Here is a 56730-nt window from a genome sequence, read left to right as displayed (position 1 = left end):
AGGAAGGTGCCGGCTATTTCCACCAAACCGCGCGCAAAGGGTTCCGCTGTTCTTCGGCTAAGGCATTCCTGACGTCGATCAAAGGAAAGCGTCAAAACCTGGACATCATCACGCATGCGCACACAACCGGGCTTGTGTTCGCCTCCGACGCGCCGAAACAAGTGACTGGTGTCGCCTATGACCGCAAGGGCTCGCCCCAAAAGGCCATGCTGAACCCCGGCGGCGAGGTGATACTGTCTGCCGGTGCAATCGGTTCGCCGCAATTGCTTGAACTTTCGGGCATTGGCAACCCGGACATTCTGCGCGCAGCAGGTGTAGCAGTACGCCACGACTTGCCGGGCGTGGGTGAACACCTTCAGGATCACCTGCAAATCCGCCTTGTGTATGAGGTCAACGTTCCCACACTAAACGACGCGATCAACAACGTCATGCACCGTGCCGGAATCGGCATCGAATACGCCCTGCGCCGCACCGGCCCGATGAGCCTTGGGGCCAGTCAGGTCGCAATCTTCGCCAAATCGATGGAAGGACTGGAAACGCCCGACATCCAGTTCCACTTTCAGCCGCTGTCTGCCGATAAACCGGGGATCGAGATGCATTCGTTCTCGGGCTTTACCTCCTCGGTCTGTCAGCTACGGCCGGAAAGCCGCGGGCACATACATATCTCGTCGCCCAACGCGAAAGCGTACCCAAAGATCGTGCCCAACTATCTGTCGACGACCGGCGACCAGCTTTGCGCCATCCGCGCTGTGAAGTTTGCGCGCGCAATGACAAAGACGAATGCTCTGGCCCCGTTCATCGTACGCGAGCATGTCCCGTCGGGTACGGTTGAGACCGACGAAGATCACCTCGAAGCCGCCCGAAACATGGCGCAGACGATCTATCACCCGACCTCGACCTGCAAAATGGGCGTGGATGATCGAGCCGTCGTCGATCCGCAACTTCGGGTTCACGGCATCCGCGGCCTTCGCGTCGCAGACGCCTCGATCATGCCGGACATCGTCAGCGGTAACACCAACGCACCGGCCATCATGATCGGAGAAAAGTGCAGCGACTTGATCCGCGAAGACCGCCGCAGGTCGGCTTAGGTTCCATATAGGGTTTCGAGCCCTGAACACCGGAGCGGATGTCGTGGCTGAATTTTGCATCACGTTGACCGCGCGGCGATCAATAAGATCGCCGCAGGCAAATCAGTCGGCATCTTCCATTTTTGTCGCATTAAGTTGCGCAAAGAGCTCGGGCCCAACACGATCATACAGATCAAGTTGTGTCTCAAGAAAGTCGATATGCCCTTCTTCGTCCGACATGAGTTTTTCGAACAATCCCATCGAGACATAGTCACCAGCGGCTTTACACACATCCCTTGCCTCTTTGTACAAGGCGCGGGCACTGCGCTCTGCCGCAAGATCGCATTCAAGGGTCTCACGAGGGTTTTCGCCGATCTTCAACGGATCAAGCTTTTGCAGGTTGGGGTGCCCTTCCAAAAAAATGATCCGCTCAATCAGTTTGTCCGCGTGCCCCATCTCTTCGATGGACTCTTCGCGGCTTTTCTTGGCCATGCTCCCAAGACCCCAATCGTCCTGCAGGCGGTAATGCAGCCAGTATTGGCTGACAGCCGTCAATTCATGCCGAAGAGCCTTGTTCAAATATTCAATTACCTTCTTGTCACCCTTCATCTGAAATCTCCCTGGCTTGGTCGCGAATTTGGTTTGAAAAGAGTGCCTTGCGACACAATGGTATCACTTGTTCCGCAAAACCCAAATGGGATCGAAAAATTATTAATAACAATGCGTTGAATGAGTTTCTGACGATTCCCGTTTGATTTGGAAACGTACCGTCGCTGGCTAACGCGGATAACCGGTGGGAAACTGGCGGTCAGGCCCGTTAACGATGACGGACAGGGGGCGCGCAATGCTGTTTCGCTTTTTTCCCAGTCTCCGCCTCACGATCCGGGCCATGTCCGCAAAGGGGCGAAGGCAGACGTCCGATAGGCGAGATGGATGCGCTACGGGCGGTTGCAAACCGAATCTCAGATCCGCGTCCCGCTCGGACAAGTGCAGCGAGCCAAACAGCCAGACCCAAACCGCAAGCGCAACACCGAATTTCTTGTCGTGATGCTCGCGCGATCGAATGGTGCACCTGATGTTGCGCAGGTGAGATAAGGATATGCTCCAACCAGGGCCAATAGCGGATCGAGATGTGAGAATGCCGCAGGTTCGAGCCTGTCACGTGAAAGATGAATGACATGACGTTCACACCCAAAACTGCATAAAGGTCCACCGCGTTGCCAAACAGGAACAGACAGACGGCCATCGTCGTTCCCTGCACGATAGCGCTGCGCAAGCTGAAAAGAATTCCTTCCAACGGATGCGTGCGGTACACCGTGATCGGCGTCATCGTCTCGGCCGAGTGGTGGTTTTTTGGATCGCCCATAACAACGGCCAGTGATGCATCCAGCGGTGCAAAAGGTACTTTGTGAAATCATCGACAATAAAGATGGTGATCGTGAACAGTGCGACAATCACGCCAGTTGGAGCGGCGGAAAACATGCCTTTTTGCAGAAAATCCACGTCGTGCAACGCATAAAACAACATCCGTTGCAATCGCCAGTTGGGACACCAGCAGCGGTGAAACGAACAGCGTGAATACGCGATTTATCACAAAATTCTTGTAATCCGCCTTAGCGGAAGCCGAGAACAAAACCTCGCGGTCAAAAACCTGATGCAGAGCCCGCTTAAGCGAGGGCCTGCGCACCGCCACAAGCCAGACCAGCGCAATCAGGACCGTCAGAAACAAATACCCCAAAAAGACGCGCTTCTTGGGGTTGGAGAAATCTGCAAGGACAGCGTCTCTGTGCTCGAGTATATCCAAGGATTGCCATTCGGCTTGATAACCGGCCGCACTAAATAACGCACCGCCGGAACAGGATCAAAGGACCATTAGTCGTTTTCCGCCGAGGCAATTTCGCCCAGCTTTTCAGCCAGCGCGGCCAGTTCAGCGGTTGCGTCATTGGCGCGCGATTCAATGTCGAACGTGTCGATCAACAGTTTCTGAACCTTCAGCATGTTGACCTGATAGTCGCCCAGCGTCATTTCGCGGCCACGAACAAAGTTGCCGCCGCGTCGATGTCAGACACCATCTTGCCATCGGGCATCGCTGGGCCAAACCCGATCAGCCAATTCAGGTCGATCGCCATTGCGCCCAGGTTGTTCCTGCCGGACGGCAGGGCCATCGAGAAGCCTTTCAACTCACCCCAATGCTTGACGTAGTTGCGCAGCGCTTTGTCGGAGTCCTCACCCGAGCTGATCTTGTCGATGTCTTTGTAGACAGATCCGGCATATTTGAACGTGGCTTCTGCCAGCGTTTTTTCCCAGTTGGCCTCAATGATATCGGCATAGTTCTTCACTTCGGCGCGCTGGTCGTCTGTCAGACCTTCGCCTTTTGCGATGCGATCAGGGCGCGACCATCCCGGAAAGCGTTGAAAATGGTCGCCATGTACTGGGTGTTATTGTTGCCGCCCTTTTCTGCACCGGCGGCATAGTATGCCGGACCAACCCCCCCCTCGGTTTTAAGGTCGATGACACCATCACCGTTGGCGTCCGCAGCGGCCTGGTCCTTTTGTTTGGACACGGCATAGTTCTGCTCGGGCGTCAGGGTCGCGGAATGCGCCGCTGCACCGAAATAGCCAAACACCTCATCCCAGACATGCTCTTTGCCGGTGTAATGCGCGCCTTCTTGATATGGCTTGTCATTAGGTTTGTTATCGGCGTCCAATTTCTCGTCGAGGTAGTTGTCGACCGCCTTGTTGTACGCCATTTCGCCCAGCGTGAATTTCGAGATCAGCTGACCCCGGTCCATACCGTTGACCGGATCGTAACCCTGTTCAGACGCGGCTGCCAGTTTGATCATTTGCAGCGCGACGTCCACACCGGATTGGTTCCCCGGCCATGCCGGCATCGCACCGTTGTCGAACTTGCCCGAGATATTCACGCCTTTGGAAATCTCGTTCACGGTCGATTGCTTGACCGGGAAGCCGTCTTTCGACGCCGGAGCAATGATTGCCAGATCTTCTCCGGTCCCATTGAAGTACGGCAGCATGAGCGCTTCGACTTCGGCCGCGTTGTTCCCGCGGTCGCCTTTGCCCGCCATCTTTTTCAGGCTGTCATGCAGGACGTGCCGCGCAATCTGACCAGAGTAGGAAACAGAGTTGGTCTTGTCGCCCTCATACCCTTTCACGGTGACCGGAAACGGGCCAAATGCCTGATCCGCGAGCGCTGCCCCGCTGAACAATGTTGCAGCGACAAGTGCCGTGGTGAGTTTGAGATTGGGCTTTTGCATGGGATGTCCCTTGCGTTTATTATTAATAATTTTTATCGGACTTAATAATCTGATCTTTTTAGTCGACTAATTAAAGCCGCTGTCAAGCGCAACTCCGGCCAAACACAAAATTTTCCGCCCCGCAGCCGCCGTTTTCCCATTTGAATTTCAATTTGAAACCTCATCGACAGAAGCGCACGCAAATACTCGCCTGCGTAAACCCGCCCTCGCAGCGTATGGGCGCCATCAAAAACACAGATCGCCAAACAGTTACCAACGTGATTTACATTGCATCAGACGTTGTCAGCAGAGAGAGGATTATCGCCATGGGAATTCGGCAGACCGAGGGGCGCAAACGCCTCTACGACAGTGTTCTCGACACCGTGGGTGATACGCCCTGCATTCGCATAAACAGGATCGCCCCGTCGCATGTGAAGGTCTATGTGAAGTTCGAAGCTTTCAATCCTGCGGGCTCGGTCAAGGACCGGTTGGCGCTTAACATTATCGAAGCAGCTGAACGCGACGGGCGGTTGAAACCCGGCCAAACCGTTGTCGAAGCCACGTCCGGCAATACCGGGATCGGCCTTGCGATGGTATGTGCCGCCAAAGGGTATCCGCTTGTGGTTACGATGGCCGATAGTTTCTCGGTCGAGCGGCGTAGGTTGATGCGGTTTCTGGGTGCAAAGGTTGTGCTGACGCCGAGGGCGCAAAAGGGCTTTGGTATGTACACCAAAGCCAAGGAGCTGGCCGAACAGAATGGCTGGTTTTTGGCCAGCCAGTTCGAGACTGCTGCCAACGCGGATATTCATGAGAATACAACCGCGCGCGAAATCCTTGGGGATTTCGAAAATGAGCGGCTGGACTATTGGGTCACCGGTTATGGGACGGGGGGAACCGTCTCAGGCGTGGCACGCGTTCTTCGCAAAGAACGCCCCGACACGACGATCATTCTGACGGAACCTTCCAACGCGGCAATTGTTTCGTCCGGCTACGTAAACACACGCAACGAAAGTCATCAGCCGACCGAAAGCCACCCGAATTTCGAGCCACATCCGATCCAGGGCTGGACACCCGACTTTATTCCGTGGGTTCTGCAAGAAGCGATCGACAATAAATATTATGACGAAATGATCCCTGTCCCGGGAAGCGAAGGAATTGAATGGTCACGACGCCTCGCCTCAGAAGAAGGTATATTTACCGGAATTTCCGGCGGATCGACCTTTGCTGTGGCGATGAAAGTGGCTGAACAGGCACCGCAGGGTGCTGTCTTGCTGGTGATGTTGCCTGATACAGGTGAGCGTTACCTTTCGACACCACTCTTTGATGGAATTGAAGAGGATATGACGGAAGAAGAGCGCGCGATTTCGATGTCTACACCCTCGGCACAAATGGCCGCCGAGTGATCGACGAATAGTGTGGCGCAGTCTGTTTTTGCTGGCACGCCTGACGAAAACACGGGCACTTCTTGATCAAAAGGGGGCGGCGTTTCGCCCCCAATAACCTGATTGAGCGCCGCCTCCATTCAAGTCCATTTGAAGCGCAGAACTCCGGACATTCACAGACCTAAATTCCGCTTCGAACGGTCCGTGGCTCAGATTCCTGACGGTAAATCAATCGCATATGCCAGTAAATTCGGTGCAAATTCGGGTTTGAAGCTTGACTCGATTACCCGCCTTTCGTGCATGATGAGAATGCGCAACGTATTCTAGTTGCTGTCGCGAACTGTCTGATTTCTCAGGAGGCGGACAATGGAAGCACTTGTTAACGGCATTAATTCGATTCTTTGGAACTACGTCCTGATTTACGGATTATTGGGGACGGGAGTGTTTTTCACCATTCGTCTCGGCGCGCTGCAGTTCCTTCACTTTGGTGAAATGATCCGCGTTCTGACGTCGGCCAAATCCACAGACAAACGGGGTATTTCACCTTTTCAGGCGCTGACAGTCAGCCTTGCCTCGCGCGTTGGAACCGGCAACTTGGCGGGCGTTGCGGTGGCTTTGACCCTGGGTGGTCCCGGGGCAATCTTCTGGATGTGGATCGTGGCTTTGGTTGGCATGGCCACCGCTTATTCCGAAAGTACGCTGGCGCAGCTTTATAAGGTGACGTCCTCTAATGGCCGGTTCCGAGGAGGTCCGGCTTTCTACATGGCCAACGCCCTGAATGCGCCCTGGGCCGGTGTGATCTTCTCGATCTGCCTGATCGTCAGTTTCGGCCTGGTATTCGTTGCGGTGCAATCCAATTCGATTGCAGAAGCATTCGAAGGTGCGTTTGGGCTAAACAAGCTGATTGCGGGTCTGGCACTGGCGGCCGCAGCGGCGGTGGTCATCTTTGGCGGCATCCGAACCATTGCCAGATTTGCCGAAATCGTCGTTCCGCTGATGGCCGGGCTGTATTTGCTGCTGGCCTGCGTCGTTGTCGTACTTAACCTGCCTCAGGTGCCAGCCATGTTATGGTCCATCGTCGCCGGAGCGTTTGGCCTTCAAGAAGCCGCCGGGGGCGTTACCGGGGGTATTATGGCGGCAGCGTTGAACGGTATCAAACGCGGGCTGTTTTCCAACGAGGCGGGAATGGGTTCGGCCCCGAACATCGCGGCCGTGGCCACACCCGATCCCCACCACCCGTCGAGCCAGGGTTTCGTTCAGGCCTTTGGCTGCTTCGTCGACACAATTTTGGTCGCCACGGCGACCGCCTTGCTGATCCTTCTTTCCGGCGCAATCGAGTTGGATGGCCCAACTGGAATGCGCCTGACACAGGATGCGGCGGCGGTTCACCTGGGTGAGATTGGCCGCCACTTTATCGCAATCGCAATCGTCTTTTTCGGTTTCACGTCAATTCTCGGCAATTACTCGTACGCGGAAAACGCGATGACGTTTCTGAAGCTGGAAGGCAAAGTGCCCATCTACATTTTGCGCCTCGGGTGCCTTGCCATGGTCGTCTGGGGCGCGATGCAGGCTGTCAGTACGGTGTTCAATTTTGCGGACGCTGCCATGGGAATAATGGCTACAATCAACCTGGTCGCAATACTGCTGTTGTCCGGCACTGTGTACAAATTAACTGCGGATTACTTTTCTCAACGACGGCAAAATCTTGAGCCCCGCTTTATAGCAAGCAAGTTCCCGGAATTCGGTAAAGGTGTGGATCATGACGTCTGGTCGGAGGAAGAATATGCCGAACCCCAGCGTGATTGAAAGCGGAGAGCTTCAGGTAATTCTGGATGACATCGCCGACCGAGTGGCCGGTATGTCCGACCGAGGGAAGGTCGCGCAGTATATTCCGGAACTTGCCACCGTTGATCTGAACCAGTTTGGCATTGCAGTTGCGCCTGTAGACGGCACCCCGGTATCGGCCGGGAACGCAGACACGCTTTTTTCCATTCAGAGCATTTCCAAGGTATTCTCGCTCACCGTCGCCCTCAAACGCGTCGGCGCAACATTGTGGCAAAGAGTAGGCCGTGAACCCTCGGGCGATCCGTTCAATTCGATTGTCCAGCTTGAGCACGAGCGCGGAATCCCCAGAAACCCGTTCATTAATCCCGGGGCAATTGTTGTGGCTGACGTTCTGCTGGAAGGCAAAACGGCCGACGAAGCCGTCGAAGATGTGTTGGCGCTTTGCCGGGATCTCGCAGAAGACAGTTCCATTCAGGTGGACGATGCGGTTGCGGATTCTGAGATGCGGACCGGTTCACGAAACCGGGCACTTGCGCATTTTATGGAGGCCGAAGGAAACCTCAGGGCACCGGTCGAAGAGGTTCTGTCACTGTACTTTCGCCAATGCAGCATCGCCATGTCCTGTCATCAATTGGCCGTAGCCGGCCGTTACCTTGCCGCCGCAGGCCAAAATCCGGCGGATGGTTCTACCGTGCTGTCGGCCCAGCGCGCCCGAAGGGTCACCGCGTTGATGATGATGTGCGGTTCGTACGATGCCTCCGGCGAGTTCGCCTTCCGCGTAGGCCTTCCGGCCAAAAGCGGCGTCGGCGGCGGTATCCTTTGCATTGTGCCCGGCATTGCCGCAGTCACTGCATGGAGCCCCGGGCTGGACCCAAAAGGCAACTCTCATCTGGCAACGATCGCATTTCAGGAATTGGTGCGCGCAACCGGATGGTCGGTTTTCGGACCCAACCGCTAGAGCCTGGAGGTGCCGAAGCAATTCCTCAATCTGTTGAGCCAAACCTGCGCAGCACGTTGCGGGTGATCCGCTCCACTTGTGGATCGGAGCGTGTCAGCCCCATGACCCATTCGCATGTTCCGGCGGTGAACACCTCTCCTTGCCCGCGCTGCCAGTGCACGATTGCGCCATTCCCACGGGTACTTCGATCCAACGTCTCCTCGGTGACTTCTCCGAACAGGCTCTGAGCTTTGAAGGCTGCATCCGCGTCGCCGATATAGGCCGTCTCGCCCCAGACGCCGTGCGTCGGCTCGACATTCGTAGCCAGCCCCAGCGCCAAAATCTGAATCGCCGGGTCGGCTCCGTCCGTGCCGGTTGGAAAAGGCAGGCCATCTTCCATCCGGTAGTCCAGCCCATCGACCTCATACCCGAAAATCCGAGAAGCAGATCCCAACTGATCTCCGTATCCCAATTGTGTGTCTTCCAAAGCCCAATGGCCGGGTCGATAAACAGTAAATCCACCGCTGCCCTGCCCGACGCACCGGCCCAAACCCGCGTACACACCTTTTAGTCCATTAACCCCGAATGTCTCGGTGCCGGGCCATTTGACCGGAACGACCTCCCACGCGGCGGTCACCAGATGCTGTTGATCTGTACCCACAAGGGGATCAGCATCGGCCGCATACTTGTAGCAGACCTGCGTACGACCTTCGTCTTCGATCCGAGTTTGCCACAGAAAATTGCCGCCGAACCGAGCCACCCTTCCGCCGTGGGTGACATAGCGGTCGACGGCATGGCGCATGTTTGCGCTCCAGTATTCATCGTGCCCAACGAATACCGCACACTTGTAGCATGCCAAAAGGTCCAGGTCTGCGTCCAGATCGTGCTGGGTGGCAAAGTCGAGCTCGAACCCCTGTGCCTCAGCCCAGCGCGCAAAATGGCGCTCGTAGCTGGCCCATCCTGCCGACGCGTACTTCTTGGAATAGCCGTAGGCATAGGCCCATTCCATGTACGGGTACCGCACCATGGTTCCTGGCACGTGCGGCACTTCCGGAACTGCGCGCGGTGCGCCTTCGGGCAGTTTGCAGAATCCTCGCGTCCAGGGCCGCTGGGTGGATACGACGGGCGAGAACGCATTTCTGTCCGGGCCCGTGATCCCTTCATAGTGGTTGGACCCACCCCAACAGTTGTAGGCCAGCCAAGTCCCGGTGGCACAGATCAGAATATAGGGCGCAGGCGGTTTGTCCGCTGAACGGCGCAGTAGAAACAGATGATGCTCTTCGACCCGGTCGCCGTCCCGTCCAGCGCTGAGGGTGACCAGATACCCCCCCTCCTGCCAGTCTTTGGGGATGGTAAACGCATAGGTGACATCCCAACCGCATCCGACGACTGAGCAATCTTCGGGTGTCGTTTGGTGCACCCCTTCCAACCCAACTTCGTGCAGAACCGGTTCGTACCGCAAACCGTCCCGGCCAATTTCGAGATCCCAGCTTTCAGCCGTCGTTGAAACCCGTAACTCCACCTGATCGCCCGGCGCATAGGTCATGCGATCAGTGTACCCCCAGATCTCCAACACTCCATCGTCACGGCAAGGTCCGATGTAGTAATTGTCCAGAATGTGCCGCGCTTTCGCTCGGGTTCGGGGCGTGGTGGCGGGGTCTTTGGTTTCAGAACGCGTCATGAGTTTGGCTTCCATTCCGGCGGCTTTTTAGGCCTGCTGCCACGGTCAGAACAAGTCGCGATATTGCTTGTGCCCATCTGTTCTTTCCCCAAAGTTCTGAACCATACTGATGTGTAATTGCTGTCGATGATTGGCTGAAATGACCGCAACATGTCGCAAGTCCTCTGCGGGCACTCACGTATTTCTCACACCAGGCTTTGACTTAACCCGAGCGGCACGGTGTTGGCGCGTAGAAATTTCCAAACAAACATAGTAATGTTTCAATATGATGGGGTTTTGAGACTTCGGTCTCAGAATACTTGGGGAGAAATTGGAATGAAGTTGCCTTTTTTGATGCTTGTGTCGATGAGTTTTACCGCTTTATCGGTACATGCGCAGGAAAACCCGATTCAACACGATGCGGAGTTTTACATCCTGCAAGCACAGCATGGCGAGCAATGGGCGCAGGATGATGCCGCCGTCGATGACGCGCTGGCCGCGTTTCGGGAAAGCAACGGAGGAAATCCCCCGAACATCATCAGTGTCTTGATCGATGATATGGGCTTTGGCGACATGGGAATTCCCGAGCTCAACGCCGTTCGGGGATATGAGACTCCGAACATCAACGATTTCTCAGATCAGGCACTGCGGATGGTGCGGATGTACACCGAGCCTTCGTGCACACCGACCCGCGTTGCGCAGATGACCGGGCGTTTGCCTGTGCGAATGGGCATGGGCGATACGACCGTGGATATCGCGGGCTTTGGTTTGCCCAGCGATGAGGTAACGCTGGCCGAGGTGTTGAAACAGGCGGGCTACACCACCAGTCATGTCGGCAAATGGCACATGGGCGATATCGCAGAAAGCTGGGCGATGAATCAGGGATTTGACTATGCCCAGCACGCCATCCACCAGCAGGGACAGTTGACCATCTTCAACGACGACGCGATCAAAGAGCAGGTCTCGGTCGCGATCCAGGACTATGACGACAAATACACGCTGGACGGTTGGTTCCGACCGGACGCTGCCGCGATGATGACCGTAATCGAAGGTGAAACCGGTGGGCCGATACGCGAAATCCGCATGGAACCGGGCGAGCGCTGGAACGCTGCGAAATACGATGAGATGAACCAGGCGTTTCAGGACAAGACAATGGAAGAACTGGATCGTCTTGCAAGTGGGGAAGACCCGTTTTTCCTGCAATACTGGCCGATGATCCCGCTGGACAACACCCGCGCCGGACGGTCGGGACCAGAGAGCGTGAATGGCGGTCTATATGTGGACAAAATGCAGTTGCTCGATCAGTGGCTGGGCGACTTGTTTGCGCGGCTGGAAGAGCTGGGCCTGACGGAAAACACCGTGGTTGTAGTCATGGGCGACAACGGCCATTTCACCAAATACGCGCCGCAATCCGGATTCACCCCGCTGATCTATGCTGGCGGCAAAGGTGACACGACCGAGGGCGGAATCCGTGTCGATGCCTTCATCCGCTGGCCCGGCATGATCGAGGCAGACGGATTGCTCAACAGCATCATCCATGTCTCCGATCTCTACACGACACTGTCGCGCTTTGCCGGGGCAGATCAGTACATTCCGCGGGATAGGCTGGTGGATGGGGTGGACCAGTCTGCTGCCCTACTGTTTTCCGACGAATCCAAGGCCCGTCGCGATCACGTCATCGTCTATTCGGTGAACAAGCCCGAGGCGGTCGTGAAAGACCAGCTAAAGCTGAAACTGCCGGGACCGGGGGAAAGCGCTATTCTGGCGAAGTTCTTTGATCTCTACCGGGACACGCGCGAAGAATATTCGGTCTCAACAGAGGTTGGTGCCTGGGGCGGGCAGGAATTCGCGCGCATCCTTGGCCGCCACATGGCCCGCAAAGAGAAATTCCCCGACACCGCACCCGCCTATGGCGTGCCCTACGAAGGGATCGAGAATATCCGACCCGAAACCCAACTCGCCGTCGATGCGTTTTTGACAAAACGTGCCTCGCCCCAGCAATAGCCAACTTCGGGCGCGCCGCTCGCGTTCCAACATCAGGTGATCCACATGGCAGGAACCCTAATATTCACACTCGGCTTGATTGTTTCGCTAGGCATCGGCTTCGTCTACTTCCGCGATCTTGGCGACATTTCGCAGATGGTGCTGAAGGTAAAGCGAAAAAATATGGTGCGTTTTATCCGGCACGAATACCGTCTGATCGCTGTCGGACTGGGCGGTTTCGCAGTCGCGACGCTTGCGCATTTCATTCTGGGTGTCGGTCCGTTCTGGCTGTGGCTTGTCGCAGCATTTCTGGTGTTGCTGCTGTATGGGTTTCCGTATGTTTGGGTCCATCTGGGGCTGAGAAATCAACTCAACGATGCCGCGTTCTTTCCCATTTCCGAGGCGCAAAAATACATCGGCCCAACCGCGCCCGTCATTGTGATAGAGAACAACGGCCACGCCCGTGCGCACCCGGATGCCCAGATCATGCGCCCCCATTTGGCTGGCAACGCCGACGGCTTGGGCGGGGAAGACATCGTCATGACCTTTTGTGCGATGGCAAATCTTGGACAGGGCTACGCACCTCGCATCGAAGGTCACCGACTGAATCTGGAGGTGTTGGCGCAACACGGGAACAACCTGATCCTGCGAGACAATGAATCCGGCGAACCGATCCAGCAGATCTATGGGTTTCGCGAGGCGGATCGTGACACGAACGCGGACGGCCCTGCCTGTCCGCTGCGCCCCGAAGCGCGGATGCAGCCATGGCCGACCTACCGGATGACATTCCGCGGATTTCAAAAGGCCTTTCCGGACGGCGAAGTGTATCTGAACAAGCCTTCCACCAACCCTTTCCTGCGCCTGCTGGACATGGTGACAGAGATCACGTTTGGCTGGGGGATCGCACGCCAACATCAGGAAAATGCGCCGGTCATGGACAACATGGACAGGTCGGATGACCGGTTGCCCAACAAGACCTATGTCTGGGGAATCACGATCGGCAACGACGCCACTTGCTGGACCGATGACTTCGTGGTCGAGAACAACTGGATCGTAAACGCCAATGTGGGCGGGCGGGACGTCGTTGTAAGCCTGGACCCGAAATATGAAAGTCTTGGTGTCTGGTACAATGACAGCGGCCAGCCAGTCACCCGATGCGACTTCTGGGGAATGTCGGATCAGGGTAAGCTGCAAAGGGTCGAAACCCTACGCGCTGGTGTGTTCTGGCACGTCTGGTCCGAGTTCTTTCCGGAAACGGATATCAACCGCGTGGGACAGCGCGCAGTTCAGGCTGGTGAAGCCGCAGAATAGCAAAGGTGGTCGGATCGAACCGCCGTTTTGGATTAAAGGGAGATTTACTATGGGATTTACAAGGGCAATAGCATCCGCTGCGCTGATATTGGCGTCATGGGTGCCGATGGCAACAGCGCAGCAATCCGATTGGTCTTACGAAGCGACAATCTATTTGTTTATGCCGGAGACAGAGGTTTCCCAGGAAACGGCGCGTGGAACAGTGGACGGAACACTCACGTTTTCCGACGCGCTCAAAAACCTCGATTTAGCCTTCATGGGTGTATTTGGCGCTTCCAATGGGCGCTGGTCATTTCTGGCTGACTACAACTATGTAGACGTCTCTTTCAGCAACGACACACCCGGACCGGCAAGTTCTGGGTTGGAAACCTCCCTCACAACTCAGTTTTTTAGCGGCTATGTCGGATACAGGGCCTACACAACTGACAAGGGCTTCGTGGACTTGGTTGGTGGCTTCCGTTGGTTCCGCACCCAGACAGACTTCGTCGTTCTGCCGGGGGCGGCACCAGGCCGGTCTATCAATGTTGATGAAAGCTGGACAGACCCGGTCATCGGTTTCAGAGCCCGCGTCGCATTCAATGACAGATGGTCAGGCACAGGATTCTTCGACTATGGCGGGTTCAGCAGTGACAGCGAGACATGGCAGGTGTTGTTGACCGCGGATTACGAAATCAATGAAAGGTGGCTGATCAGAGGCGGCTATCGCTATATCTCATTCGATCATGAGATCAACGGCAATGATTTCAAGTTCTCCCAGTCAGGGCCCATGATAGGCGCGACCTACCGGTTCTAAGAATTCCGCCGCGCCCGGCATGATCTGATCCTGCTAGAACGCAGGGTCGATCATGGTCGCATAGTTATCAGCCAGTATCTTGGCGTCGGCGCGGTTGAACTTGACCGATGACAGCGCCTCCATGTCGATTTGCACTGGACCGTCGAACAGTTTCGCTAGATCGACGGTCAGATGCACCGCAGTGCCATCATTGGCCGAAAGACCCGGCGGTAAAGCAAACGCAACCTCGCGCGCGTTTTCGGAAAAACCCACATGGTAGACCAGCGGCGACACGTTATCGCCGACACGTAACGCGCCCTCGAAAACGACGAACTTGTAACCGACTTCCCAATTCCAAGCCATTTGGCTGTTGGGGTCCAGATCGCCCCGCGCCTCAATCGAGCCATTGGCATCAGGGTCCACGCCGATCAGGAAGCGCACGTGATCAATGGCGCCAAGAGGCACATCATTTAATGTAATCAAATGCGACTTGTCGGGATTGTCGAACCGAAGCAGATGATAACTATCGGGCTGGGCGAACGGCGTTCCTTCTTGCGACAAGGTCAAATTGCTAAGGTAGAACCGAAAATCGCGAACCCTGAATGTGCCGGACCCGCCAGGATTCTCATAGACAAATTCGTCATATACCAGAGGGTTATCGCCCATTTTGGCGTGAAAGCTAAGAGTGATCGAAGTCCTGCCTTCAGGCTTGAGCGCGACATGCAATGCGCCTCCAACGATCAGGATCAGCAGCACCGCAATCCCCCATAAAACCCGAGAACGTCGCATCAGGTGTCTCCTTCGAACGGGTCGGAAAACCGTGGGTTTGTCAGAAAGGCATCATCGGTCAGCGTATGCAGAAAGGCGATGATTGCCTCAATTTCTTCGGGCGTCATGCGCAGGCCGACAGTTTGCTGTCCGGCTTCCGGAGCATTGTCTGCCTCAAGGATCAATGGGCTGAGCGTATCGCTGACGACAATACCGTCATTGTAGTGCACCATGACATCTTCCAACGTCTCAAATCGCCCGTCGTGCATATACGGCGCAGTCACCGCGATGTTGCGTAGTGTTGGGACCTTGAAGAAGCCTTTGTGCGCCGGGTTAGCCGTTACGGCCATCAGGCCATCAGGCAGGTCTTCGTCTGAATCCAGCCCATTGTTTGAAAACCCGTCCAGCGCATCGCGGAACCCGGACGTCAGAAACTGGCTGTGACAGTCGATGCAGTTCCCACCGCGCAAGGAAGTTTTTGTATCCGGATGCGCCATGAACAGTTTGCGCCCGTGTTCTTCCTGCGCAGTCAATCGCGCCTCACCCCGCAGGTACTTGTCATACTTCGAGTCTGACGAGATCAACATGCGCATGAATGTCGACAGCGCGCGTGCGACATTTTCGGCGCTGACCTCGCCATATGCCTGGCGAAACATCTTTCGATACGTGCTTGACGTCTGTAATTCGCCAATCAACGCGTCCAGGTCCTGACCCATCTCATCCGGGTGCTGGATTGGCAATAAAGCCTGTTCCTCCAACGAAGCCGCGCGCCCGTCCCAAAAGAACCTCTCCTGCCCCCAAAGCAGGTTGGCCAGGCTCATCGAACTGAAGTTCAGTTCGCCACCTGACAACGCAGGTGACTTTGCCAGCCCGTCGGTAAATGCCAAAGCCTGCACATGGCACGATGCGCACGCGACCTGATTGTTACCGGACAGAATAGGATCGTAGAACAGGTGCCTGCCCAGGGCAAAGGCTTCCTCGGTCAACGGATTGTCCGGCGGGACGGCAAAGCGCCCAAATACGAAGGGTGCCGAGAAATCCGCGATGGGCGTCGGCACCGGTCCACGCGCGCGGTCCCACATTACCCACGCCGCCGCAATCAATGCGGCAGCGGTAATTGTCAAAAACACTCGAAGCATAGCGCCTCCAGAGCATCAATGGTGGTGCACGAAACCTGATCCGAACAGCCCTTCGACGTTGTCCACGCCTTTGTTGTAGCGTTCTTTGAAATTCACCTCGGCAATGCGCTCACCTGAGGCCAGATCATGAATCGTGATCGTGTGGGCGTTAAGATCGGCGATGAAATCTACATCCGTCGGGTCCTCGTCGGCCGCATTCCCCAGATTCAGCAGGTTGTTCTGAATGGCGATTAGGTCCCTGCCCGAAGCGGACGTGAAAAAGATCATGTGATGCGCGCCCGGGTCGGCAACGATATCCGGCCCGCTTGAAACCAACTCGGGAAGGGCCGCCAATTCATAGCGTTTAACAACGCCCGGCAGGGCGTGCGATATAAACAGTTCATCCTCGGTGCCGTAAAACTCCAACGGAACTGCGGTTTCGTTGGAGACACCGCTGTAGATGACCTCGGCCTCTCCGAAAGTCTTGGAACTGGCGTCATAGGGCACTTTCCAGGTTTCAAACCCGAACATCGTATTGGCCAGAATGGCGGGTTCGATGTCGGCATGCATGCTGGGCCGCGCAAACAGAACCTCGACCGGAGAAGATGGGAAATCCAACGGCTTCTCGTTTTCAACCAGAATATTCTCGATGGGTTCGAGCGTATTGAGGTCGATAATCGTCAATACGTTTCCCACCCCGGTGGCCATGTCCGGATGTATCGTCGAGGTGACCACCATCCGGTCTTCGAACGCGGAAATACCGTGCGGGTACATGATGTAAGGCTCGCCCTCGCCGATCTGGCTTTTGCGGGCTTCAATGATCTTGACGACTTCGTTGGTCTGCGTGTCGAACACACCAACCGAACCGCCATCATCTCCGCCCGTGCCGCCCATGAAGGTCACGAACATGTACTCCTGCCCGTTCGAGGTCGTCCACATGATGTCTTCGCCAACGACCTGTCCCTTGGTGTCCAGGCAGGTGAAACCTTCAATCACCGGCGTCCCGCTGGCGTCACGGGACAGTCCAATCTCTGCCAGGCTGCAGGACGGGTCCAGCCCGGTCGAATACAGGCGCCCATTTGGGCTGTAGTACAGGTGATGCAGCGGGTGTTCCATGTCGGGCTGTTCAACCTCGCTGAGGATCTCTCCGAAACGGTCGGATTCCGGGTCCAGCTCGACAATGGCCACGCTGTGCTTGGTATCCAGCGTCGGCAGCCCGCGTAGCAGCACCATACCCTGACTTTCCTCGCGGTTCTGAGCCTCAGCCGTCGACAGCCCGCAGACCATCAGGGCCGCGCCAATCAATGATATCTGAGTAATTTTGCTGAGTTTCATAGCCTTCCCCCCATGTGATGAAACTTCGGAAAAACTGCGGTTAGAAATGCACCTTACCCAACGTAATATCACATTGCATTCTTTGCACCAAACCGACCCTTGCCCGCCAACGAAAAACGCCGCCTTGTGACAGGCGGCGTTTGTTTGGGGTTTACTCGGCGGAATGCGTTAAGTGCCTTGCACTGCTTTCATAAAGCGATCGCGGATAACAACGGGGTCCATTGTAATCGGCGGCATCTTGGCATTGCCGCTTTCACACTTACTGACGATGATCGTCATTTTCTTGGCATCCAGAGCCTCTTGCAAAACGCGACCGGTGTCTTCGGCGCGACACTCGATTACGCGCTCACACCCTGCCGCCTCCGCCATCTTGGACAAAGAGGTTTTTTGGCCGGCATAAGTCGGCTGATCCCCGGTCGACCCGTAAGAGCCGTTGTCGACAATCAAAAGGATATAGTTGTCGGCCACATTGTTGGCGATGGTCGGCAAGGTGCCCAGATTGGTCAGAACCGACCCGTCGCCGTCGATCACGATCACCGGTTTCGGCTGTGACAAAGCCAACCCCAGGCCGATGGACGAGGCCAGACCCATCGTGCCCAGCATGTAGAAATTGGTGGGCTGGTCGTCGATGGCGTGCAGTTCCTGACTGGGAATGCCGATATTGCAGACGACCAGTTGATCCCGGAGGATCGGCGCGATTTCTTTCAGGATTTCAGAACGGATCATTGGTCGCCATAGCCTCCCCAGAAATTGGCGTCAGTCAGAATGGCGACCGGCTTGTTGCACATGAAGGTGTATTTCAGGATCGCGTCCAATTCCTCGACATCTGACTGGTTATGGAAGTGGTAGGTCGGGATGTTAAGTTGCGCCAACAGCGCCTTGGTATGCACTGCCATTTCTACCTGACAGGCGATGGGTTCACGCAATTCGCCCCTATAAGAAATCAGCATTGGCAAAGGAATCCGGTAATACTGGATCAACGTCGCCAGCGTGTTGATCGTCACACCGATCGCTGTGTTCTGCATGATTATGGCGGGGCGTTTACCCCCCATCCATGCACCGGCACACAGGCCCATTCCTTCATCTTCCTTGTTGGAAGGGATGTGATAGATCCCTTCGCGCGCGTCGATCTCTTCGATCACCCCGGCCAGCTGCTTGCACGGAACGGTGGTGACAAACGAAATATCGTTGGCCACCAGATCGTCGGTGATTTTTTTGTCTATGTTCATATCCGTTTTGTCAGTCCTGTATGGGGCGCGCGTGGCGCGATTTACGGGTTAAAGCCTGCGGTGCACATGCACGGCGCAGGGCGCATGACGGACGACGCGCGACGCAGTCGATCCAAGAAAATAGTCGCTGATGCCGGGTTTGTGCGAACCGATGACAATGCAGTCAAAGTCGTTTTGAGTAGCAAAATCGATTACCGTACGGGCCGTGTGTCCCTTGACGATTTCTGCCTGTACACCTTCGAGCCCTGAAACCTTGTCTCTCAACAGGTTACGCGCCGCGCGGAACCCTTCGGAGACGACATCCTTGTCGAGATAGGCGCTGACGGACCCTTGGGGCATTTCGTAGACATGCAAGGCCACGATTTCGGCACCCTCTGCCGACAACGCCCGGGCAACTTCCAAAGTGTGTTGGGAAATTCCGTGATCCAACGCCATTGGTACGAGAATTTTTTTATACATGAATACCTCCGTTACTGCCGGGCCTAGACCCAGGGAGCGAGGATAATCTTTGGCGCGGCGACCACACCACTCCGCAGGTCACGAAACGCGGCGGCAGCGTCGGGCAACGCCCGCTCCTCCACCCAGTCCAACGCGCCCAGACGACCATCGAAAATCGCCTGCGCGGTCTTTCGAAAATCCTCGGCCGTATACGTATAGGTGCCGATAAATGTGATTTCCTGCAAGGTCATACGGCGTATGTCCAAACCTCCTGTGTCTTCGCCCAGCCCAACATGCACTACCACGCCACCCGGCTGAACAAGCTGCGAAGCGGCAGCACGGGTTGCTGTGAAGCCAACGGCATCGATCACCAAAGGGTAGTTATCAGTCGTGGCTGCGCGGGTTTTGAAAGCATCAAGCTCCTGCAGGTACACGCGCCTCGGCTCGTTTGGTTCGACAAGAGTCACGTCTGTGATACCTGCAGCCTTCAATGCCAACGCGGCAGCCACACCAATTGCGCCGCCTCCGATCACCAGCGCTTGCCGTCCCATTGCAGGGTGCAGCGCCTCAAGGCCCAACCGGACGGCGTGCCAGCTGACAGCAAGTGGTTCGGCCAGCGCCGCCTGCTGAAAAGTCACGTGATCCGGAACCTCTACCAAGTTGGAATCTGGCATAGCGACGTATTGCGCGAATGCCCCTTCGCGCGGAGGCATCGAGATGATCTGGCGGTCAATACACAGGTTTTCGCGCCCGGCCTGGCAAGCCGGGCATTCACCACAATTTACCAACGGATTGATCGTCACTCGCGTACCGTCACGTGGCCCGCCAACAATGATGCCCGCGGCCTCGTGGCCCAGAATAAGAGGCGCTGGACGGCGCGCATCGTGACCCAGATAAGCATGCATGTCCGAGCCACAGATTCCGACAGCCTCAACCCGGATCAGTTGTTCACCGATATCGGGCGAGGCATCGGGAACATCCTCATAGGTCAATTGCTCAACACCTTGGTAAACAAGCGCTTTCATTTCGCTGTGAACCCTCCGTCAACCATCAAAACCTGCCCGGTGACATAATCTGACGCCGGTGAGCACAGGAACAGGATCGGTCCATCGATGTCCGCCATCTGCCCGTTTCGGTGCATGCAGGTCTGTGCAGCGTTACGGGCAGCGCGTTCAGGGTCGTCGAACACGGCCTGTGTCAGCTCGGTCGGGAAAAACCCCGGACCGATGGCATTGGCGGTAATACCGTGAGATGACCACGCTTCGGCCATGGCCCTCGTCAACTGTCCGATACCGGCTTTGCTGGCTCCGTAAGCGACCCCGCCGGGAAAGGCGCGCGTTGTCTGCAGCGAGGCAAAATTTACGATCCGTCCCCACCCTTTGACCTTCATCGCGGGCACCAATGCCTGACTCAGGAAGAACGGCGCGCTCAGGTTCAAGGCGAGGGTCTGGTCCCAGCCGTCAGCAGTCACTTCGTCGGCCGGTTCGCGGGTGTTGACCCCCGCTGCATGCACCACGATATCCGGCGGGCCAAATCTGGCGCCGACCTGATTGGCCAACGACGCAACCCGGGACCGTTCGGCTATGTCTGCGACGACGGTATCTATGTTATCGCCGCTTTCCGCCTGCAAATTGGCTAACGCCTCAGCCCGACGCGCCACGCCGACCACGTGCGCACCAGCGGCGGCCAACACCAGCGCCACCCGCCGGCCAAGGCCGGAGCTGGCCCCGGTCACGCAGGCCACCCGCCCAGTCAGATCAAACAACGCGCGGGGGTCATCCATCGGCGGTTAAGTCGAACTGTTCGTCGGGGAAGTATTTTGCCAAACGAATATCCGCGGCACGAGCATGTCCCTCCATCCCTTCAAGGCGGGATATGCGCGCGGTGGCTTCAGCGATGGATTTCGAACCCTCGCGTGTTGCCCGCTGCCAGGTGACGATCTTCATGTATTTGTGGACACTCAGCCCGCCGGTATAGCTGGCCGCGCCTGACGTTGGCAGCACGTGGTTCGTGCCGGTTGCCTTGTCACCATAGGAAACTGTGGTTTCTTCCCCCAGAAATAGTGAGCCGTAGCAGGTCAACCGACCCAGCCACCAATCCAGATCCTCGGCTTGAACGGTCAGGTGTTCAGGCGCGTATTCATCCGAACATGCCGCCATTTCTTCTCGATCAGAACACACAATAACCTCGGCATAATCGCGCCATGCAGCAGCGGCGTTTTCCCGATTCAACTCGGGCAGATCGTCAATCAGCACTGGCACCAGATCCATTACCTTTTGTGCAAGGTCGCGGTCATCGGTGACCAGCCAAACTGGCGAGTTATAGCCATGTTCCGCCTGACTGACCAAATCGGTCGCAACCACATGCGCATCCGCCGAGCTATCCGCAAGGATCAGGCTGTCGGTCGGCCCCGCAATCATGTCGATGCCAACCTTGCCGTAGAGAATACGTTTGGCTTCGGCCACAAACTGGTTGCCGGGGCCCACAAGGATGTTCGCGCGCGGCAGATCGAACAAGCCGTAAGTCATAGCGGCCACGCCCTGTACGCCACCCATCGCCAGGATGCTGTCGGCCCCGCAGATATGCGCAGCATAGACAATCGCGGGCGCCACGCCTTCATTCGGTCGCGGAGGAGAGCAGGCCGTGATATGGCGACATCCAGCGACCTTGGCCGTGGTTACGGTCATAATCGCGCTGGCGATGTGGCTATAGCGCCCTCCGGGCACGTAGCACCCCGCCGCGTCCACCGGGATGGCCTTTTGGCCGGCGATGAAACCCGGCACGATCTCCATCTGAACATCGGAAACTGTAGCTTTCTGCGTTTCGGCAAAGCGGCGTACGTTGTCATGTGCAAAGCGGATGTCGGCTTTCAGCTTTTCCGGCACCAACGCGATGGCGGCTTCGATCTCCTCTGCGCTCATCAAGACATTGCCTTCGTACTTGTCGAACTTGGCTGCGTATTCCAGCGCTTTGGCATCGCCGCCGACCTCGATGTCGGCAAGGATGGTCTTGACCGTGTCATGCACTTCCGTGGCATGGGATTGCGGTGTCAAAGTTGCCTTTTTCAGGTAGTCACGCGGCATATTCGGTAAGTCCTATTGGTAGATTTCAGGAAGCAGAGTGGTCGAAACCGAGGGCACATACGCAATCAGAAGAACCACGATCAGCATTGTCAAAACAAAAGGCACGGCACGGGCTGCGATCTTGAGGATGGACTCGCCCGTAATGCCTGATACGACGAACAGGTTCAGGCCCAGCGGTGGAGTGATGAACCCAACACCCAGCGCGGTGATCATCATGATGCAGAACTGAATCTCGTTCATGCCGATATTGTCGGCCAGTGGCTTCAGTATCGGGGCGAGGATAACAATGTTTGGCGTCGTTTCCATTACGCAGCCCGCAGCGATCAGGATGCCGATCATCAGCAGGATCAAAAGGTACGGATCGTCTGTCATAGCCGTGACCGAAGCAACAAAGCCCTGCGGCACTCCCATGATCGCCAGTGCCTCAGCCAAAGGGGCCGAAAAGGCGATGATCGGCAGGATAACTCCGTTCACCTTGGCTGAACTGACCAGCATCGACGGGAAATCGGCCAGTGTCAGCGTGCGCAGGATGAAGCCCATGATGATGGTGACGACCACTGCGGTCGCACCGGCCTCGGTCGGTGTCAAGCGGCCCGAGAAAATGCCATAGAAGATGATGCCGGGTACGATGAAAGCGTACCAGCCGGATTTCAGCGCTTTGCCTAAATTTGCCAGCCATTCGCCCATGGTCATCATGCCGCCGCCCTCATAGGCGTAGAGGCGGTTCATGATGATGTTGGTGATAAGAATGGAAACCAGAATGGCGAGACCGGGGATCAGCGCGGCGAGGAACAGAGTCGAGGCAGATATTCCCAGCACGAGGCCGATGATGATATAGGCAATCGACGGTGGAATCAGGATACCAGTACAGGCCCCCGCCGCGACCAGTGCACAGGCGTAGGGACGCGGGTAGCCGCTTTCGACCAATCGGTTGATCGTCATGCGTCCCACGGCCGCCGCGCCGGCCGCATCCGATCCCGAGATCGCCGCGAACATGCCGCAGACCAGTACCGTGGCCGATCCGAAACCGCCTTTAGCGAAACAGGTTAGAGCTTCGGCCACATCCAAGAATTTGCGCGACAGGCCGGTGCGGACCAGCACGTCACCGGTCAGGATGAACAAGGGCACAGCGGTCAGGGCAAATGCGTCAATGCCGGTGAACAGGCTCTCGCCCACAAGACTTAGAGGCAGATCGCCAGACATGACCAGCATGACAATTGCCGCCGATCCAATCGCAGCCCAAACCGGAACCGCCATGGCAATCAGTGCAACGAACAGGATCACCGGGACATAGAAATCCCACCCCAGCTCCACGGTTTGATTGAGAGAGTTCCAGAGCATCCGCCTCACCCTCAGTCAAACAGCTTGTCGCCTTCGAAGACGGGAGTGCCGTCACGAAGGGATTTAAGATCACGTAGGAATGACTGGATCAGGCGCCAGATCATCAGCGCAAAGCCGGTTGGAACCGCCATCAAGAACCAGACCTTGGAAACGCGCAAACCGTCGGTGACAGATCCGAACTTGGCCGAGACATGAACCGCCTCATACGACCAATAGAGAGCGATGATCGCGACCAAGAACATCACCAGATCGCCGAAGATATACAGCACCGCCTTGGGGCGCGGCCCAAGGTAGTGCATGATCACGTCGATGCGAATATGGGCGCGTTCCTTGACCGCCGCTGCGGCTCCGATCCAGGCCAAATAGATGAACGAATACCGGACGATCTCTTCGCCCCAGATCGAGGAATAGGCAAAGATCTCACGCCGCAGAACCTCGATGGCCATTGTGATGACCAGCATCACGTAGAACACCAGCAGCAGCCAGCGCTCGGCGTTGCGGTCTATGTTTTGCAGTAAGGTCATCGGTTCCCTCGATGAATGGACAGCCAAGCCAGTGCCTTCGGATTTATGCTTTTTCCGGCCCGGCTGATTGAGTGTGCCGCGGGCGCCTGAGAAGCGCTCGCAGCGATGGCATCAGGCGTCGTGGACGTAGTATTGGCCTTGCGTACCGGCCGCCTCGACCAGTTTCTCGAAGGCGTCCATCGACCCGGCCAATTCAGTCTTGAACGGATCCCAGTCGGCATTCTGATACCCGCCAACACTTTCCCATTCGGCCAGTTGGTCCGCGCTGAGCGAATGGAACTCCACACCAGCCTTGTTCAGCTCGGCCATGGCATAGGCACGGGCCGAGGGAACTTTGGCAAGGTTCTGATGGCTGGTCATTTCAGAGCCCCACATGATGCCTTCCTGAACGTCCGGCGGCATCGAGTTGAACCATTCGAGGTTGCACGAATAGACCTGACTGTCAGGCACGGCCTGCGTGAAGGTCACATGGCTTAGGATGTCCTTGAACCCGAACACATACAGCGCACCCACCGACGGATCGAGCGCATCTGCGACCCCCTGCTTGATGGCCGAGGGGGTCTCCCCCCAAGCAACAGGCGTCGGGTTCGCGCCGACCATACGATAGTATTGCTGCAGCATTTTTGATCCCGGTACGCGGAACTTCACACCGCTCATGTCACCCGGCGTTACGATGGCGTTACCGCCCTGACGTACCGCAACAACGCGCGGATCGATCACCACATAGAACAACGCCTTGAACCCGGCGGCCTCGACCTTCGGGTGAACCTCGTTCTTCCACGTGTCCGAATGCACGAGGTTGGTGAACTTCTGGTTCGAACCGCACAGGTACGGCATGTTGATCAGGTCCACAGTCGAAGCAAACGGTGCGAAATTGGACAGCGAATGCTGCGCGGCCTGAATGGTGCCGCCCTGCACTTTTTGCACCAGCGCCCCACCGGCCCCCAACTGACCACCCGGAGCCAGCTTTACATAGACCTTGCCGTTCGTTGCGTTCTGGATGTTCTCCTTGAGATCCAGTTGCATGATCGGATAACTGCGCGATGCACCCAGCACATAGGCAGTAGCGACGGTCATCACGTGGTCTGCCGCTTGCTCACGCTCACGTTCTTCTTTTGCCGTCTGCGCGGCGGCCTCGGACGACCACAGGACGCCCCCGGCACCGGCAACCAGAGCGGCCGTGAATGCGCCGCCGGCGCTGAGCTTCATGAAATTGCGGCGCTCTTCTGACGCCAGTTCGTTTCTGTCGTTCTTCATTTAGTGCCCTCCCATTGGAAAAATTCAGCCGTCGCTTTCTGCGTCGCGATCAGCCTCTTTTTTCAGAATTGCGACAACGAACAGGATCGACGCCGCGAACAGAACCAACATCTCTCCGACATCCCCAAGAAAGGCGTTGTCAGCAAATGCTCCCAAAGCCACGTTTGCAAAGTAGACGACAAACACGATTATGGATGCAGCCAGAAACATCTCTTGGACTCCCTTTGGAATCGGTCCGACGTCATTTGTAAGCGCTTACATCCAAAATGCAAGCGCTTACATAACTGCTTCCCTCTGAGTGCAGTTAGGTTTACACTTATTGAAAAAAGCAAATTGCGAGTTTGAAAATGGCGAAACTTCGGTCCGCGCCGACACTGGATGATGTGGCCAAAATGGCCGGCGTTTCGACGGCAACCGTGTCACGCTGCCTCAACAATCCGGACCGGGTGGTAGAAGCCACGCGTAAGCGTGTTCAATCCGCCGTTGACGCCCTTGGATATACACCGAACTTTGCGGCTCGCGTCATGGCAGCCAAGCGGTCATTCACCATTGGCGCAATCATTCCAACCATGGAAAACGCAATCTTTGCACGCGGCCTTCAGGCCTTTCAGGAAGAGTTGCACCACCGCGGCTACACGCTTTTGGTTTCCAGCTCAGCGTACAAACCCGACATCGAAGAAGAGCAGATCCGGACACTGATTGCCCGTGGTGCCGATGGGTTGCTGCTGATCGGTCATGATCGCGATCCCAAGATCTATGACTATTTGAACCAACAGAAAGTCCCGGCCTTGATCGCCTGGTCCTTTTTGCCCGGTTCAAGGCTCCCCTCCATTGGATTTGACAACCGCGCGGCCATGTTCGAATTGGCAAATCACGTTATCTCACTAGGGCATGAACAGATCGCAGTGATCTCTGGCATCGTCGAGGGCAACGATCGTGCGCGCCTCAGGGTTGAGGGCATTCGGGATGCGATCAGAAACTGCGGTCTCGAGACCGGCAATCTGAAAATTATCGAAACGCCCTATGAAATCGAAAATGGTGCCAACGCGTTCCGCGATCTCATGAATACGGACACACCGCCGACCGCAATCCTGTGTGGCAACGACGTATTGGCCGCTGGTGCCTTGCGGCAGGCACAAGAGCTGGGGCTGAACGTACCCGGCGATGTTTCGATCACAGGCTTCGACGATATCGAACTTGCCCGGATTGTCAGCCCTGCACTAACGACCGTCCATGTCCCGCATCGAGAAATGGGGCTCAAAGCAGCCCTGCAATTGATTGAGATGGTCGAAAATCAAACGACTGGCACTGGTGAGCGGCTGGCGACACGCGTCGTGAATCGCCCTTCGCTGGGCAGCCCCCCCCAAAGCTAGGCGGCTTCTGACTCCATGGTGCGGAATTCGTCTTTCAACCAGGAGTACTTTGCGCACATGGGTCGCGTGAAATGCTGCCGGATCAGTTTCCCCATAACCTTCTGAATCAATTCCGAGGTCGTGACAGGGTACACCTCGGTAGTGAACAGCGACACGGTCCGCACAAAATTGCTGCCCGGAAACGGCATGGCCTTGACGCTGTTATGGAACCGCTGGGTCCGGTGAAAACATGCCGCTGTGGTGATCGCCCAGCCACTGCCTTGGGCGACCAATCCGATGATGGACTGATTGCACTCCAACTCGAACCGGTTCGGAAGGCTGAACTTGCTGCGCGCCAATTGTATCTCGATCTGTTTTCCGATCACGTAATCGCGCGAGTAGCGCAGCAATGGCAAATCCGCGTCCGGAGTAAACAACTCTTCGGGACGGCCTTCAAAGCTGTTGGGCAACACAACTACAAACGGATCGCGCATAAGCGGATACTCGATCAGCCCCTCGGTACGCCCCGGTGGTCTTGTGGCGACGCCGACATCCAGTTTGTGCTCTTGCAGCTTGGCGAGGATTTCGTGGCTTGGGCGTGTGAAATGCCGAAAATTGCAGCGCGGCAGGGCCTGCGCCAGAAACCGAACAAGGTCAGGTGCGATCTGGTTATCGAAATCGTCAATCAGCGCCAATCGCAGGTCGGTCGCATGTTGCCAGTTGCCCGTGCGGATTTCCGCCTCACCACGCTTCAGAACAGTCAGGCCGTCGCGGACATAACGCGCGAACACTTCGCCCGCCGGTGTAAGACCCATTGGTCTGCGACCGTGATCCACCAGTTCGATGCCCAGCGCACTTTCCAAACTGCGCAGATGGTTCGAGACCGTACTGATCGACAAGCCCGTTTCGGACGCGACCTGCTGGATTGATCCGGATTTGGCGATCAGCTGGAAAACTTCCAGCCATCTCAGGCTTAAAGACTTTGACACAGCATTCGACCATTGTTTCGATTTGTTCGAAACTAGCGAAGCAAAGATTTGCCTCTACGGCAATGATGAATTTGGCGGTCGGGTCCGGGCCTACGCCCGCATCCTCTCGAAACCCGGGTCGTATGGACAGGGCGGGATCACACTTGCGCGAACGCGTTGGCCGCAGCTGTCCAGCTCCATTTCACAGCCTACCTCCGCTGCCGAAGGATCAACAAATCCATGCGCCAGGTTCAGACCGATTCGATGCCCCCATTCACCTGAGGTGATCGTGCCAACGACCTTGTCGCCCAGCATAAGCGACGCACCTGGATGCGCGGGACCACGGGTCGAGGAAACTTGCAGCGAAACGAGTTTTTTGCGCGGCCCCTCCGACTGCCGTTTCAGCAACGCTTCGCGCCCGACGAAGTCGCCCTTATCGAGTCGCACAAACCGTTCCAGGCCTGTTTCATAAGGGTCAAACTCAGTGATCAGGTCGGCTTTCCAATGCAAAAAGCTCTTCTCCATGCGCATCGTCTCAACGGCCCGCGCGCCAAACAGTTTCAAACCGTGCGCTTCGCCAGCCCGCCGCAGCGCCAGATAGGCCGCATAGAGCGAGGCGTTGGGCACGTGGATTTCGTAGGCCAACTCACCCGAGAAACTGAGGTTCATGACAGTAACCGGAGCAATGCCGACGAAACACTCACGGACGCTGAGCCAGGGGAACGCATGGGCGGACCAGTCCCCTCTGGCACAACCCGATAATACCTCTCGCGACTTGGGGCCCGCCAATACCAGAATAGTTTGATCATTTGTGAGACTGCGCAGGTGAACGTCTTCGCCGCTTTGCAAGTGCGTCCGCAACCAGTCCATGTCGTGAAACTCGCTTGCGGCGGCCGAGCCATACCACACACGACCCGGCCCCCGGTCACTGCGGGGAAGATTGGCCACCGTTGCCTCGGCCTTGACCATTCCGTGATGGTTCAGCAGATAGCCCAGCCCGACGCGCCCCTCGCGCCGGGTCACGGCACCGCAAAACATCCGGTCCAGAAACGCGTGCCTATCCGAGCCTGTGATTTCGATCCTGTTGAATCCGTTCACTTCGGCCAACCCAACGCCGGTCTGAACATTCCGAACCTCGGCAGCAATCAGATCGAAGGTTTCGTCAAAATCGAAACTGTGTGTTGGTGAGAATTCAGGGGAAGGTTTGATGTAATCCACCCTCTCCCACCCGTTGACCACAGTGAACTCTGCCCCTTCGGATGCCAGAACAGGCGTTAGAGGGGTTGTCTTGGCCGGCCGGCCGGCGGGACGGTGCTCATGGGGAAAGTGAAACCGGAATTCGTTCTGGTAATCCTCAACCGCCTTGAGCGCTGTCAGTTCCACATTGGCGTGGCCCGTGAACCGCCGCGGGTCGAGGCACCAGGTGTCATAACACGCTTCTCCGTGCACGATTTGCTGGGCCAGCAGCCAACCGTGACCCCCGCCTTCGCCAAGGCCCGCGCGCAAACCGATAATGCAATACGCGTTGCGCTTGCCGGGTATCGGTCCGACCAGTGGCGCCCCGTCGATTGTGTAGGTGATCGGCCCATTAACAACCGTGTGAATGCCGACCTCCATCAGCGCAGGCATACGAGCGAAGGCGCCTTCCAACACATCCGTCACTCGGTCCAGATCGTCAGGGCACAATGCGTTGACGAAATTCGGATCGATCCCGTCCATCCCCCAAGTTTTGCAGCCCTGTTCGTAAAACCCAACAAGCAGGCCATTCTTTTCCTGCCGACAGTAATAGTCGCTGATCGGACACCGAAGCAGGGGCATCCGGTGATCGGCATCGCGTATGGCGGGTATCTCTTCGGTCAGGAAATACTGATGCTCCATCGACGACACGGGATGATGGACCCCCATCATCGCGCCAACTTCATTGACCCTGTAGCCGCAGGCGTTGACCACGACGTCACAGTCAATATCCCCGTGCTGAGTATGTACGGTCCAAGTATCATCGCTGTGCTGCGTCAATCCGGTTACGGGCGTGTTTCGATAAACCTCCGCCCCTGCCTTGCGCGCGCGGCGCGCCAGCGCCTGACACAATTGCGCAGGATCGATGTCTCCGTCCAGTGGGTCCCACAAACCGCCGATCAGGTTGTCGGTCGATATCAATGGGTGGCGGCGTGCGCATTCATCGGCATCAATCACCTCAAAATGCACATCCATTCCCCGGGCCATTGAGGCGAAATGGCGATAGCCCTGCATCTGTCCTTCGGTATTGGCCAGACGTATCCCACCGTCCCCGTGATGGTAGTTGATCGGATAGTCCGGATCATCGGCCAGCTCTTTGTACAATCGGATCGAATGGGATTTCAGGCCCACCATTGTCTGGTTCATGCCGAAATTGGTAACCTGCGCAGCAGAATGCCATGTTGTGCCTGAGGTCAGTTCATCCCGCTCGACAAGCATCACATCGCTCCACCCCTCTTGGGTCAGGTGATACAGTGTCGAGCATCCTGCGATCCCGCCACCGATCACAACGGCTCTGGTCCGTGACTTCATTGGCTTTGCTCCCATAGGTCCCGGACAAGTCTTGCGGAATTACAGGTTACCGCGACAACCGCGCAAATGCCGGTGCTGGAAAATCGAAACTGCGATTTCGGATTCTGAAAATGGCGTTTCCGCTTTGATGTCGGCTCGTTCTGCGTCTTACGGTGCAGAAAACAGAGTAAGGGAATTGGGCCGGATGACATCGGAGGGTACGAAACGAAGCGGTCGAAAAGCGCGCCATGCACAGCGTGCCGCCAAACCGGTTGTCGATCCCTGCCCGCCCGGTCAGAAAGGCGGCGCGTTCAAGCCATTGAGCCCGGCGGAAATCGAGCAGATATACGACACCGCCCTGCGTCTGCTTGAGCAGCTGGGCATGGGGAGCGTTCCGGAACGGCTTGCTGCAGATCTCCTAGCTGCCGGTGCTCAACCTGTTGCGCAGGACCGCCTGGTGTTTCCGCGCGCGATGGTCCAGCGCGCGATCAACTCGGCCGCCAAAAATTTCGTGTTCCACGGTCGGGATGAAAGCCGTTCTATCGAGGTGGGTGGTGACCGCGTATTCTTCGGCACCGGTGGCGCCGCGGTTCAGACTCTGGACATCGACAGCGGGGTTTACCGCCCGTCCACGTTGGCCGATCTGCATGACTTCACGCGACTGCAGGATACGTTGGCTAATGTCAGCTGGTTCACCCGGTGCTGCGTGGCGACCGACGTGCCCGACGTAGTCGATCTGGACGTCAACACGGTCTACGCGCTGGTGCGCAACACGACCAAGCCGGTGGCCACCTCGTTCACACTGGCCGAACATGTTGGCCCTATCATTGAGATGCTGGATATCGTGGCTGGAGGGCCAGGTGAATTTGCCAAAAGGCCCTTTCTGAAAGCCCATATCAGTCCGGTCATTTCTCCGCTGAGATATGGCGAGGATGCGGTGGACGTCGTCTATGAATGCATTGCTCACAACATACCGATGTCCTGTATCACGGCCGCGCAGGCAGGGGCGACGGCCCCGGCAACATTGGCCGGATTTCTGGCGCAATCGCTGGCCGAGACACTGGCCAGCCTTGTGATGGTCAACACGATCAAACCCGGCTTTCCGATGGTGTTTTCCAATTGGCCCTTCATCGTGGATCTCAGAACCGGGTCATTCGCCGGAGGCAGCGGCGAAACGGCGATTCTCAACGCAGCATCCGCGCAGATCATCAATTGGATGGGGCTGCCTTCCGGCGTCGCGGCCTCGATGACGGACGCCAAAGCCATCGACGCGCAATACGGGGTTGAGAAGGGGATGACGTCACTTGCCGCCGCGCTGGCCGGGGGCAATCTGATCTACGAGAGTTCGGGCATGACCGCATCGCTGCTGGGCGCGAGTTTCGAGGCTTTTGTTCTGGACAACGAAATGCATTCGCACACCTATCGCGCCTTGCGCGGGATCGAAGTTACCGAAGAGAACCTTGGCTTTGACGCCATCTGCCAATCGGTTTTGGGTGACGGGCATTTTTTGGGCAGCGAACACACTTATGCCGCGATGGAGCGGGATTACTTCTATCCCGTGCTTGCGGACCGACAGGAACCGCGCACCTGGCAAGATGACGGCGCCAAGGATGCATGGTCGTCCGCCAATCAAGTCGCCAAGGACGTTCTGGCCACCCATCACCCAGAATATCTTACGCCCGAACAGGACGCCGAAATTCGCAGACGGTTTCGCATTTTGATCTGAAAACCACAGGGCATTCCCAGTTAGTGGATGACCCGCTAGGGTCACCCGAGGAAACCTGCGGAGGATAGGCCCATGACCGATTCATTTTTTCAGCCGGTATCGGCGATGGAGTTGGCCCGGTTTGCCGGCATCCCCACTTTCATGCGCCTGCCCAGTCTGGATCTGGACCACGAACGCATATCTGATGTCGAACTGGGTCTTGTCGGTATTCCCTGGGACGGCGGCACCACTAATCGCCCCGGCGCGCGGCATGGTCCACGGCAGATGCGAGACTATTCCACGATGATCCGGGCGATGAACCCCGTTACCGGAGTCGCGCCGTTCTCGTTGGTCAATTGCGCTGATCTGGGGGACGTCGCGCCCAATCCGGTCGATATCGAAGACACCCTAAACCGGGTCACCGACTATTACTCGACCCTGCACACCAAAGGCATCACGCCTTTGACCGCGGGCGGGGATCACCTGACCACCCTTCCAGTCCTGCGCGCATTGGCCGCCACGGGCCCTGTCGGCCTGATCCAGTTCGACAGCCACACGGATCTGTTCGACACCTATTTCGGCGGCCATAAATTCACTCACGGCACTCCGTTCCGACGCGCGGTCGAAGAAGGTCTCGTCGACCCCAAACGCTTTGTGCAGGTCGGCATTCGCGGCACTGCCTACAACACCGAAGATATCGAGTGGGGCGAGGCGCAGGGCATTCGCATCATCCGCATCGAAGAGCTGTTTGATCGAGGCATCGACGACGTGATGGCCGAGGTGCGCGGTATCGTCGGAACGGCCCCCACCTATTGCACCTACGATATCGACTTTGTCGACCCGACATACGCGCCCGGCACCGGCACACCGGAAATCGGCGGCCCCAACAGCTTTCAGGCCCAGCAGGTCATTCGCCAGATGTCCGGTGTGAACCTGATTGGTGCCGATCTGGTCGAGGTCTCACCCCCGTTCGATCCGAACGGAGGCACCGCGTGGCTGGGCATTTCGCTGATGTTTGAATTGCTTTGCGTTCTGGCACAGGCCGTCGACGCTCGGCGAGCTTAACTCGCGGCGACGTTCTCTGCGATCATCGAAATCATCTCGAACATCACCGCCGCTGCGGTCAGCGCGGTGATGTTGTTCGGACTGTCCTTGGTCGGCATCATGCAGACCACATCGCCGCCCACAATATTCAACCCGCGCGCCGCGCGCAGGATGCCAACAGCTTCATCAATATCGAACCCCTTCTCGCCGGGCTCCAGATTGGACACAGCGGGTGCTACGGTCGGGTCGAGGCAGTCCAGATCGAACGTGATATAGACCGGACGATCACCCAAAACTTTTTTGGTCTGAGCAACCACGTCCTCCAGCCCACGCTGGCGGAACTCGCGCATGGTGACGATGTTGTAACCATAGTCGTAAGACGGTTGCAGCCAGTCCAGGCTGCGCGGATGGCCACGCAACCCGATCTGCATCGATCGTGTCGGATCAACCTGCCCCTGATCGGCAAGATACGCGCCCCAATGGGCCGCCGACTTTTTGGCGCCCAGAAAATGGTCGACCTTTGTGAACACATCCGTATGTGCGTCAAGGTGCAGAAAACTGACCGGCTGACCACCGGCAATCTGGCCTCGGCCCAGCGCCTGCACGATCCCGCCGGTGATGGAATGGTCTCCGCCAACGGAAACGGGGCGCGCGCCGGCTGCATCGATATCCTTGTAGAATTCGGTGATGCGTTCGATGCAGTCCTCGTTATCGTTAGCCTTCGGAAACGGGACATCGCCCACGTCAGCGATCCGCGCGCTGTTCCACGGGTCGATTTCGAATACCGAATGCACCCGCCGCTGTACTGCCGAGACGTGGCGCAAGGCGCGCGGACCCAGATGCTGATCTCTTTCGGTCGTGCCATTACCGGTCGAATGCGGCACCCCCACCAGCGCGATATCCTGTCCCTTAGGTCCGACATTGGGGCAACGGAACAAGGTGGGTACACCCCACCAATACAGATTGTCCATCATGGATTGCTCGTAAAGGTCGGTCATGATTTCCCTCGATCAAAGAAAACGCCCCGATCTAAACCGGGGCGCAAATGTTCAGATTTTTTCGTCTTCCCGCCGGAAGGCACCTTGCACGATCCGGTCCATGACCATGGCCAGGAAAAGGATTGCAAACCCGCCCAACAGGCCCGGCCCCTTGGCGGCGTATTGCAGGGCTTCAAGGATTTCCTTGCCCAATCCGCCGCCGCCAATCAGCGAGATGATAACCACCATCGACAGGCACATCAGGATGGTCTGGTTCACACCTGTCATGATCGATGGCAGCGCCAGCGGGATCTCGACATCCTTCAGCAATTGCCATTTCGAAGCTCCGAATGCGACCGCCGCCTCCTTGATACTTTCAGGAACGCCTTGCATCCCCAAGGCCGTCAGGCGGATCACCGGCGGCATGCCAAAGATGATCGTGGCCAGAATGCCCGGCGGGTTGCCCGTGCCAAAGAAGGCGATAATCGGGATCAGGTAAACAAAGGCCGGAAGCGTCTGCATCAGGTCCAGAACCGGTTCGGCGGCGCGATACGCCCGTTTGGATTTACCGAACCAGATACCCAACGGGATACCGAACACAACGCACAACAACACCGCCGCCCCGACCAGAGCCACGGTTTCCATCGCCACGTCCCAGTAACCCAGCAACGCGATATAGGCCAAAGACGAAGCTGTGAAGATCGCCACCCTCGGTCCAGCCGCGCGCCATGCGGTCACGCAGATCACAAGCATCACAACCGGCCACGGAGAGCCGATCAGCGCGACCGTCAGCGCATCCAGAACTGAACGCACGCCCGCAACGATCCCGTCGAATACGTCACCCCCGGCCGCAGCCGCTGCGTCGATCTGGGCCTCCATCCAGCTAGCGAGACTTGAGAACAAAGTTCCGTTGCCCTCGCCCAATATCATCTCGGATACTTGTTGCTCGGGGAATGCGTCCAGCAACGGCAGTGAGGCGTTTACGGTGAACTTGTAGACGATCAACGGTCCAATGGCGGCTATCAGCACCGCGCCCAGAACCGTGTTGCGGGTTGAACGGCCGCTTTCAGTACTGTTAGGATCGATACGCCACTTCGAGTACTGCTTTTCGTATACACGGTCCGCGTAAAACCCCTGCACCAGCTTGAAAACCAGCAGCATCAGCAGGCCGGTGATCATGATGCCCAATGCTTCGGACTGGGCCGCCGCCGCTTTCTCGAAACTGGAATCCGCTGCTTTCTGGATGTTCGCCGCCAGCTTGTTGAAACGGTCGATATCCGCTTTTTCCGTGGCGTCCGCCGCGCGGGCCAACAACTCGTCCGCGCGCGCTTGTTGACGCGCGGCGCGTTCTGCTAGGTCAGCACCGGGATTTCCCCAGGCGCCGCGTCCAATTTGAACCCAGGCGATGATTTCCAGGATCAGGAACGTCCAAAACATTCCCCAGATCGCACGTGAGGCGGACCAGAACGGCCCCAATACAGCCGCCCAAAAATTGAACGTGTTGGGCACTCCGCTGGTCGCATCGTGAATTTTGTGAAACGCTTTGACGTAATAGTCACCGTTCGGCCCGACGAACTCATGAATAGAGCGGTCCAGCGCATCGCGGTCGACTTCGATGTCCGAGGCGGCTGTGACTTTCAGTTCCATTGTTGCATCAGTCATTTTTGCCCCCCTGAATACCGCGCAGCAGACGCGGCTTTGTTACGACCCCCACGTCGCTGCCTGAATCGGTTATGATGACCGGCAGGTCCGTATTGACGGCAAGATCGATCAACTGGTCCAGATCTGCGCCTTCATCTGCGCGTGGCGCGCCTTCGGTGGGGCCAGAGTAGCTTTCGATCGGCTCCATAATCGAATGCGCCTTGACCAGTTTGAGCTTGGAAATACCCTGAACGAATTCACGCACATAGTCGTCTGCCGGGTTCATAACGATGTCTTCGGGCGTACCGATCTGAACGATTACACCGTCTTTCATGATGGCGATGCGATGGCCAATGCGAATGGCCTCGTCCAAATCATGCGTGATGAACAGCGTGGTCTTTTGCAACTGCGCCACCAGCGCTTTGAACTGGTCCTGCAGCTGCAGCCGGATCAATGGGTCGAGCGCCGAGAATGGCTCATCCATCAGCAGAATTTCAGGGTCCGAGGCCAGCGCACGGGCAATCCCTACCCGTTGCTGCATACCGCCCGACAGTTCCTTGGGCAAACGGTCCTCATAACCGGTCAGGTCCACCAGCCCCAAGGCGTGGTCAGAAACCGCCCAGCGCTTGGACTTGGAAACTCTGCGAATTTCCAGCGGATAGGCCACGTTATCCCGAACCGAGCGGTGCGGCATCAGCGCCATATGTTGAAACACCATCCCGATTTGCATGGCCCTGATGCGGCGCAGTTCGGCCTCGGAAATCTTGGACACGTCATGCCCGAGAATCTCGATCTTTCCGGCGGTGGGTTCGATCAGGCGATTGACGTGGCGCACCAGCGTAGATTTGCCTGAACCCGACAGGCCCATGATGCAGAAAATCTCGCCCCTTGGCACTTCGAAGGTCGCGCCCTGAACGCCTACCACACAATTGAATCTTTCCAGAACTTCAGGCTTTCCAATGCCTTCGTTCCGGACGGCTTCCATGGCTTCTTCGGCTCGGGCGCCAAAGATCTTCCAGACATCCGTCAGTTTAACGACTGTTTCGGTCATTTTCATCCCTTTGATGCAAAACAGGCCGCCGGGCTTTCCCGACGGCCTGTCCGAGTTTCAGTTCCGAAGGGCGTCAATCACTCGGACATCCAACCCAGAACGGCATCTTCATTTGCGCCAACCCATTCCTCTGCGTAGGCCGCCGGTTCCTTCCCGTCGATCACCAGAGCATAGGTCATCGCCGAAACCGTATCGGTATCCAGTTTCATGTTGGACAGCATACGGGCGACTTCGGGGTACTCTTCCTCAAGGGACTTTGCGTAGTGCAGATGCAAATAGGCCAGATCCCAGGCAACACCGGCCTCGGATTTTTCCAGCCAGTCCGGATCATCGGTCGGTTGCAACACGTTCCATTTCGCCGCGTCATAGGCGGGCTCTTCCAGCACCTGCAACTCATGCAATTCAAAAACGTAATGCGGGGTATAGCAGAACCCAACCCACGCATCGCCAGCCTTGATCGCGTTGTCGAGGTTGGCATAGGCAACGGTTTCATCGATCTCGGTCAGTTCAAAGACCTGATCATAGCCATAGGATTTGGCCCGGATTTTCTCGACATTGGTCGAGGCCCAGCCCGGCGCGCCGATCCACAGCTCACCCTGTCCATCACCATTGCTGTCGAACAGCGCCGCGATGTCCGGATTGGTCAGATCGTCAATTGACCTGATATCATTGGCATCCGCAGTCGCCTTGTCCACGCACATCCCCTGAAAGGCTTCGACGCCGTTGGGGTTGAACGCGACGGTTCCTTTGTCTGTGACGTAAGTGTCGTGCAGGTTCTGCTGGTTCGGCATCCACACTTCGGGGTGAACATGCATGGCACCGGAGTCCATCGCCTCGAACACGATCGGGTTGGTGCCGTTCTGAAGTTCAACCTCAAGCCCGAGGTTCTGTTCAATCGCAACCTTCAGAATATGCGCTGTCGCGTTTACCGAAGGCCAGTTCGGCACACCGATCACAATATCAGCGGCAAGAGCTGGTCCGGCGATCGCAACGGACGCGCCTCCCAGTAACGTGGCTAGTTTGTTCATTTGGTGTCTCCATGTTGGGCGTCCGCGGTGCTGAAGTTCTACCCGTGGGCATTGGTGCACCTTGCAAACCAAGTCGGGAAGACGATACTTCCCCTGTTATTGGCCACCGGCGCGATGCGCCAAGCTGGCCAGAAAACTGAAGCACGCAGACGCGCCACCCATCAAGAGTTACGTCCATCAGACCCTTGTATTCGAGATTATCGTAGAAATATTTCGATTTTTCCGGAACTGCGACTGAGCAGGCGTCACATCAGGAACCAGCGCAGGAAGTTTGCTGTTAAACGGTGCCCTTTTCCAGAATGTAACTAACTGTCTCTTGGGTCAGATGTTTGAACCGCGCGCGTTCGTTTACATAAAGACAGACTTGACGTTGATCAGGCAAGTCCTCGATTTCGCGAAACGCCGTCGCCTCTGGGATGAAATCGGCAACCGTTTGCGGCAGAACAGTGACCCAATCCCCAGTCCGGACCATCGTGATCAAGGAATGGGTGTTGTGAATGGTTACGTCTGCCTGCGCTTCAGACTCGTGAAACCGCGGCGACTGGATATGTTCACACAGCGCATTTCGGATGAACGGTGTCGACAGAACTTGTTGAATTGTCGGAGGCACCGGCTGCGTCATCAGCGGGTGATCGGACGCGCAGACAAGACCGAACCTGTCCTGGAACAGGGGAATCGACCGGACACCGTTTAGCGCGTGCTGCCCCGATGCGATACCGATATCCGCCTTGCCCTCGACCAACGCGTCCAGAACCTGCTGCGTGTCAGTGTCGCGCAGCTCGACCTTCACGCCGGGAAAGCGTTGGGTGATGTGCGCCAACACTTTTGGGAACACTAACGCGGCGACCGATGGCACCGACACGATGCGCAGCAGGCCGTGTTCGGCTTTGGCGGCCGCCTCAATCTCAAGAATAGTCTGGTCGAACTGCCGCACCTGTTTCAGTGCTGCCTCAAAGACTTGCATACCCAGCGGAGACAGCTGGTTTTTGCGCTCTCCTTCAAACAACTTCTTGCCCAGATGTTCCTCAAACTGCTTGAGGGTCATTGATACCGCCGACTGTGTGCGGCCTAGCCTGTCGGCAGCTTCGACCAGATTGCCGGTTTGGGCGACGGTGCAAAAACACCGCAATGTCTCGATCTTGATCGCCAAGCTTCACCTTTTCTGAAGTTTGCTCAATTTATTTGAGTTTGACTGATATCATCAAATAAAGCCATCCTGCGCCAGACCTATTTTATGACTCTGGGGCGCATCGTGACCAAACTGAACCTGATCGCCGGCGAATGGCTGGCGGGTGAATCCGAGATTGAAAACCGCAACCCTTCGGACTTGAGCGATCTGGTCGGTATGTTTGCTCAGGCAAGCGCCGATCAACTCGAGGCAACGCTGGATCAGGCGCGCATTGCGCAGGCGGAGTGGGAAGCCTATTTGCCCGAGCGCAAGCAAGCTGTCCTGATGAGCATCGGCAATGAGTTGATGTCGCGCGCCGAAGAGCTGGGCACCCTGCTGTCCCGCGAAGAGGGCAAGCCGCTGGCCGAAGGCAAAGGCGAGGTCTATCGCGCCGGTCAGTTCTTCACCTATTACGCTGCCGAGTGTCTGCGCCAGATCGGTGAAAATGCCGACAGTGTCCGCCCCAACGTGGAGATCGACGTGCGACGTGAGGCTGTCGGCGTGGTTGCCATCATCAGCCCGTGGAACTTCCCGACCGCGACTGCCTCGTGGAAGATCGCTCCGGCGCTATGCTATGGCAACGCAGTTGTTTGGAAGCCCGCGAATATTACCCCGGCGTCCGCTGTGGCGCTTACCGAGATTATCGAGCGTCAGGACATCCCCAAGGGTCTTTTCAGCCTTGTCATGGGCTCTGGCAGGTCGATCGGTCAGCGTCTGGTTGAAAGCCCCAAGGTCAACGCGATTTCATTCACCGGTTCGGTCCCGGTCGGAAAGGGCATTGCCGCGGCAGCCATTCAGAACCTGACCAAGGTTCAGATGGAGATGGGATCCAAGAACGCTCTGGCCGTTATGGACGATGCGGATTTGGATCTGGCGGTGACGCTGGCCCTTGGTGGCGCATTCGGCGGAACGGGTCAGAAATGCACCGCGTCTTCGCGTCTGGTTGTTCATACCGGTGTGCATGACGCGTTTGTCGAGAAACTCGTGGCTGGCGCGCAGGCGATGAAAGTCGGCCACGCGCTGGAAGAAGGTGTTCAGATGGGACCGGTCGTCAGCGAACAGCAGTTGAACGAAAACCTCGCCTATGTCGATCTGGGCAAGTCCGAGGGTGCGGAACTGGCCTGCGGCGGTCAGCGCTTGGAGATGCCGCATAACGGGTTCTACATGTCCCCTGGTGTCTTCCTGAACACCAACAACAACATGCGTATCAACCGCGAAGAGATGTTTGCGCCGCTAACCAGCGTCATCAAGGTTGGCAGCTATGAAGAAGCGCTGAACGTAGTGAACGACACCAACTTCGGACTGACGTCAGGCATCGTGACCCAAAGCCTTGCGCGCGCGACCCACTTCCGCCGCAACGCTCGCACCGGTGTTGTCACGGTCAACCTGCCGACGGCAGGCACCGACTATCACGTCCCCTTCGGTGGGCGCGGCGACAGCTCGTACGGGCCACGCGAACAGGGCAAGGCAGCGGCGGAATTCTACACGACCGTCAAAACCGCCTATATCAGCGCGGGAACACCGGTCTGATGCGCATCGACGGGCTGCAATACGCCAATTGGTCGGAGAAGATCTTCCGCCAACTTCGTGAAGGTGGCGTGGACGCGATCCATGTCACCATCTCGTACCACGAGAACTTCCGCGAAACGGTTCTGAACTTTGAAAAGTGGAACCGCTGGTTCGAACTGTACCCCGACCTGATCATGAAGGGCCGCTGGGCCAGCGATATCGACGTCGCGCGCGAATCCGGGCGGACAGCCGTGTTCTTTGGCTTCCAGAATCCCTCGCCCATCGAAGACGATATCGGGCTGGTGGAAATCCTGCACGATCTTGGCGCGCGGTTCATGCAACTGACCTATAACAACCAGTCCCTCCTGGCGACAGGTTGTTACGAGGCCGAAGACACCGGCATCACGCGCATGGGCAAACAGGTCATCAAAGAGATGAATCGGGTGGGTCTGGTGGTCGACATGAGCCATTCGGCGGATCGTTCGACTATCGAAGCAGCGGAGCTGTCCGAGCGCCCGATCGCCATCACCCACGCCAATCCGCACGAGTGGTCCCCGGCACTGCGCAACAAACGCGACGCGGTGATCCGCGCGGTCACGGAAAACGGTGGGATGCTGGGCTTTTCGGTCTACCCTCATCATCTGAAGGACAAATCCGACTGCACGCTGGAGAGCTTTTGCGAGATGATTGCCCGAACGGCTGAAAAATACGGTGCGCAAAATCTGGGGATTGGCACCGACCTGTGCCAGGATCAACCCGACAGTGTCGTGGAGTGGATGCGTGTTGGGCGCTGGACAAAAGAAATCGACTACGGCGAAGGCTCGGCCTCGGCGCCGGGTTTTCCGCCAATGCCGGGTTGGTTTCAAGACAACCGAGACTTTGGAAACATCGAAAAAGGGTTACGCGCGACCGGCTTAAACGATGACGAAGTGGCCGGGATCATGGGCAAGAACTGGTATCGGTTCTTTGCCGAGAACTTCGTCCCACAAAGGTAACCGAATGGAACCACACGCGCAGACAGAGATCGCCAGACGTGACCCAGCCACGGTCATGAGGTTGTCACGCTTAGGATCGCTGCATCAATGTCGGCTCAGCTTTATGCGGCAACTGACCCGCCGCATGGCAGAAGAAAACTGGAGATTCTCGCGCCCCACTTTTGAAATTGACGACAAAGGTGTCGGGCACGCGGTCTACACCGCGCAGGGGCCGGATCATGCATACTCGCTCGTCGCTTTTGCCCATGACCTGCCACCTGAACAACGTTCAGATCGTGTGATTGCCGAGGCGTGGGACGCCACTTTTGCCTTATTCGACGGCGTCCCAACCGAGCAGGACATTCAACGCCTGTCGGAAAACGTGCCACTGCAAGAGGCTGGCCGGATCAGCGAAACTGAGCTGTCGCTGTCTCGCGCAAACCGGTCCGTCCGGTTGTGGGCGCATGTGGTCGACAGGCTGGCCGCAGGGCAGCAACCCGACCTTGAGCAGATTTACAAAGTCGGCTACCTGATGCGCACGACCGCCGTATACGGGTCGGGCAAGTTCGGCGCTGCCGACCGTGAGAAGACAGCAAATCGACCCGAACTGAACGCGCCGTTTCAGGCGGAGATGCTGTCAGTCTATCTGACACGAACCTTTGTTCGCGACCTGGTGCAACACATGGCCCGCGTCAAAGGTGGCATACAAACAGCGGAACTGGACCCAGATATCGCTCAATGGCTGGGCATCGGCAACTCCACTGGTCTGGGTATGGCTCCCTTCATCGTGAACCATCCGGTGCTGTTCAACAATTGGATCATGGTGCGGGAAGAAGCGCTTGCGCGGGTACGATCCCTGCCAACCGCGTCAGACAGTGAAGCACAGCAGTTTCGGGACATATATGAGCGCTGCAAACTGTCGATGTCTTGGTGGCGGTCTGAACATCCAATCCAGATTGAGAAGCTGTCGGCGCTAAATGCCGACCTTGCCGCGATTTCCGACTATCTGAACCAGGACGACTTTACCCGAAACCACCCGTGGGAGCGGCTGATCCAGTGGTCGGAAACAACGCTCAGTGAGGAGGGGCAGGAACTGCTCGCATCGCTTGTTCTGGAACCCTATGGCGATCTGGTGGACGGCCTGACGGATTGCATGGCCGATGGAAATGCCCAAGCACAGATTATCGACGGGGCCAAGACCGTTGCACAAACCCGCGCTCTGATCCGGGATCGCTTTAATTGGGCTTTGAGCCTGGACTGGTCTGACGAGGCGAACTGTGCCCGCGCCTGGTACGTGTCCGAGGAAAAACTGGAGCCACGATTGGGTGAACGGTTCGAGGAACCGATTTCCGACTACGAACAACCTTTGGCCCCCGCGCGCGATGCGGCAGCGGCTTTCGCGGAATTGTCTGTATGGCCGGACGAAGCGCCCATCGCCGAGTTTTTGCTGCTCCACCCCGAACATCGCCATACAATCCGGCGCGCCCAGATCGGTCGCATTGCCCCGTATGGCGAGATTCACGACAACACAATCGGTTCCGGTGTCATGCCTATCGATATGCTGCGGGCCAAGCTGTCCTTTTTCGGTGCCACGCATTTCGATCCACGCTCGGACCGGTGGGTGCGAATCTGCATGTATTCCGGAGCGCCCTACCCCGAGGACCTGAGCACAGAGACCGCTGATTTGTGGGTATACCCGGAGCTGGAAGAATGAATATCTCTCTGAACGAGGTCGAGGCCACTGCAAAGCGGGCAACCCGTGGCGCTGGCTATAGCTGGGGGCTGGCAGAAGAGGCGGCAAAAGCAACACGCTGGTTGTGCGCCCGGGGGCAAAACGGCACCGGCGCGTTGGCCCAACTGTTGCAGATGGGAATGGCCGACGCGCCCAAGCAACACGCTCCGACGGATCTGAGCGGAGATTGGCGCAGTGATGAACTGTTGTGCCCACTGGTTACCGGCGCATTGCTGTCCGATTGTGCAAACCGGGTGAAATCGTCCCCGATCACGATGGGCGACGTCGCGGTGCCCGCTCTGCTGCTCCCTTTTGCCGCTAATGCTGCGCGTCTTCTGGATACCCGCGTGACGATCGAATGCGACGGGACCATTGCCGAGACTGACGGTTTCGATCTGGCTATGAACAGCCCAATTACTGACCAAGCAAAGATGGTATCAGTGCATCTGGGAGGTCAGCTTACCAATGCTGCACCCCATCACACCAGAGCTGAACCCAGCCCGACCGATTGGTCCACGCTGAACCGGTTCGCCCACAACACCTACGCCCCCGCCACCGAAGAATCCCGCCTGCGCGGAGCCGGAGCGGGCCTGTCAGACAACGATTGAAGAGATTCCCATGATTGAAACCCGTACCCTGACCCTTGATCAGATCGAAGACCTCGCTTTCCGCGCCCTTGTCGTTGCGGGCACGTCCGAAGCCAACGCCCGCCCGCTGGCCGCCGCAACAGCGGCCACCGAAGCGGATGGCGTTGCCAGCCACGGTCTGGCCTATATCCCAATCTATTGCGAACATGTTCAGTGCGGAAAAGTCGACGGCGCGGCCCAGCCCCAATTGTCGCGCCCGCGCCCAGGCGTGGTGAATGTGGATGCAGCGACTGGCTTTGCACATACCGCGATCGACATGGGCTTCGAGGCCCTCATCCCAGCGGCGAGGGAACAAGGTATCGCCGCACTGTCCATTCGCAACAGCTATAACTGCGGCGTTCTCGGCTATCACACATTCCGTCTGGCGCAGGCCGGGCTGGTCGGGCTGGGCTTCACAAATGCCCCGGCCTCAATCGCCCCGTCGGGCGGCGCAAAGCCCGTAGTCGGAACCAACCCTTTTTCGATTGCAGCCCCCGGCGCAGATGGCCAACCCGCCCTGTTGATCGACCAAAGCGCCAGCACTATTGCCAAAAGCGAGGTCATGAAACACGCCCGCGAAGGCAAGGCGATCCCGGTTGGCTGGGCGCTGGATGCAGACGGCAATCCGACCACCGATCCCAACGTTGGCCTCAAGGGGTCGATGGCGCCGTCAGGTGGATACAAGGGCGTCGGTGTAGCATTGCTGACCGAGATCATGGCCGCCGCCCTCACCGGAGCGACCCTTGGTCTGAATGCATCGCCGTTCTCGGGCACTGCTGGCGGACCACCAAAGACCGGACAATTCTTTATTGCGATTGATCCGACAGTGACCTCCGGCGACGCTTTTGCGGCAGGGATTAGCGAACTGGTCGAGGCGATCCGCGCACAAAACGGCGCGCATCTTCCCGGGGATGGTCGCCGTGACAAACGTATTCAGGCAGGGACCGACGGCGTTGCAGTGAATGCAGCGACGCTGGACAAGATCGACGCGATCCTGAACTGACGCGTGCCTTTGCACATCGGCATCGCTGACGCATTGGCGGTGCCGAACGAGTCCGAGGACACCTAAGAGGCCGCGACCAAGTTCGTCGTTTGCCTGACGATACATTCCAACTCGCAGCAAAGTCTGAAATGCTCCGGGCTGTCCGAGGTGATGTAGTCGGTGAACCTCTCGCCCGCCAGAGCACCGATTGTCTCTGCCGGGATACGAATGGTCGTCAGACCTGGTTCAACATCTGCAGAGCCTTTGAAATCCCCAATACCGATAATCGACAGGTCTTCAGGAACCCGCAATCGAAGTTTTTGGGCTGCGTACAAAGCTCCCTGTGCGATGACGTCATTGCCGCACAGCAAGGCCGTTGGGCGCGTTTGCGTGGTCAACAAGATCAAAGCTGCCTGCTTGGCCTGAGCGACACTGTAGGGCGCTTGAGTTTCATGCTCATCCGGAACCGAAATACCTTGCTCGTCCAACACGTCATGCACCGCAGAAAGCCTATGTTGAGCCCGATCATTGCCATGGGTTTCGGGAAAGATCAGCCCAATGTCACTGTGCCCCATCGCCAGAAGATGTTCGGCTGCCAGGCGTCCGGCCAACCGGTTGTCTGCACCGACACAGGGAAGGACGGAATCCTGCGAATAGTTCCAGATTGCCAACGCAGGTGTTTTTTGCTGCTTGATCAATCTTGTCGTGGCCTCCGAATGCTCCAGCCCAACCAGCGCCACACCGTCCACGCGATGTTCCAGAAACTTACGCACCATCGCGTATTCCCGATCCAGATCATACCCGTGCGACGCCAGCAAAAGACTGAACCCGGCCTTGTCGATTGAATCCGAGAACGCCTGAATGACTTCGGCGAAAATGGCGTGGTTGATGGTGGGCACAACAAGGCCAATCGTTCCCGACCGCTTCCCATGCATCGTTTGGGCGGCACGGTTGCGGATGTACCCCAATCGCTGCACCGCCTTGTTGATCTTTTTCCGAGTCGCAGGGCTGACCAAATCGGGGTGATTGAAGGTTCGAGAAACTGTTGACGGAGACACTTTTGCGGCCTTTGCAACCGCTACAATATCCACCTTACCCTTTTGATAATTAACCATAAATCTCCACATCCCGGTCGAATTTATGAAAACATTTGCAATACTATTTTCATCCCCTAACCTGATTTGTCAACAAAAGTAAAAGTGCGAACGGACGGGTTGGGAGGCCCTGGATGGAATTCATTTACTACTTCGGAGATGTGTTCACGCCGTTGTCGTTTTTGCTGCTTCTGGGCGGCACGATCGGAGGGTTAATTCTAGGCGCGACACCCGGCCTATCACCGACCATGGCCGTCGCCCTGCTGATCCCGTTTACCTTTCAGCTTGAAGCCGCGCAGGGGCTGATCCTGCTGGGGGCAGCTTATACCTCGACCGTTGCCGGCGGCGCGGTCAGCGCCATTCTACTGAAAATCCCTGGCGCTCCGGCCAACATCGCCACCACTCTGGACGGCCACACAATGGCCAAACAGGGCCAAGGCGCCCGGGCTTTGCAACTGTCCTTTCTGGCCTCGGCCGTCGGGGGTATCTTCGGCGTGCTTCTGCTGATTTTTCTGACCCCGGTGCTGGCGGAATGGGCGCTGGCGTTCGGACCGTCGCACCTGTTCTGGCTGGCCATTCTTGGGGTAACCGTCATTGGTACGCTGGATTCCGCCTCGGTCGTCAAAGGATTGCTTTCGGGCTGTATAGGACTGTGGCTGGCCACCATAGGGTTCGACGACATCATGGGGGCGCAGCGCTTTATCTTTCACCCCGCGTTGGGCGGTGGCATCAACATCATTGCCGCGCTGATCGGCCTGTTCGCGATCCCTCAGGTTTTGACGATGTTCGCCAAGGGCCGCCACAATACCGGTGCCGAGATGATCGAAGTGCAGCGCCATTCGATTACGGCTGCATTCAAAGAACTGTTCAGCCGCACCCGCGCGCTGAGCATCGGAACACTGACAGGCTCGATCATCGGCTTGATCCCGGGCGTCGGTGGCCAGATCGCGGGCCTTGTCGCCTATGATCAAACCAAGAAATTCTCGTCCGAGAAAGACAAGTTCGGCACGGGTCATTCCGAGGGCGTGATTGCCGCGGAATCCGCCAACAACGCTATGGTCGGCCCCTCGCTGGTACCATTGCTGACGCTGTCCATTCCCGGCAGCCCAACCGCCGCCGTTCTGCTGGGCGGGTTGCTGATCCACGGGATTTTTCCGGGCTCGGATCTTTTCGACAATCACCCGGACGTCGCCTGGACCTTTATAAACTCGATGCTGATTGGTCAGGTTCTGATGTGCATCTTTGGCCTTTACGTCGCAGGTCTTGCCGCGCGGGTCGCGCAAGTCCCTCAGTCAGTAATGGCAGCCATCGTTCTGGCGCTGTCAGTGTTCGGGGCCTATTCAGTCCAAGGGTCGATGGGTGATGTCTATGTCATGGCGTGCCTCGGCATCGGCATGTTCTTCCTAGAACGCTTTGGCTTCTCGGCCGCGCCGCTGGTGCTGGGTCTGATCCTCGGACCGATCGCCGAGGCCAACTTTATTCAGGGCGGCATGATCGCTGACGCGACCGTCGGCAAAGCCTCATACTTCATGACCGGCGGGTTGAACCTGTTCCTGATCGCCGTGGTTCTGGCTTCGATCGCCTATTCGGTCTGGATGGAACTGCGCAGCCGTCGCTACACCACTAAAGAGGAGGCGCAGGCATGAACCGCTCACAGCATGTTTTCGGATCGGGTCTGGTCTTTGCAGTTGGCTTGTGGGTCACGTGGGTCAGTTACACTCAACAGCCAGCTGAGGCATTCCTATTCCCACGTCTGATTGCGACGGTCTTTGTTGTGCTGGCCGGATGGACTTTTGTCAAAGCGGTCATGGGGTTGTCCAAGGTCGGGAATGGCGTGACACGGACAATGTTCGTGAACATGCTACCCGGTCTGATCATCACGCTGATCTACATATTCTGGGCGGCAAAAACACTGGGTTTCTACACCGCAACAACCATCGCCTTCTTCGTTCTTCTTTCGATCTACGACCCGGCCCCCCATTCCGAGGTCAAAACCTGGATCAAACGCGGGATCATCACGGCTGTCTTCGTGGCGGTGATGTACGGGCTCTTTGCCATGCTGTTGAACGTCTACACACCAAGGGAAATTCTGTTCTGACCGCTTGGGAAGCGGGTGAACTTAATCAGGGAGGAAACGCAAAATGAAACGATTGATTGCAGGGGCAGCTATGGCTCTGGCGGGCCTGACGGGCGCGGCAATGGCCGAGGAATACCCCGAACGACCGCTGATGATGATGGTCAGCTATGGCGCCGGTGGAGCGACCGATTTTCAGGCGCGGATCGTCACCATGACTGCCGGGAACGAAGATGCGCTGGGAATGCCCATCGCCATCATCAACAAACCCGGCGCGGGCGGTCGGGTCGGCTGGAACTGGTTCGCGACGCAGGCTGATCCGGACGGCTACACTCTGGCCGCGTATAACGTGCCGCATTTCATCGCTCAGTCGATCAAAGGTGGTGTCGAGTATTCAACTGACAGCTTTGAACCCATCGCAAACTGGGGCGCAGACCCGGCGGTGTTCGTCGTTGGTGCCGACAGTGAGTTCAACTCGATGGAAGATGTCGTGGCCTTCGCCAAGGACAACCCCGGCAAACTAACTGTATCCGGCGCGGGTCTGTTCGTGGGCCACCACATCGCTGCCCTGCAGATCGACAAGGCAGCGGGAACCAAGATGGCCTACATCCCGACAAAGGGCGGCGGAGCGGCGGCTATGAAGGCCGTGATCGCCGGTGAAGTCATGGGCGGCATCAACAACCTGTCCGATGCGTTCCGTGCGCAAGAAGCGGGCAATGTGAAGATTCTCGGCGTCGCTGATCTGGAACGCAACGCCTTTTTGCCGGATGTTCCGACGATGATGGAACAGGGGCTGGACGTCGACAATTCCTCGGTCAACTTCCGGGGTGTGATGGTTCCCAAGGGGACACCACCTGAGGTGATCGAGAAACTGGCGGTGACCGTACCCGAGATGTTCGCCAATTCCCGCGTCGCCAAGAAGATGGAGGCGGGCGGCTCGCCCATGCACATCATGACGCGTGACGAAGTGATCGAGATGTGGGCGCTGCGCCAGCAGACGCTGAACGAATTGCTGGCTGGCCTCTGAACGACCCCAATCGGGGCGGATCGGATCCGCCCCGGACAACCAATCGAGGAAGAACATGAACGCTCCGAACGACATAGCCCCCGAGATCGCCGAAGTGGACCGGATCGTTGCGCGTGCCCGCAAGGCACAGGCCGCATATGAGGCAGCAGGCAGTCAGGAGCTGTATGACAAGGCTGCGCTGGCGACCGGTTGGGCGATCATGGAACCCACTCGTAACAAGGCACTTGCGGAACTGGCGGTAGAGACCACCGGGCTTGGCAATGTCCCCGATAAGATCACCAAGAACCACCGCAAGACGCTGGGTCTGCTGCGCGACATTGCAGACGCAAAGACGTACGGCGTCATCAACGACGATCCCCAGACCGGTATCACCGAAATCGCTCGCCCCATCGGCGTGATTGGTGCGGTGGTGCCCTCAACCAACCCCGCCGCGACGCCGGCAAACAATATCATCAACGCCCTGAAGGGGGGCAATGCAATCGTTGTCGCCCCTTCGCCCAAGGGCGTGGCAGCCTGTGAGTTGCTGTTGGCTTTCATACACGCCGAATTTGACAAACTTGGGCTGAGCCGAGATCTGGTCCAGATGATCCCCGCCCCCGGATCAAAAGCCAAGACACAACGACTGATGGAAACATCTGACCGGGTGATCTGCACCGGAAGTCAGAATAACGTCCACCGCGCGCAATCCTGCGGCACGCCTGCCGTTGCGGTCGGTGCAGGCAATGTCACCGTGATCGTGGATGAAACCGCTGATCTGACCGCGGCTGCGGCCAAGATCACGGCTTCGAAGTGTTTTGACAACGCGACCTCGTGCTCATCCGAAAACGCAGTCGTCGTGGTAGATGCGGTCTATGATGATTTTGTCGCAGCAATGGCAGCCGAAGGTGGCGCGTTGGTACCGGCTTCGGATGAAGCGGGTATCGTCGCACGGCTTTGGCCGGATGGACATCTCAACCGTTCGGCCATTGCGCAAGACGCCGACAAGATGATGGACGCTTTGGGGATGGCAGGAAATGTCCCCGAAGGAACCAAGTTTCTGGCGGTCGAAACCGATGGGATCGGTCCGGATTACCCCTTGTCGGGAGAAAAGCTCAGCAGGGTTCTGGCGCTGTACCGGGCATCCAACTACGCGGACGCCAAGGCCATCGCAGGGCGCATACTGGCTTACCAAGGGGCCGGACACTCGGTCGGCATTCATACAGCTGAAGACGCGCGCGCCATTGAGCTGGGCCGCGAGCTGCCCACTTGCCGGGTTATCGTTAACCAGGCACATACCTTTGCCACTGGCGGCAGCTTCACCAACGGAATGCCGTTCTCGCTTTCGATGGGATGCGGAAGTTGGGGTGGCAACTCAATCGACACCAACCTGCACTGGCGACACTTCGTGCAGACGACTAAGGTTGTGCGCGAAATCCCACCGCGTGAGCCCGAGCTCGAAGACATGTTCGGCGCGTACTGGAGGGAGGTCGGCCAATGATGGAACCGCCCAAGGGAACCGTTCGAGATTGGTTGGACATCAGGGCCCATCAGGGCGGCACCGGATTCGTTTTCCCTGATGGGGCGCAGGACCTGAGTTGGGACGAACTACTCAGTTCCGCCCGCAGCGTCGCAAGCATGTTGACCGGATTGGGCGTTGAGAAAGGGGAAAGCATCGCCCTGCTCTACCCCAATTGCCGCGAAGCGCTCATCGCTCTGCTTGGGGTTCTTTACGGCGGGTTCCGGGCAACCATGATCAACCTTGTCGCTGGCGACAGTGCGGTGGCGTACGCACTGAACCACAGTGGCGCACGCTTTGGTTTTGTGCACTCCGACCAGCTCGAATTGTTTACACGAACGACCGATCCCAAGGAAATAACTCCACTACAGGTTTCAGATGCCCGAGGTGCCGTCGCCGAACTCTATGACCTTGTACCCGAAGACCACGCTTTGCTGATGTACACGTCCGGCACGACCGGACGCCCCAAGGGCGTGGTTCACACGCATTCCAGCCTGCTAGCCGGAGGCTGGACCACAACTGTTGCTCATGAGCTTACAGAAAAGGACCGTGGATTTTGCGTCTTGCCGATCTACCACATCAACGGGCTTTGCGTGACGGTGATGGGAACGCTGGTTTCCGGCGGTTCTCTGGCGATGTGCGAACGGTTTTCGGCCAGCCGCTTCTGGGGCAACCTTGAGAAGACCAAGGCGACGTGGTTTTCCGTCGTCCCCACCATCATTTCGCACCTCTTGCACTCGGACACCAATCCAAGCGCCGACACCCGCCAGCGGTTGCGGTTCGGTCGGTCCGCGTCATCCGCGCTGGCTCCGGATGTACAGCGCGCATTTGAAGAACGGTTCGAAGTCCCGGTCATCGAAACCATGGGACTAACCGAAACCGCTGCACAGATTCTGTCCAACCCGTTGCCCCCGGGCGTGCGCAAGATCGGATCGCCCGGAGTTGCCTACGGAAACGAAGCGGCAATCTTTGACGCAAACCTTGAACCCGTCATGGACGGAGCAGAAGGCGAGTTGGTCATACGCGGCCCGAATGTGATGCTGGAATACCTCAAAGACCCCGATGCAACGGCGGGCACGTTTTCTAAGGATGGTTGGCTTCGAACCGGAGATCTGGCGCGCATGGACGAGGATGGGTACGTCTATGTCACGGGCCGATTGAAAGAGCTGATCATAAAGGGCGGCGAGAACATCGCCCCGCGTGAGATTGACGAAGCCCTGTATTCCCACCCCGACGTGGTCGAGGCCGCTGCATTCGCGCGCCCTTGCAACAGCTACGGCGAAACCGTCGAGGCGGCTGTCAAAATACGCGAAGGTTCTGAACTGACCCCCCTCGCCCTGTTGGAGATTTGCGAGACAAAACTCGGCCGGTTCAAATCCCCGGACGAGGTTCACATTCTGCTGGATTTGCCAAAAGGACCATCGGGAAAAATCCAACGGAACCGAATTCTCGAAATCGTCGACGGGCAAAGCTGAGCGTCAGCGAGCCTTGTGACCGCTGACGCGTTGCTGGGACCGTCCCAGTGCAATGAGTCGACTAACTCTTGCGTCGCTTCGGCACGGCGTCACCGCCCTTGCCCGACTTCGCGGCCGCAGCGCGTGCACGGTTTTTCTTGCTGTTTGGCTTACCCTTCGGCGGCGGAGGGCCTTTGGTCGACTTGCCGCCGGGTTTTGGCTTGCCGTCCTTGCTTGCTGCCGTGCTTGGTTTGCGGGTTTTAGCCTTTGCGCTCTTTGCGCTGAAAGCCCGTTCCGCCTTGTCTTCGCGTACCGCGGCCGAGGGCGCTCGGCGCACCCTGGCTGCGGGTTCGTCTGACCGTTCTGGCTTGACCCGCTTCCCCTTGGGTTTGCCGTATTCAGGCTTGGGCTTTTCCTTACGAGGTTCCGAGGCACCGCCGTAATCGGGTCGAAGTGCATGCCCTTTGCGCGGGTGTGGCTTGCCTTTGGGCCCGCGCCCGGCTTTTGACCGTTCAAAGGCTGGAACGTCCGGCACGCCATCCAGTTGGACAAGAGTCTTAGAGCCTTCGATCGTCATCTCAGCGCCCACAGCCGTCAGAAAACCCGCGACGCTGGCTTCTCGGATTTCAACATAAGATACATCATCGGCAATCCGGATTGCCCCAATGTCGTCCTTGGTCAAATTGCCCGCCTTGCAGATCATCGGCAGCAGGTGACGAGGTGAGGCATTTTGATTTCGACCTTCAGACAATGAAAACCAGACACTGGGGCCAAAGGCCGCGCGCGGTTTGGGACGCTCCGAGTTGACGGGCGCCAGTTCTTCCGGCGCTGAATGGCGCAACTTGTACTGTCGCAGATATGCCGCGGCGATTTGCTCTGGGGGGAACTCTTCAACGAGGTGCTGAACAGCCGCGCGTTCGCTTTCGGTGATCTCGACCTGCCAGTCATCCGAGGCGAACATACGCGCCTGATCCCGCTCGTTCACTTCATCAGCCGACGGGGCCATGCCCCAATCGGCGGTCAGTTTTGCGAATTTCAAAATGCGCTCAGCCTTTTTCCGTGATGACGGCTCGACCACCAGCGCGCTGACACCCTTTCGCCCGGCACGACCCGTGCGCCCAGACCGGTGCAAGAGGGTTTCATGGCTGTTAGGCAATTCTGCGTGAACCACCAGATCAAGGTTCGGCAGGTCAATCCCGCGTGCGGCGACATCCGTTGCCACACACACCCGAGCCCGCCCATCGCGCATGGACTGCAATGCGTTGGACCGCTCGCTTTGGGTCAGTTCGCCGGACAACGCCACCACTGAAAACCCGCGATTGGAAAGTCGTGTGGTCAATCGCGACACCATCGCACGCGTGTTACAGAAAACGATGGCGTTGGGGGCTTCGTAGTACCGCAACACGTTGATGATCGCGTTATCGCCATCACGCGGAGCCACCATCATCGCACGGTATTCAATATCGGCATGTTGTGTCTTCTCGCTGACCGTACTCACCCGCTCGGCGTCGCGTTGATAGCGTGTTGCAAGATTTGCAATGGCGCGCGGGACAGTGGCTGAGAACAGCAACGTCTGCCTCTCTGCCGGAGTTTCATCAAGGATGAACTCAAGATCCTCTCTAAACCCGAGGTCCAGCATTTCATCGGCTTCGTCTAGAACCACGGCCCGGATCGCAGTCAGATCAATGGACCCGCGCATGATATGGTCGCGCAACCGACCTGGCGTTGCGACCACAATATGTGCCCCGCGTGCCAGCGCTCGGCGTTCGTCTCGCATATCCATGCCACCAACGCACGAGGCAAGAAACGCACCGGCGTCAGAGTACAACCAACTCAGTTCACGCTTGACCTGCATGGCCAGTTCCCGCGTTGGCGCAACGACCAGAGCCAAGGGCGCGCCGGACGCCCCGAATGTCTCATCAGCGCCCAACAACCGCGGAGCAATCGCCAATCCGAACCCAATCGTCTTTCCCGAACCGGTCTGCGCAGATACCAGCATATCGCGCCCTTCCAATTCAGGCTGGGTCACGGCCTGCTGGACTTGAGTCAAAGTATCGTACCCCTTGCGGGCAAGCGCATCTGCGATGGTCTGTTTCACGGTGGTGTTCTTTGTATCGGCGTGGTGATGCGGGCTCAGCGGTATTGCGATCAGCGCATCATCCAAAGTTAAAGACCGCCTCATAACGGGACTTTGATGCAAAGTATAGCAGAGTATTTGCCATCGCCGCGAAAATAGCGAACCGAAAGAACAACGGCTCCGGCTGCGCAGCGGCTTGGCGTTTGATCCTCCCCCATCGAAATAGCCCACCGCCATGAACAGGAAAACCGACGGGCCATAAGTCAAGTAAAATGCTACCATTCCCCAACCTCAACTCACGCCCATTCGACAGCTCAAGAGGAGATACGACAGCGTCCGCAATGCACTGCATCAAATTATTCATTATTCGGTAAAAGTGGTGCCGGGGGCGGCATCACTCTCTTACATAAAATCAACACTTTAACAGAAAGTGGGACACGAAAAGTTCCCACATTTTTCCACAAGAATTCGCAGAAATTGTCCCACTTATTTCGTATTCAAGCCTGTCGTTTGGCACGACTTAAGGCTCGTGCAAGCACGGCTTCGTCTTGCAGGTGCGCGGCTTCTTCTGCCTCCAATCTTTTGAACAGCGGAAGGTACTGTGGGCCATCCCTTTCAATGATTGCGGCAAGGATGTTTAACGCATCTCGGATTTGCTCGAGCTTACTCAAGTGAGACCTCCACCTTTACTGTAAACCGGGACAGCTTATCCCTTAGTGTCGTGAGAGATACCCCGGCCATATGCGCCGCCAGCGTCTTGTTTCCGCCTGACTTGGTAAGCGCATACTCGAGGTACTGACGTTCAGCCTCCATCATGACTTGCGCCAATGACTTGTCATTGATTTCTAGTAAGACGCTTTCCTGCACACGCCACCTCTTGATCGGGTTTCAGTCGTTTGTAATATAAAAAATATTAAAATTGTTAGCGAACAGTAAACACGTGGAAGAAGATTTATTCTCCGTGAGACAACTTAAGGCAGCGCGAGCGTTGATCGGTTGGTCTCAAGAAGACTTGGCTGTTGCGTCTGGTGTTTCTCTGCCAACTATCGCGCGGCTAGAAGCCCAGGACACCGAGGTGTTGGGTGGGCGCGCCGCCACAATCCAAGCAATCCGCTCCGCCCTTCAAGCCGCGAACATTGAGTTCATAGCGTCCAACGATGGAGGTTGCGGCGTTCGCCTGACGCACCAAGCTTAGATTTGCCTACGCCGCTTCAACGCCCCGCTCCCCCGAAACGGCTAAATCCGGGGCATCATGGGGAGGTACACAAAGTCCAAATCCATGATGATCGCAATGATCGCGACGAAGAAAGGCCAAATACGGGGAGCGTCGGGGAACCGGCGGGGAGTGATTGGGGAGCCTAAATGCGGTGGTAGTCTTTTGTAAAACTTATAAATTACAATATCTTATATAGATATTCTTTAGTATATGGGGAGTTAGGGAGGTTATTATCTACCCCCCACGCGAGAAAATGGCATTTTGACTACTTTTAAATAGAGGTAATAGAAGTCGCTCCCCAACTCCCCGCGTGAAAAATGCAACCCGGCGTGGGCCAGACACCCCCAAAGGTTTTGCGGGTCCTTTCAGGGCGGTGTTACGTGGGTATATTCGCACCACGTTGCTTTGGCCGACCAACGATTTCGGACAAGTGGGTTTTTCGATTGGGGTTGTTGTTGTTCCGGGCCGATCACGATGGGCTGCGTTGTACAGCGTCACCACGCAAGCCCCTGGCTATGCAATAGTACCGCGTCGGCAAGCCCCCCACCGGTGGCGACGGCGGCCGCATACAGTGCGACACGGATAAAAACCAATGCCAGAATGGCGAACCATCCCCTGGCCTCGTGTGAGCCATGTTTTGATGCGATCTTCAAAATGTACTGCTGCTTGCTCATGTGAACCTCCGCAAACGCTGCTCTCGGGTAGCCAGGGACCAAAGAATCATGATGTGCGGAGAGTTTCCTCTGGCGGTTCCCCACCTCAAATGCACGGGCCGGAAATGTCGGTTGACACGTTATCTAAAGGTGCCATTCAACCAAGTTTTGTGGAGCAAAGCTCCCCGGAAAACTGCCAAATCAAAATGTAAGGGGTGCGGGGTCTTAGAAGTTGATAGGGCGGCTAGTGCCGCCCTACGTCTCAACCTTAAGTAAGTGCCGCCCAGGTGATCACGCAGATCACCGCAAAGACGATTACTATTGCCAATCGCCCAGTAGCATTGGCTTCAAAATTCTCCCCGACCTTGATCAGGAGTTTTTCCTTATCATCAGACATGGCTGGCACCCCCTTGCAGGCGCTCGATCTGATCACGCAGAAACAGGTTTTCAACAGTCCGGTAAAGGTTAGCCCAATGGTTCCGGTTCTTCCCAAGCATGTCCGGCGCGTTACCAATTGACTTCGTCGCCTCCCGAGTCTCCCGGACCAAGTCTGGGCCTACTCGTTTCCAGACCCCTTTGACATGTTCAAAACCACCGACCCACTCGGCCAAACCTGTAGATGGGTTGATTTCGACATAGTTTCGGAACGCGCCAAGAATTGGATACGCGGCCCCTTTGGTCAGCCTGCGTGGGCTTGGGTCCAAATTGGCGAACCGGAATTGCCAGTTACGAACTTTTTTCGGCGCGTCTTCTACGATGTTCAATTTCGCAGCCTGATTGCTCACCACCTCTGCATAGATACGCAGAAAATCCCGTCGGATCAGATCGTAGAGATACAAAATGTCGGGCAGAAGCGGCTCAAACGCGGCATACTTTCTATCGCTAGAATCGCCTTGGTGGTCCTTGAAATCGTCACCGTATTTTTTGAGCGGGATAGACCACTTTTCGTAGGCTGAGATTGGATGCTTTCCACTTCTATTTGGGAAATCGGTAACATTCATAATCTCAAGGGCTGAAATCAACTCGCGAATGTCAAATTCCTTCGAGTCGCTTTCTTTGTATGCCACGTCATCCGCCCAATCAAAACTCGCGATCACGTCTTTGATGCCCTGGAAGG

General features: G+C 57.2%; 55 protein-coding genes (2 of these 55 running past the window's edge). 21 read left to right on the top strand and 34 right to left on the bottom strand.

Annotated elements, in window-relative coordinates:
- Positions 1-1088, top strand: the 3' portion of a protein-coding gene (locus ACR0AA_RS19365; protein ID WP_480756861.1) for a GMC family oxidoreductase. It extends 529 nt beyond the left edge of the window; the window shows 1088 of its 1617 coding nt (coding positions 530-1617); its start codon lies off the left edge, out of view; the stop codon is at positions 1086-1088.
- Between the two features lie 102 nt (positions 1089-1190).
- On the opposite strand, the gene bfr is transcribed toward ACR0AA_RS19365, so the two are convergent.
- The 6 genes from bfr to ACR0AA_RS19335 form a co-directional block, all read right to left on the bottom strand.
- A complete protein-coding gene (gene bfr / locus ACR0AA_RS19360; RefSeq protein WP_480665618.1) occupies positions 1191-1676 on the bottom strand; it encodes a bacterioferritin in 486 nt (161 codons plus the stop codon).
- Positions 1677-1884: 208 nt separating this feature from the next.
- Positions 1885-2433, bottom strand: coding sequence for a sterol desaturase family protein (locus ACR0AA_RS19355; RefSeq protein WP_480665617.1), 549 nt, complete (start codon positions 2431-2433; stop codon positions 1885-1887).
- A 48-nt stretch (positions 2434-2481) separates the two neighbouring features.
- Positions 2482-2871 (bottom strand): hypothetical protein, encoded by a 390-nt coding sequence (locus tag ACR0AA_RS19350; protein WP_480665616.1) that lies wholly within the window; start codon positions 2869-2871, stop codon positions 2482-2484.
- A 68-nt stretch (positions 2872-2939) separates the two neighbouring features.
- On the bottom strand, positions 2940-3092 hold the full coding sequence (locus ACR0AA_RS19345; protein ID WP_480665615.1) for a hypothetical protein: 153 nt from the start codon (positions 3090-3092) through the stop codon (positions 2940-2942).
- Positions 3089-3406: a hypothetical protein gene (locus ACR0AA_RS19340; RefSeq protein WP_480756857.1), complete on the bottom strand. Its 318-nt coding sequence runs from the start codon at positions 3404-3406 to the stop codon at positions 3089-3091. The genes ACR0AA_RS19345 and ACR0AA_RS19340 overlap by 4 nt, the downstream gene beginning before the upstream one ends.
- 20 nt (positions 3407-3426) lie before the next feature.
- Positions 3427-4338 (bottom strand): DUF4856 domain-containing protein, encoded by a 912-nt coding sequence (locus ACR0AA_RS19335; RefSeq protein ID WP_480756855.1) that lies wholly within the window; start codon positions 4336-4338, stop codon positions 3427-3429.
- Positions 4339-4634: 296 nt separating this feature from the next.
- Between ACR0AA_RS19335 and cysK the strand changes: the two genes are divergently transcribed.
- The 3 genes from cysK (at position 4635) to ACR0AA_RS19320 (ending at position 8442) form a co-directional block, all read left to right on the top strand.
- A complete protein-coding gene (gene cysK / locus ACR0AA_RS19330) occupies positions 4635-5720 on the top strand; it encodes a cysteine synthase A (RefSeq protein ID WP_480665648.1) in 1086 nt (361 codons plus the stop codon).
- A gap of 345 nt (positions 5721-6065) precedes the next feature.
- Entirely contained in the window at positions 6066-7505 is a 1440-nt protein-coding gene (locus tag ACR0AA_RS19325) for an alanine/glycine:cation symporter family protein (RefSeq protein ID WP_480665612.1), read from the top strand.
- Positions 7483-8442, top strand: coding sequence for a glutaminase (locus ACR0AA_RS19320; RefSeq protein WP_480665611.1), 960 nt, complete (start codon positions 7483-7485; stop codon positions 8440-8442). Before ACR0AA_RS19325 ends, ACR0AA_RS19320 begins: the two co-directional genes overlap by 23 nt.
- Before the next feature lie 25 nt (positions 8443-8467).
- On the opposite strand, the gene ACR0AA_RS19315 is transcribed toward ACR0AA_RS19320, so the two are convergent.
- The gene (locus tag ACR0AA_RS19315; RefSeq protein WP_480756852.1) at positions 8468-10102 is read right to left on the bottom strand and encodes a N,N-dimethylformamidase beta subunit family domain-containing protein; all 1635 of its coding nucleotides are present in this window, start codon (positions 10100-10102) and stop codon (positions 8468-8470) included.
- Positions 10103-10417: 315 nt separating this feature from the next.
- Here ACR0AA_RS19315 and ACR0AA_RS19310 point away from each other — a divergent pair, with 315 nt between their 5' ends.
- From ACR0AA_RS19310 to ACR0AA_RS19300, 3 genes are all read left to right on the top strand, one after another.
- Complete coding sequence (locus ACR0AA_RS19310) at positions 10418-12085, top strand: sulfatase-like hydrolase/transferase (protein ID WP_480756849.1); 1668 nt, start codon at positions 10418-10420, stop codon at positions 12083-12085.
- A gap of 45 nt (positions 12086-12130) precedes the next feature.
- On the top strand, positions 12131-13375 hold the full coding sequence (locus tag ACR0AA_RS19305) for a DUF3179 domain-containing (seleno)protein (protein WP_480756847.1): 1245 nt from the start codon (positions 12131-12133) through the stop codon (positions 13373-13375).
- Positions 13376-13481: 106 nt separating this feature from the next.
- Positions 13482-14168: an outer membrane protein gene (locus tag ACR0AA_RS19300; protein WP_480756845.1), complete on the top strand. Its 687-nt coding sequence runs from the start codon at positions 13482-13484 to the stop codon at positions 14166-14168.
- A 33-nt stretch (positions 14169-14201) separates the two neighbouring features.
- Here the strand turns inward: ACR0AA_RS19300 and ACR0AA_RS19295 are convergent, their stop codons facing one another.
- The 13 genes from ACR0AA_RS19295 to ACR0AA_RS19235 form a co-directional block, all read right to left on the bottom strand.
- A complete protein-coding gene (locus tag ACR0AA_RS19295; RefSeq protein ID WP_480756843.1) occupies positions 14202-14936 on the bottom strand; it encodes an MbnP family protein in 735 nt (244 codons plus the stop codon).
- Positions 14936-16054: a cytochrome-c peroxidase gene (locus ACR0AA_RS19290; RefSeq protein WP_480756840.1), complete on the bottom strand. Its 1119-nt coding sequence runs from the start codon at positions 16052-16054 to the stop codon at positions 14936-14938. The genes ACR0AA_RS19295 and ACR0AA_RS19290 overlap by 1 nt, the downstream gene beginning before the upstream one ends.
- Before the next feature lie 15 nt (positions 16055-16069).
- Complete coding sequence (locus ACR0AA_RS19285; RefSeq protein WP_480756838.1) at positions 16070-17368, bottom strand: hypothetical protein; 1299 nt, start codon at positions 17366-17368, stop codon at positions 16070-16072.
- Positions 17369-17536: 168 nt separating this feature from the next.
- A complete protein-coding gene (gene comE / locus ACR0AA_RS19280) occupies positions 17537-18094 on the bottom strand; it encodes a sulfopyruvate decarboxylase subunit beta (protein WP_480665603.1) in 558 nt (185 codons plus the stop codon).
- A complete protein-coding gene (comD, locus tag ACR0AA_RS19275) occupies positions 18091-18597 on the bottom strand; it encodes a sulfopyruvate decarboxylase subunit alpha (RefSeq protein ID WP_480665602.1) in 507 nt (168 codons plus the stop codon). The genes comE and comD overlap by 4 nt, the downstream gene beginning before the upstream one ends.
- A gap of 48 nt (positions 18598-18645) precedes the next feature.
- Positions 18646-19056, bottom strand: a complete 411-nt coding sequence (locus ACR0AA_RS19270) for a universal stress protein (protein WP_480665601.1) — start codon at positions 19054-19056, stop codon at positions 18646-18648.
- 23 nt (positions 19057-19079) lie between these two features.
- The gene (locus tag ACR0AA_RS19265; RefSeq protein ID WP_480756831.1) at positions 19080-20060 is read right to left on the bottom strand and encodes an alcohol dehydrogenase catalytic domain-containing protein; all 981 of its coding nucleotides are present in this window, start codon (positions 20058-20060) and stop codon (positions 19080-19082) included.
- Positions 20057-20818 carry an SDR family NAD(P)-dependent oxidoreductase gene (locus ACR0AA_RS19260; protein ID WP_480665599.1) on the bottom strand — a complete coding sequence of 254 codons (762 nt, stop codon included), beginning with the start codon at positions 20816-20818 and terminating at the stop codon, positions 20057-20059. Before ACR0AA_RS19260 ends, ACR0AA_RS19265 begins: the two co-directional genes overlap by 4 nt.
- Positions 20811-22118, bottom strand: a complete 1308-nt coding sequence (gene hisD / locus ACR0AA_RS19255) for a histidinol dehydrogenase (protein ID WP_480665597.1) — start codon at positions 22116-22118, stop codon at positions 20811-20813. Before hisD ends, ACR0AA_RS19260 begins: the two co-directional genes overlap by 8 nt.
- Before the next feature lie 12 nt (positions 22119-22130).
- Positions 22131-23459 (bottom strand): TRAP transporter large permease, encoded by a 1329-nt coding sequence (locus tag ACR0AA_RS19250; protein WP_480665596.1) that lies wholly within the window; start codon positions 23457-23459, stop codon positions 22131-22133.
- A gap of 11 nt (positions 23460-23470) precedes the next feature.
- Positions 23471-23983, bottom strand: coding sequence for a TRAP transporter small permease (locus tag ACR0AA_RS19245; RefSeq protein ID WP_480665595.1), 513 nt, complete (start codon positions 23981-23983; stop codon positions 23471-23473).
- Positions 23984-24094: 111 nt separating this feature from the next.
- Complete coding sequence (locus ACR0AA_RS19240; RefSeq protein ID WP_480756826.1) at positions 24095-25240, bottom strand: TRAP transporter substrate-binding protein; 1146 nt, start codon at positions 25238-25240, stop codon at positions 24095-24097.
- Between the two features lie 24 nt (positions 25241-25264).
- Positions 25265-25450: a hypothetical protein gene (locus tag ACR0AA_RS19235; protein WP_480665593.1), complete on the bottom strand. Its 186-nt coding sequence runs from the start codon at positions 25448-25450 to the stop codon at positions 25265-25267.
- A 137-nt stretch (positions 25451-25587) separates the two neighbouring features.
- On the opposite strand from ACR0AA_RS19235, the gene ACR0AA_RS19230 reads away from it, so the two are divergent.
- Positions 25588-26613, top strand: a complete 1026-nt coding sequence (locus tag ACR0AA_RS19230; protein ID WP_480665592.1) for a LacI family DNA-binding transcriptional regulator — start codon at positions 25588-25590, stop codon at positions 26611-26613.
- Here ACR0AA_RS19230 and ACR0AA_RS19225 read toward each other — a convergent pair.
- Together ACR0AA_RS19225 and ACR0AA_RS19220 are read right to left on the bottom strand one after the other, a co-directional pair.
- Positions 26610-27581: a LysR family transcriptional regulator gene (locus tag ACR0AA_RS19225; RefSeq protein ID WP_480665591.1), complete on the bottom strand. Its 972-nt coding sequence runs from the start codon at positions 27579-27581 to the stop codon at positions 26610-26612. The genes ACR0AA_RS19230 and ACR0AA_RS19225 overlap by 4 nt on opposite strands.
- Before the next feature lie 90 nt (positions 27582-27671).
- Positions 27672-30107, bottom strand: coding sequence for a GcvT family protein (locus ACR0AA_RS19220; protein ID WP_480756823.1), 2436 nt, complete (start codon positions 30105-30107; stop codon positions 27672-27674).
- Positions 30108-30291: 184 nt separating this feature from the next.
- On the opposite strand from ACR0AA_RS19220, the gene ACR0AA_RS19215 reads away from it, so the two are divergent.
- Together ACR0AA_RS19215 and ACR0AA_RS19210 are read left to right on the top strand one after the other, a co-directional pair.
- Entirely contained in the window at positions 30292-31812 is a 1521-nt protein-coding gene (locus tag ACR0AA_RS19215; RefSeq protein WP_480756821.1) for a trimethylamine methyltransferase family protein, read from the top strand.
- A 72-nt stretch (positions 31813-31884) separates the two neighbouring features.
- Positions 31885-32856, top strand: a complete 972-nt coding sequence (locus ACR0AA_RS19210; RefSeq protein WP_480665588.1) for an agmatinase — start codon at positions 31885-31887, stop codon at positions 32854-32856.
- Here the strand turns inward: ACR0AA_RS19210 and ACR0AA_RS19205 are convergent.
- From ACR0AA_RS19205 to ACR0AA_RS19185, 5 genes are all read right to left on the bottom strand, one after another.
- Positions 32853-33833: an arginase family protein gene (locus ACR0AA_RS19205; protein WP_480756817.1), complete on the bottom strand. Its 981-nt coding sequence runs from the start codon at positions 33831-33833 to the stop codon at positions 32853-32855. The genes ACR0AA_RS19210 and ACR0AA_RS19205 overlap by 4 nt on opposite strands.
- A 51-nt stretch (positions 33834-33884) precedes the next feature.
- Entirely contained in the window at positions 33885-35474 is a 1590-nt protein-coding gene (locus tag ACR0AA_RS19200; protein ID WP_480665586.1) for an ABC transporter permease, read from the bottom strand.
- A complete protein-coding gene (locus ACR0AA_RS19195) occupies positions 35467-36504 on the bottom strand; it encodes a quaternary amine ABC transporter ATP-binding protein (protein ID WP_480756815.1) in 1038 nt (345 codons plus the stop codon). Before ACR0AA_RS19195 ends, ACR0AA_RS19200 begins: the two co-directional genes overlap by 8 nt.
- 77 nt (positions 36505-36581) lie before the next feature.
- A complete protein-coding gene (locus ACR0AA_RS19190) occupies positions 36582-37532 on the bottom strand; it encodes an ABC transporter substrate-binding protein (protein WP_480665584.1) in 951 nt (316 codons plus the stop codon).
- A 277-nt stretch (positions 37533-37809) separates the two neighbouring features.
- Positions 37810-38682, bottom strand: a complete 873-nt coding sequence (locus tag ACR0AA_RS19185) for a LysR family transcriptional regulator (protein ID WP_480665583.1) — start codon at positions 38680-38682, stop codon at positions 37810-37812.
- An 84-nt stretch (positions 38683-38766) separates the two neighbouring features.
- Between ACR0AA_RS19185 and ACR0AA_RS19180 the strand changes: the two genes are divergently transcribed.
- The 5 genes from ACR0AA_RS19180 to ACR0AA_RS19160 are packed head-to-tail and all read left to right on the top strand — an operon-like array spanning position 38767 to position 44544.
- Positions 38767-40230 carry an aldehyde dehydrogenase family protein gene (locus ACR0AA_RS19180; protein ID WP_480665582.1) on the top strand — a complete coding sequence of 488 codons (1464 nt, stop codon included), beginning with the start codon at positions 38767-38769 and terminating at the stop codon, positions 40228-40230.
- Positions 40230-41204 carry a membrane dipeptidase gene (locus ACR0AA_RS19175; RefSeq protein WP_480756812.1) on the top strand — a complete coding sequence of 325 codons (975 nt, stop codon included), beginning with the start codon at positions 40230-40232 and terminating at the stop codon, positions 41202-41204. Before ACR0AA_RS19180 ends, ACR0AA_RS19175 begins: the two co-directional genes overlap by 1 nt.
- A 4-nt stretch (positions 41205-41208) precedes the next feature.
- Positions 41209-42897 (top strand): hypothetical protein, encoded by a 1689-nt coding sequence (locus ACR0AA_RS19170; RefSeq protein ID WP_480756809.1) that lies wholly within the window; start codon positions 41209-41211, stop codon positions 42895-42897.
- On the top strand, positions 42894-43523 hold the full coding sequence (locus ACR0AA_RS19165; protein WP_480756807.1) for a DUF3726 domain-containing protein: 630 nt from the start codon (positions 42894-42896) through the stop codon (positions 43521-43523). Before ACR0AA_RS19170 ends, ACR0AA_RS19165 begins: the two co-directional genes overlap by 4 nt.
- A gap of 10 nt (positions 43524-43533) precedes the next feature.
- Complete coding sequence (locus tag ACR0AA_RS19160) at positions 43534-44544, top strand: Ldh family oxidoreductase (RefSeq protein WP_480756805.1); 1011 nt, start codon at positions 43534-43536, stop codon at positions 44542-44544.
- 62 nt (positions 44545-44606) lie between these two features.
- On the opposite strand, the gene ACR0AA_RS19155 is transcribed toward ACR0AA_RS19160, so the two are convergent.
- Complete coding sequence (locus ACR0AA_RS19155) at positions 44607-45638, bottom strand: LacI family DNA-binding transcriptional regulator (protein WP_480665576.1); 1032 nt, start codon at positions 45636-45638, stop codon at positions 44607-44609.
- A 113-nt stretch (positions 45639-45751) separates the two neighbouring features.
- Between ACR0AA_RS19155 and ACR0AA_RS19150 the strand changes: the two genes are divergently transcribed.
- The 5 genes from ACR0AA_RS19150 to ACR0AA_RS19130 are packed head-to-tail and all read left to right on the top strand — an operon-like array spanning position 45752 to position 51688.
- Positions 45752-47263 carry a tripartite tricarboxylate transporter permease gene (locus ACR0AA_RS19150; RefSeq protein ID WP_480665575.1) on the top strand — a complete coding sequence of 504 codons (1512 nt, stop codon included), beginning with the start codon at positions 45752-45754 and terminating at the stop codon, positions 47261-47263.
- Positions 47260-47715 (top strand): tripartite tricarboxylate transporter TctB family protein, encoded by a 456-nt coding sequence (locus ACR0AA_RS19145; protein ID WP_480665574.1) that lies wholly within the window; start codon positions 47260-47262, stop codon positions 47713-47715. The genes ACR0AA_RS19150 and ACR0AA_RS19145 overlap by 4 nt, the downstream gene beginning before the upstream one ends.
- A 43-nt stretch (positions 47716-47758) precedes the next feature.
- Complete coding sequence (locus ACR0AA_RS19140) at positions 47759-48718, top strand: tripartite tricarboxylate transporter substrate binding protein (RefSeq protein WP_480665573.1); 960 nt, start codon at positions 47759-47761, stop codon at positions 48716-48718.
- Positions 48719-48773: 55 nt separating this feature from the next.
- A complete protein-coding gene (gene sauS / locus ACR0AA_RS19135) occupies positions 48774-50195 on the top strand; it encodes an acylating sulfoacetaldehyde dehydrogenase (protein ID WP_480665572.1) in 1422 nt (473 codons plus the stop codon).
- On the top strand, positions 50192-51688 hold the full coding sequence (locus ACR0AA_RS19130; RefSeq protein ID WP_480665571.1) for an AMP-binding protein: 1497 nt from the start codon (positions 50192-50194) through the stop codon (positions 51686-51688). The genes sauS and ACR0AA_RS19130 overlap by 4 nt, the downstream gene beginning before the upstream one ends.
- Before the next feature lie 61 nt (positions 51689-51749).
- Here ACR0AA_RS19130 and ACR0AA_RS19125 read toward each other — a convergent pair whose 3' ends face one another.
- The 3 genes from ACR0AA_RS19125 to ACR0AA_RS19115 all read right to left on the bottom strand — a co-directional run bounded on the left by ACR0AA_RS19125 (position 51750) and on the right by ACR0AA_RS19115 (position 54557).
- Positions 51750-53765 (bottom strand): DEAD/DEAH box helicase, encoded by a 2016-nt coding sequence (locus ACR0AA_RS19125; protein ID WP_480665646.1) that lies wholly within the window; start codon positions 53763-53765, stop codon positions 51750-51752.
- A gap of 476 nt (positions 53766-54241) precedes the next feature.
- Positions 54242-54415, bottom strand: coding sequence for a hypothetical protein (locus ACR0AA_RS19120; protein WP_480756799.1), 174 nt, complete (start codon positions 54413-54415; stop codon positions 54242-54244).
- Positions 54408-54557, bottom strand: coding sequence for a helix-turn-helix domain-containing protein (locus ACR0AA_RS19115; protein ID WP_366524118.1), 150 nt, complete (start codon positions 54555-54557; stop codon positions 54408-54410). The genes ACR0AA_RS19120 and ACR0AA_RS19115 overlap by 8 nt, the downstream gene beginning before the upstream one ends.
- Positions 54558-54684: 127 nt before the next feature.
- Between ACR0AA_RS19115 and ACR0AA_RS19110 the strand changes: the two genes are divergently transcribed.
- A complete protein-coding gene (locus ACR0AA_RS19110; protein WP_480756797.1) occupies positions 54685-54939 on the top strand; it encodes a helix-turn-helix domain-containing protein in 255 nt (84 codons plus the stop codon).
- A gap of 515 nt (positions 54940-55454) precedes the next feature.
- Here ACR0AA_RS19110 and ACR0AA_RS19105 read toward each other — a convergent pair.
- The 3 genes from ACR0AA_RS19105 to ACR0AA_RS19095 form a co-directional block, all read right to left on the bottom strand.
- The gene (locus ACR0AA_RS19105; protein WP_480756794.1) at positions 55455-55634 is read right to left on the bottom strand and encodes a hypothetical protein; all 180 of its coding nucleotides are present in this window, start codon (positions 55632-55634) and stop codon (positions 55455-55457) included.
- A gap of 247 nt (positions 55635-55881) precedes the next feature.
- Positions 55882-56010, bottom strand: coding sequence for a hypothetical protein (locus ACR0AA_RS19100; protein WP_480756792.1), 129 nt, complete (start codon positions 56008-56010; stop codon positions 55882-55884).
- On the bottom strand, positions 56003-56730 hold the 3' portion of the coding sequence (locus ACR0AA_RS19095) for an AIPR family protein (RefSeq protein ID WP_480756790.1). The gene runs 514 nt beyond the window's last position; the window shows 728 of its 1242 coding nt (coding positions 515-1242); its start codon lies beyond the right edge, outside the window — the gene reads right to left on this strand; the stop codon is at positions 56003-56005. The genes ACR0AA_RS19100 and ACR0AA_RS19095 overlap by 8 nt, the downstream gene beginning before the upstream one ends.

The sequence above is a fragment of the Ruegeria sp. CE8 genome, from assembly GCF_056537465.1.
This window is presented reverse-complemented; position numbering and strand designations above follow the sequence as displayed.

What these genes read in the sequence shown, in the direction of transcription:
- ACR0AA_RS19165 (WP_480756807.1), top strand. Translation starts at nt 42,894, where the DNA reads ATGAATATCTCTCTGAACGAGGTCGAGGCCACTGCAAAGCGGGCAACC.
- ACR0AA_RS19100 (WP_480756792.1), bottom strand. Translation starts at nt 56,010, where the DNA reads ATGTCTGATGATAAGGAAAAACTCCTGATCAAGGTCGGGGAGAATTTT.
- ACR0AA_RS19320 (WP_480665611.1), top strand. Translation starts at nt 7,483, where the DNA reads ATGCCGAACCCCAGCGTGATTGAAAGCGGAGAGCTTCAGGTAATTCTG.
- ACR0AA_RS19240 (WP_480756826.1), bottom strand. Translation starts at nt 25,240, where the DNA reads ATGAAGAACGACAGAAACGAACTGGCGTCAGAAGAGCGCCGCAATTTC.
- ACR0AA_RS19325 (WP_480665612.1), top strand. Translation starts at nt 6,066, where the DNA reads ATGGAAGCACTTGTTAACGGCATTAATTCGATTCTTTGGAACTACGTC.
- ACR0AA_RS19190 (WP_480665584.1), bottom strand. Translation starts at nt 37,532, where the DNA reads ATGAACAAACTAGCCACGTTACTGGGAGGCGCGTCCGTTGCGATCGCC.
- ACR0AA_RS19140 (WP_480665573.1), top strand. Translation starts at nt 47,759, where the DNA reads ATGAAACGATTGATTGCAGGGGCAGCTATGGCTCTGGCGGGCCTGACG.
- ACR0AA_RS19260 (WP_480665599.1), bottom strand. Translation starts at nt 20,818, where the DNA reads ATGGATGACCCCCGCGCGTTGTTTGATCTGACTGGGCGGGTGGCCTGC.
- ACR0AA_RS19305 (WP_480756847.1), top strand. Translation starts at nt 12,131, where the DNA reads ATGGCAGGAACCCTAATATTCACACTCGGCTTGATTGTTTCGCTAGGC.
- ACR0AA_RS19345 (WP_480665615.1), bottom strand. Translation starts at nt 3,092, where the DNA reads ATGACGCTGGGCGACTATCAGGTCAACATGCTGAAGGTTCAGAAACTG.
- sauS (WP_480665572.1), top strand. Translation starts at nt 48,774, where the DNA reads ATGAACGCTCCGAACGACATAGCCCCCGAGATCGCCGAAGTGGACCGG.
- ACR0AA_RS19195 (WP_480756815.1), bottom strand. Translation starts at nt 36,504, where the DNA reads ATGACCGAAACAGTCGTTAAACTGACGGATGTCTGGAAGATCTTTGGC.
- ACR0AA_RS19230 (WP_480665592.1), top strand. Translation starts at nt 25,588, where the DNA reads ATGGCGAAACTTCGGTCCGCGCCGACACTGGATGATGTGGCCAAAATG.
- ACR0AA_RS19215 (WP_480756821.1), top strand. Translation starts at nt 30,292, where the DNA reads ATGACATCGGAGGGTACGAAACGAAGCGGTCGAAAAGCGCGCCATGCA.
- ACR0AA_RS19175 (WP_480756812.1), top strand. Translation starts at nt 40,230, where the DNA reads ATGCGCATCGACGGGCTGCAATACGCCAATTGGTCGGAGAAGATCTTC.
- ACR0AA_RS19290 (WP_480756840.1), bottom strand. Translation starts at nt 16,054, where the DNA reads ATGCTTCGAGTGTTTTTGACAATTACCGCTGCCGCATTGATTGCGGCG.
- ACR0AA_RS19310 (WP_480756849.1), top strand. Translation starts at nt 10,418, where the DNA reads ATGAAGTTGCCTTTTTTGATGCTTGTGTCGATGAGTTTTACCGCTTTA.
- ACR0AA_RS19245 (WP_480665595.1), bottom strand. Translation starts at nt 23,983, where the DNA reads ATGACCTTACTGCAAAACATAGACCGCAACGCCGAGCGCTGGCTGCTG.
- ACR0AA_RS19235 (WP_480665593.1), bottom strand. Translation starts at nt 25,450, where the DNA reads ATGTTTCTGGCTGCATCCATAATCGTGTTTGTCGTCTACTTTGCAAAC.
- ACR0AA_RS19130 (WP_480665571.1), top strand. Translation starts at nt 50,192, where the DNA reads ATGATGGAACCGCCCAAGGGAACCGTTCGAGATTGGTTGGACATCAGG.
- ACR0AA_RS19265 (WP_480756831.1), bottom strand. Translation starts at nt 20,060, where the DNA reads ATGAAAGCGCTTGTTTACCAAGGTGTTGAGCAATTGACCTATGAGGAT.
- ACR0AA_RS19105 (WP_480756794.1), bottom strand. Translation starts at nt 55,634, where the DNA reads ATGAGCAAGCAGCAGTACATTTTGAAGATCGCATCAAAACATGGCTCA.
- ACR0AA_RS19160 (WP_480756805.1), top strand. Translation starts at nt 43,534, where the DNA reads ATGATTGAAACCCGTACCCTGACCCTTGATCAGATCGAAGACCTCGCT.
- ACR0AA_RS19355 (WP_480665617.1), bottom strand. Translation starts at nt 2,433, where the DNA reads ATGGGCGATCCAAAAAACCACCACTCGGCCGAGACGATGACGCCGATC.
- ACR0AA_RS19155 (WP_480665576.1), bottom strand. Translation starts at nt 45,638, where the DNA reads ATGGTTAATTATCAAAAGGGTAAGGTGGATATTGTAGCGGTTGCAAAG.
- ACR0AA_RS19295 (WP_480756843.1), bottom strand. Translation starts at nt 14,936, where the DNA reads ATGCGACGTTCTCGGGTTTTATGGGGGATTGCGGTGCTGCTGATCCTG.
- ACR0AA_RS19315 (WP_480756852.1), bottom strand. Translation starts at nt 10,102, where the DNA reads ATGACGCGTTCTGAAACCAAAGACCCCGCCACCACGCCCCGAACCCGA.
- hisD (WP_480665597.1), bottom strand. Translation starts at nt 22,118, where the DNA reads ATGCCGCGTGACTACCTGAAAAAGGCAACTTTGACACCGCAATCCCAT.
- bfr (WP_480665618.1), bottom strand. Translation starts at nt 1,676, where the DNA reads ATGAAGGGTGACAAGAAGGTAATTGAATATTTGAACAAGGCTCTTCGG.
- ACR0AA_RS19205 (WP_480756817.1), bottom strand. Translation starts at nt 33,833, where the DNA reads ATGACCGACCTTTACGAGCAATCCATGATGGACAATCTGTATTGGTGG.
- ACR0AA_RS19145 (WP_480665574.1), top strand. Translation starts at nt 47,260, where the DNA reads ATGAACCGCTCACAGCATGTTTTCGGATCGGGTCTGGTCTTTGCAGTT.
- ACR0AA_RS19335 (WP_480756855.1), bottom strand. Translation starts at nt 4,338, where the DNA reads ATGCAAAAGCCCAATCTCAAACTCACCACGGCACTTGTCGCTGCAACA.
- ACR0AA_RS19180 (WP_480665582.1), top strand. Translation starts at nt 38,767, where the DNA reads ATGACTCTGGGGCGCATCGTGACCAAACTGAACCTGATCGCCGGCGAA.
- ACR0AA_RS19170 (WP_480756809.1), top strand. Translation starts at nt 41,209, where the DNA reads ATGGAACCACACGCGCAGACAGAGATCGCCAGACGTGACCCAGCCACG.
- ACR0AA_RS19270 (WP_480665601.1), bottom strand. Translation starts at nt 19,056, where the DNA reads ATGTATAAAAAAATTCTCGTACCAATGGCGTTGGATCACGGAATTTCC.
- ACR0AA_RS19250 (WP_480665596.1), bottom strand. Translation starts at nt 23,459, where the DNA reads ATGCTCTGGAACTCTCTCAATCAAACCGTGGAGCTGGGGTGGGATTTC.
- ACR0AA_RS19115 (WP_366524118.1), bottom strand. Translation starts at nt 54,557, where the DNA reads ATGGAGGCTGAACGTCAGTACCTCGAGTATGCGCTTACCAAGTCAGGC.
- comD (WP_480665602.1), bottom strand. Translation starts at nt 18,597, where the DNA reads ATGAACATAGACAAAAAAATCACCGACGATCTGGTGGCCAACGATATT.
- ACR0AA_RS19210 (WP_480665588.1), top strand. Translation starts at nt 31,885, where the DNA reads ATGACCGATTCATTTTTTCAGCCGGTATCGGCGATGGAGTTGGCCCGG.
- ACR0AA_RS19300 (WP_480756845.1), top strand. Translation starts at nt 13,482, where the DNA reads ATGGCAACAGCGCAGCAATCCGATTGGTCTTACGAAGCGACAATCTAT.
- comE (WP_480665603.1), bottom strand. Translation starts at nt 18,094, where the DNA reads ATGATCCGTTCTGAAATCCTGAAAGAAATCGCGCCGATCCTCCGGGAT.
- ACR0AA_RS19200 (WP_480665586.1), bottom strand. Translation starts at nt 35,474, where the DNA reads ATGACTGATGCAACAATGGAACTGAAAGTCACAGCCGCCTCGGACATC.
- ACR0AA_RS19285 (WP_480756838.1), bottom strand. Translation starts at nt 17,368, where the DNA reads ATGAAACTCAGCAAAATTACTCAGATATCATTGATTGGCGCGGCCCTG.
- ACR0AA_RS19220 (WP_480756823.1), bottom strand. Translation starts at nt 30,107, where the DNA reads ATGAAGTCACGGACCAGAGCCGTTGTGATCGGTGGCGGGATCGCAGGA.
- ACR0AA_RS19150 (WP_480665575.1), top strand. Translation starts at nt 45,752, where the DNA reads ATGGAATTCATTTACTACTTCGGAGATGTGTTCACGCCGTTGTCGTTT.